Here is a 54,077-nt window from a genome sequence, read left to right as displayed (position 1 = left end):
CGCAATCCGACACCGCCCCGCCGCTGACAGATTTTCGCGATCTGTCGGGGGTCGGATCCCGTTGCCGGGCAACGGGCTCTGACCCCATTCGACGGACAGATTCCAAATGACGGTCAGTAGATCCACGCCATGCGTGGATGGGCCTTTCTTCGCTGCTTTTACGATGCCTTGAGGCAGCTGCTCATGAAGGTCTTGCGGGCGTCGCCGGCGAGCTTCTTGGTGGCGGCGTCGGCGTTGCACTTCTTCATGCGTTCCTGCGGCGTGGTGGGGGCTGCCGGGGTGGCTGCGTGCGAGCTCAGGCACGTGCTTTGCGCAGACTTGTAGGCGTCGCCCTTCAGCCCTTTGTTCTTGGCCGAACAGTCGGCCATGCGCTGCTGTTGCGGGGTGGCTGCGTTGGCGGCAAGCGGGAGGCTGAGCAGCAGGGCGGCGGCGAGCAGGAATGATGCTTTCATGGTGGCTCCAGGGCAGGGCGGGTGCGCGGAGCATTCGCCCGTCGCTGCAAAGCCGGCGTGAAGGTGCCTGGAGCAGGTGGAGCACTTCCTTTCGAAAGCGCTCCGACCCCGGTCGATCTTAGCCCACGCGGGTACCGAAGATGCGGTCGCCGGCATCACCCAGGCCCGGCAGGATGTAGCCCTTGTCGTTGAGCTGCGCGTCGATCGCGGCGGTGTAGATCTCCACGTCCGGGTGCACGGCCTTCACTGCTTCGATGCCCTCCGGCGCGGCAACCAGGAAGATGCCCTTGATCCGGCGGGCACCGGCGCGCTTGAGCATGTCGATGGTGGCGATCAGGGTGCCGCCGGTGGCCAGCATCGGGTCGAGGATCAGCGCGTCGCGCTCTTCCAGGCGGCCGGTCAGGCGCTCGAAGTAGGGCACCGGCTGCAGGGTTTCTTCATCGCGCTGCAGGCCGACCACGCTGACGCGGGCGGCCGGGATCAGCGACAGCACGCCGCTGAGCATGCCCAGGCCGGCGCGCAGGATCGGCACCACGGTGATCTTGGCGCCGGCGATGCGCTGCACGGTGACCGGGCCGGACCAGCCCGGCAGGGTGTGCGGCTCGGTTTCCAGGTCGGCGGTGGCCTCGTAGGCCAGCAGCGTGCCAAGTTCGTTGGCCAGTTCGCGGAAATCCTTGGTGCTGAGCGCGGCGTTGCGCATCAGGCCGATCTTGTGCTGCACCAGCGGGTGGCGCACTTCGACGATCTTCATGGGAGGGTCTGGCAGAAGGGGAGAACCCCATTTTAAGCGGAATGCGCGGTGCTGCCGAGCCGGGTCCGGCAGGCTAGGCTCCACCGGTGTCATGCCCATGAAACCTCGCGGACATACCGTGCTGACCCAATCTTTACACCGTTGGGGATAGCTGTGCAGAAGAAGAACACGTTGGGCCTGGCAATCAGCCTCTCGCTGCTGGTGACGGCCAGCCCGTCGGTACTGGCAGCCGAAACTGCTGCAGCGACCGGCGGCGGCGCTGCGGCGACCGATCTGGACCGCATCGAAGTACGTGCGCAGCTGGAATCGCAGGTGCGCGCGGTTGACCTCAAGCGCAGCAGCGACGCCATCGAAGACGCCGTGTCCTCCGACGCGCTGGGCCAGTACCCGGACAAGAACGTGGCCGAGTCGCTGCAGCGCCTGCCGGGCATCAGCGTGACCCGTGACCAGGGCGAAGGCCGTTTCGTGGTGGTGCGTGGCCTGGATGCCAACCTCAACAGCGTCAGCGTCGACGGCATCGCCATCGGCACCCCGGAAGATTCCAGCCGTGCCGCGCCTCTGGATGTGATTCCGTCCGATTCGACCGAGCGCCTGCGCGTGGTCAAGTCGCCGACCCCGGACATGCCGGGCGACGCCATCGGCGGCGCGATCCTGGTTGAATCGGCCTCGGCCTTCGATCGTGACGGCCGCAGCCTGCGCGGCAAGATCGAAGCCAGCCACCAGCAACTGTCCGGCGAAACCAGCCCGAAGGCCGCTTTCAACTACAGCGAAGTGTTCAATGACACCTTCGGCGTGGCGCTGGGCGTGAACTACCAGAAGCGCAAGTTCGAATCGGACAACACTGAAGTGGAGTACGACGGCGAAGACGATGCCGCGCCGGGCGACGTCACCGCGATCAACCTGCAGCACCGCAAGTATGAGATCGAGCGCAAGCGCATCGGCGCCAACCTCAACCTGGACTGGCGCCCGAACGACGACAGCAAGTACTACCTGCGTGCGCTGTACAGCCAGTTCGACGACGCCGAAACCCGCCAGCGCGTGATCTTCAATTTCGACGACGCGAAAATGGTCAAGACCGGTACCGACCAGTACCGCCTGGATGGCATGCCGAAGGATTCCATCGACAAGCGCATGCGTTACCGCACCAAGGAAGAGAACACCTTCGCGGCCAGCCTGGGTGGCGAGAACAAGCTGACCAACGCCGTGGTTGATTACAAGGTTGGTTTCACCCGTACCGAAGAGCGGGTGAACGATGAAATGGAGGCGCGCTTCAAGCTCAACGGCAAGGCCTTCAACGGCACGCTGGACCAGAGCAGCCGCCTGCCCAGCTACAGCTTCGACAATGCGCAGTGGCTGGACAACGCGAACTACGCGTTCGATCGCATCGTGCTTTCGCCCAAGCAGGTGAACGACAAGGAACACAGCGCGCAGGTCAACGTGCGCTTCGACGGCGACAACAGCAGCATCAAGTTCGGCCTGCTGGGGCGCTGGCGCGACCGCGACGTCAACGTCGACGAAAGCGAGCTGCGCGTCGGCCCGAAGATTGCCTTGTCCAGCTGGACCACAGGCTCGCCCGATCACCGCCACGGCACCCTGGGTGACGGCATGGATTCGGATGCCATGCGCGCGTACTGGGCGGCCAACGGCGGCCAGTTCAGCGCCCGTCCGCAGGACGTCGGTGCCAATGCGATGACCTCGCTGGAAGAGGACTACACCGCCAGCGAAGACATCTTCGCCAGCTACGCCATGGGCACCTGGGATGTCGGTGCGCTGCGCATCATCGGCGGCGTGCGCGTGGAGAACACCCGCTTCAAGGCCGAGGGCAACCAGGTCGATGTGGCTGCCAACGGCCGCAGCTACACCGTAACCCCGCGCGTGGCCAACAGCAGCTACACCAATGTGCTGCCGGGCCTGCACCTGCGCTACGACGCGGCCGATGACTGGGTGCTGCGTGCCTCGGCCAACAAGACTGTTTCGCGCCCGTCCTTCGGCGATATCTCGCCGCGTGTCGGCTACAGCCGTGGTGACGAGGAAGTGCGCCTGGGTAACCCGGAGCTGGACCCGTACGAGTCGAAGAACATCGATCTGTCGGTGGAGAAGTACCTCGGCAGCACCGGCATCGTCTCGCTCGGCCTGTTCCACAAGTCCATCGACGGTTACATCGTCGAGACGGTACGCACCAACGATCCGGCGTACGGCGGTTTCGACGTGACCCAGCCGATCAATGGCCGCAAGGCGACGGTGCGAGGTGCGGAGCTGAACTGGCAGCAGCAGCTGGCCTTCCTGCCCGCCGGCCTGGACGGCCTGCTGGTGGGCGCCAGCGGCACCTGGCTGGACACCGAATTCGACGCGGGCATCGAGGATCGCGCCGGTGAGGACTTCACCTTGCCGCGCGCCTCCAAGCACGTGTACAGCGCGCACATCGGCTATGAAAAGTACGGCCTCAGCACGCGCCTTGCGGCGGTGTACCGCAGCGAGTACCTGGACACCATCGGCAAGGGCCGTGCGTTCGATATCTACGTGGCACCCAACACCCAGCTCGACTTCTCGCTGGACTACAAGTTCAACGCGAACGTGAGCCTGTACTTCGAAGCACAGAACCTGCTGGACAAGCCGTTGGAGCTGTACCAGGGCACGCGCTCGCGCACCCTGCAGCTGGAGGAGTATGGCCGTACCTACGCCGTAGGCCTGAAGGTGGCGCTGTGATGGTGCGCGGCATGACCCTGATGGCCGCCTCGCTGGCCGCCGTTCTTGCCGCCGGCTGCACACCGGCAGCGGACAAGGCGCCGGCTGCGGCCGGCGCTGCGGCACCCGTCGAGCGCAAGGTGGTGACCATCGCCGAGGCGTTCCTGACCCCGATGACCCCGGCCGACAACATCGATTCGCCGGCTTCATGGCAGGCACCGGATGGCAAGACATGGCTGATCGCCACGGCCAAGGCCACCGACAAGCTGGTGGTCTACGACGGCAGCACTGGCCAGCACCTGCGTGACGTCGGCAGCACCGGCACCGATCTGGGCCAGTTTGATCGTCCCAATGGCATCGCAGTGACCGATGACCTGCTGTGGATCGTCGAGCGCGACAACCACCGCGTGCAGGTGCTGTCACTGCCGGACTTCGCTCCGTTGGCCACCTTCGGTGCCGACGACCTGCGCAAGCCCTACGGCCTGTGGGTGGACCGCCGCGCCGATGGCTACAGCGTCTACGTCACCGATTCCTGGGACAACGGCGAGGACGCACAGGGCAAGGACATCCTGCCGCCGCTGGCCGAGCTGGACAAGCGCGTGCGCCAGTACCACGTGACCCGCGACGGTACCAAGGTCCAGGCAACGCTCACCGCCAGCATCGGTGATACCAGCGAAGCCGGCGCGCTGCGCGTGGTCGAATCGATCTGGGGTGATCCGGCCAATGATCGCCTGCTGATCGCCGAAGAGGACGAAAGCTACGCCAGCGAATTCAAGGTCTACACCCTGGCGGGGCGCTTCACCGGCACTACCTTCGGCCGCGACGTGTTCAAGGCGCAGGCCGAAGGCGTGATGCTGCGCACCTGTGGCAAGGACGGCTGGTGGATCACCACCGAGCAGGGCAAGCAGCGCAGCGTGTTCCATCTGTTCGACCGCCATACGCTGAAGCCGGTGGGCGCGTTCCAGGGCAATACCGTGGCCAACACCGATGGCATCTGGATGATGCAGCAGCCGACACCGCGGTTCCCGCACGGCGCCCTGTACGCGGTGCACGATGACCAGGGCGTGGTGGCCTTCGACTGGGAGAGCATTGCCAAGCAGCTGGCCCTGCCGCTGGAGTGCGGTTCGTGAGCGCGCGTTTGATGCGCTTGCTTGCGGTCGGCCTGCTGTTGGCATTGCCATCGCTGGCGATGGCGGCGGCCGAGCCCAACACCCAGGTGCCGTCGGGCAGCCGTTACTACGCAGCCGCATCGGTGCCGGACCGCATCGTCGCCTCTCCGTCGGTCGACCCCAGCCACGGTTTCGCGGTGGCCTGGCGCACCGACGGCAGCGTGCAGTCGCCGCTGCTGGAAATCGCACTGGCCGACGATTCGCCGGCCATTGAGGGCATCCGCCAGGTGCGTGCGAGGACCCAGGTGCTGCAGACCGAGAATGGCGTGTCGCATCATCATCGTGCCGACATCGATGGCCTGCAGCCGGACACCCTGTACGTCTATCGCGTACAGGGCAATGGCAGCTGGAGCGCGTGGAGCCAGCTGCGCACGCTGGCCGCTGCCGACCAGCCGCTGACCCTGCTGTATTTCGGCGATACCCAGAACAAGAACGTGAGCCATGTCAGCCGCGTGGTGCGGGCTGCACAGAAGGCTGCACCGGATGCGCGGATCAGCCTTTTTGCCGGTGATCTGGTCAGCGGTGGCGACAACATGGACGACAGTGAATGGGGCGAATGGTTCGCCGCCACCAGCTGGTTGGCGCAGGAGACGCTGGTGGCGCCGGCGATCGGCAACCACGAATATTTCGAGGAATTCGAGGACACCCCGCAGGAGCGCCGCGTGCTAGGCCGTCATTGGCCGGTGACTTTCGCCCTGCCGGGCAACGGTGCCAATGCAGCGGCGGGTACCAGCTACTGGTTCGATGCGCAGGGTGTGCGCGTGGCCGTGGTTGATGGCACTTCGGCGCTGGATCTCGGCACCGCCAAGGCGCAGGCGCAGTGGCTGGACAAGGTGCTGGCCGGCAACCGGCAGCCGTGGACGATCGTGCTGCTGCACCAGCCGTTCTATTCACCGCGCGAGGGCCGCGAAAATGCAGCCCTGCGCAAGGTGCTGCTGCCGGTGGTGCGACGCCACAAGGTGGATCTGGTGCTGCAGGGGCATGACCACACTTACGGCCGTCGCGGTGAAGGGCAGGCGGCAACGCCGCAGTACGTGGTGACCGTAGCCGGGCCGAAGCAGTACCGGCTGTCGGACGAAGCACGCAGGACGATGGAACCTGTAGGCGAGGACACCCAGCTGTTCCAGGTGTTGCGCATCGACCCGCAGCATCTGCGCTACGAAGCGCGCACAGTCACCGGACGCCTGTACGACGCCTTCGAGTTGAAGCGCGATGATAGTGGCAGCAAGCAACGGGTGGAGTTGCAGGAGGGGCGGATTGCTCCGCGTGACTGCGCGCGCGCCCAGACCGCCAAGGGTCGCACCGATCGCTGCTGGGAGTGAGGACAGACCGATGAGCACGCGCCCGCGCATGGTTCCGATAGCCGCCATTGCCGTTGCCTTGCTGCTGATGGGCAGCGCGGTGGCCGCAGCAGACTCGGTGCTGCCCCCGTTCCTGACCGCACTGCTGAAGCAGGCGCCGCAGGATAGAGAGACGGGCGGGTGATCAGGGAAGGCATGAAGTAGATCCACGCCACGCGTGGATTGAATCTTCCCGCACACCATCCACGCACGGGGCGGCTCTACTGCATCGCGTCCAGGAACAGTTCTGCCTCATCCGTGCCGCCCAGCAGCGCCGAAGCAGGCGCCGCTGGAAAGAGAGACGGGCGGGTGATCAGGGAAGGCATGAAGTAGATCCACGCCATGCGTGGATTGAATCTTGCCGTACACCATCCACGCACGGCGTGGCTCTACTGCATCGCGTCCAGGAACAGTTCTGCTTCGTCCGTGCCGCCCAGCAGCGCTGAAGCAGGCGCCGCTGGAAAGAAAGACGGGTGGGTGATCAGGGAAGGCATGAAGTAGATCCACGCCACGCGTGGATTGAATCTTGCCGTACACCATCCACGCATGGCGTGGATCTACCGCATCGCGTCCAGGAACAGTTCTGCCTCATCCGTGCCGCCCAGCAGCGCCGAAGCAGGCGCCGCTGGAAAGAGAGACGGGCGGGTGATCAGGGACGGCATGAAGTAGATCCACGCCATGCGTGGATTGAACCTTCCCGTGCACCATCCACGCATGGCGTGGATCTACTGCATCGCGTCCAGGAACAGTTCTGCCTCGTCCGTGCCGCTCAGCAGCGCTGAAGCAGGCGCCGCTGGAAAGAAAGACGGGTGGGTAATCAGGGAAGGCATGAAGTAGATCCACGCTATGCGTGGATTGAATCTTGCCGTACACCATCCACGCACGGGGCGGCTCTACTGCATCGCGTCCAGGAACAGTTCTGCTTCATCCGTGCCGCCCAGCACTGCAGCGACAGCGCGCAGTGCCGCTTCGCGATGTTCGGGACGGATCCTGCCATCATCGTCATCGCTGTACAGATCCTCATCGGCCTCGAGGTAAACGCTGCCGGCCGCCGCCAGTGCGGCCATCAAGGTCGGTACGTCGGCGACGAACTCGTCGGCGTCCCAGTGGCCCGCGCCATGACGGGCGAACAACACGCGGCCATCGTTGATGTCGAGGATGAGAGGATCGGCGCCACGGTCGGCGATCACCAGCCAGTGCGACGGCCAGTCGCTGATCGGCTCGCCATCGATGCCATTCCAGCGGTAGCCCGCCTGATACGCCCACAGGCGCTGCAACGGCGGCAGCCACACCTCTACGCCCGGTACGGTGATGCCGCTGGGGCCTTTGGCAGGATTGAACACCTCACCGAATGGGCCGACGTGTGCATAGAACCCGGCCAGCATGTCCGGCAACGGGAACGGCCCTTGCCACGCGTCGGCGGATTGCGGTTGCAGGGGGCCGAAGCGGGCAAACGTGGCGCGAAGATCATCCATGACGAGGGCAGGGTGGAAGCAGGAGAGCACGCAGCCTAGCAGAGCCGGTCGCACGCATCGCCTTCACCGCCACTGGCTATCATGGCTGCCCAGCAACAGAGAGGCAGTGCACGTGTCGGTAGCGTTGGTATGGTTCCGTCGGGACCTGCGGTTGCAGGACAATCCGGCGCTGCAGGCGGCGCTGGACGCGGGCCACGATGTGGTGCCGGTCTATATCCACGCCCCGCACGAAGAGGGCGACTGGGCGCCGGGCGCCGCGTCGAACGCGTGGCGCCACCGCTCGCTGGCGGCGCTGGATGCCGACCTGCGTGCACGCGGCTCCTCGCTGGTGCTGCGTGCCGGCGACAGCCTGCCGACCCTGCAGGCGCAGATTGATCAGACCGGCGCCGAGGCGGTGTACTGGAACCGCAAGTACGAACCGGCGACGCAACCGCGCGATGCCGCCGTCAAACGCACGCTGCGCGAGCAGGGCATCGATGCGCAGAGCTGCAACGGCAGCCTGTTGTTCGAGCCCTGGGACATCGCTACCCAGCAAGGGCAGCCCTACAAGGTATTCACTCCGTACTGGCGCAACGTACTCAGTCATTGGCGATTGCCGGCCCTGCAGGAGGCGCCGCGCACGTTGGCCGCACACACGGTTGAAGGCCTGGCGCTGGACGCGTTGCAGCTGGCGCCGCCATTGCAGTGGGATTCCGGTTTCTGGGAGCACTGGCAGCCGGGTGAGGCAGGCGCGCTCGAGGCGCTGTCCGTGTTCGAGGATGGTGCGCTGCGCGGCTATCGTGAGCAGCGCGATCTGCCGGACCGGGTCGGTACTTCGCGGCTGTCGCCGCACCTGCATTTCGGCGAAATCGCCCCGTGGCGCATCGCACACGCGCTGGAGGGCCTGCGCAGCGCTGGCACCGATGCGGACATCGACGGCTACCTGCGCCAGCTCGGCTGGCGTGATTTCGGCTACCACCTGCTGCACCACTTCCCGAAGACGCCCACGGACAATCTCAACCCGCGTTTCGACCGTTTCCCCTGGGCCAACCCCAGTGCCGTCCAACTGCACGACTGGCAGCGCGGCAACACCGGTGTGCCCATCGTCGATGCTGGCCTGCGCGAGCTCTGGCAGACCGGTTACATGCACAACCGGGTGCGGATGATCGTCGCCAGCTACCTGTGCAAGCACCTGCGTGCGCATTGGCTGCACGGCGCGCACTGGTTCTGGGACACGCTGGTGGATGCGGACCTGGCCAACAACACGATGGGGTGGCAGTGGGTGGCCGGCACCGGCGCCGATGCGGCTCCCTATTTCCGGGTGTTCAATCCAGTCACCCAGGCCGAGAAGTTCGATCCACAGGCGCGCTACATCAGCCGCTGGGTGCCGGAGCTGGCGGAGCTGCCGGTAAAGGCGCGGTTCGCTCCCTGGCAGCACCCGCAGCTGTTGGCCGAACGCGCGCCCGGGTATCCGCGCACGCCGCTGGTGGACCTGGCGGCAGGTCGGGACGCGGCACTGGCTGCTTACCGCCAGTCGGCGGCGGGGTAAAGCGCTGGCTGAGCGGTCCAGACAGCTAGCTGAACACGTCCCTGTCGGCCGATGCGATCATCATGCCGACATCGCGTCCGGCTGTTTATCCTCGTTGCCGCCCGCAAGCCGCCGGCCCGACCGGAAACCAAGGAGAACACTCATGATCCGCAACACCACCCGCAACGTCGCACTGGCCCTGATGGGTGCGGCCGTCCTGTCGGCCTGCGCCACCGGCGGCTCCTATGTGCAGAGTGATCCGTACGGCAACCCGACCGAGCAGCAGAACCGCACCGGCCGCAATGCCCTGATCGGTACCGCCATCGGCGTGGCCGCGGGCCTGCTGACCGGCGACAGCGCGACCGAGCGTCGCCAGCATGCGCTGATCGGCGCGGGTATCGGTGCACTCAGCGGCGCCGCCGTGGGTCAGTACCAGGATCGCCAGGAGCGCGCGCTGCGCGAGCGCACCGCCAACACCGGCATCGACGTCGAGCGCCAGGGCGACAACATCATGCTGAACCTGCCGGACGGCATCACCTTCGACTTCGGCAAGTCGGCACTGAAGCCGCAGTTCTACGGCTCGCTCAATGGCGTTGCTGGCACCCTGCGCGATTACAACCAGACCATGATCGAAGTGGTCGGTCACACCGACAGCATCGGCAGCGACGCGGTCAACAATCGCCTGTCCAAGGAGCGCGCTGATTCGGTGGCGCAGTACCTGATCGGCCAGGGCGTGCAGAGCGTGCGCATCGAGACCCTGGGCGCTGGCAAGTCCTATCCGATTGCCGACAACAGCACCGATGCCGGCCGTGCCAAGAACCGCCGCGTCGAGATCCGTGTGATTCCCCTCAAACAATAATGCCTGGCGTTGTTGCTTGAGCCGGTCAGGCCATCGGCCGGAACGAAAATGCCGCCCTCGCAGGCGGCATTTTTGTGGGTGCCGGGCTCGCCCGGCACGCCGATAGCGCGTGTGGAGAGCCGTGCCGACCAAGGTCGGCTACTACCAGGAGATTGCGGGCGGTATTGTTGGGGATTACGCCGCCGACGCAGCCACCTTCTCCAGAATCCGCTTGCCGCTGCTCGCCAGCGCTGCCTCTTCCTGTTCCTGCTGCTGCCGCGCCAGCTTCGCACCGGGGCACTGCGCCAGCATGTAGTTGGCGTCGAAGTTGAGCTTCTCCACCAGGAAATCGACGAACGCGCGCACCTTCGGCGAGACCAGGCGGCCACCGGCGAACACCGCATTGAAATCCACTTCCGGCCCGGTCCAGCCGGCCAGCACGCGGCGCACCATGCCCGACTCGACGAACGGCTTGGCCATCACGTCGCCGGTCAGCAGCAGGCCTTCGCCACACACCAGTGCGCCATTCAACGCAGACATGTCGTTGGCCGTCATCAGCGGCGTTACCGGGAAGTCGCGCAGTTCGCCACCGTTCTCGCCCAGCTGCCAGGTAAAGCGTGGCGAATTGCCGGTGTGGTACGGCTTGCGCATGGCCAGGATGCGGTGGAACTGCAGCTCTTCCGGATGCAGCGGCTCGCCGTAGCGCTCGATGTAGGCCGGGCTGGCGAACACCTGCGTGCGCAGGCTGCCAAGCTTGCGCGCCACCAGGTTGGAATCGGGCAGGGCACCCACGCGCAGGGCGAGATCGGCCTCGCCGGCGATCAGGTCCAACTTCTCGTTGCCCATGTGCATGTCCAGGCGGATCTCCGGGTACTGCGCATGGAACTGGCCCAGCAGCGGCGCGATCCAGGTGATGCCGATCGAATAGGGTACGGTGAAGCGCAACCAGCCGCGTGGGCCCGACTGCAGCTGGCTGACCGCGCTTTCGGCTTCTTCAAGCTCGCGCGCGATGCGCTGGCAATGCTCGTGATAGATCGAGCCGGCCTCGGTGAGGCCGAGGCGGCGCGTGGTCCGGTGCAGCAGGCGCGCACCGAGGCGCGTTTCCAGTTCCTGCACCTTGCGGCTGACCGTGGTCTTGGGCAGGCCGAGCGATTTGGCAGCCGCGATGAAGCTGCCTTGCTCGACCACTTTGACGAAGATCAGCGTCTCGTTGAGATCGTGGGACATGGTCAGGAATCCTGGACGTCGGGGATGGGGCAATCGTGACAGAACGATTGGACCGGGGACGGGATGATTATTCCCCTTAATCAGGACTAATCAAGTAGGGGTTTGAGGTCTATCGTGGCGCCATTCGCTAATTGGAGCCCGTCCGCCATGAGCCTGCGCAACATTCTTGCCCGCTTCCGGATCGCCGGCCAGAACGCCCTGGACCTGGCGATGACCGTCGAATCCCGCCCTAGTTCCTTGGTACACAAGGACTTTCGTGAGTTTACCGCACCCATGCGTCAGCAGCGTGGCGGTGCCTTGCGCCTTGCTTCGCAGAAGGGTGACCGACTGCGTCGAATCGGGACTATCCCGGATTTGGGAGGAAATGTCCCGTGAATGGGATTCTGACCCCCGAGGTCCTGGTTCTTGGCGGCACCGGTGCCGTCGGCCAGGGTGTAGTCGGCGCATTGCTGGAGGCCGGCAGCCCCGTGCTGGTGGTCGGCCGCGATCCGCGCCGCCTGGCGGCATTGCACGAGCAGTTCGCCGATGAGCCGGGCCTGCAGACAATGCTGGGCTCGCTGAGTGACGACAGCTCGGCGCGTACGTTGGCCGAGCGCGTGGCGCAGCGTCCGCGTCCGCTTGCGGCGGTGATCGCGGCAATGGGTGGTCCGTACAACCGCGGTCGTGTGGTCGAGCGCGGCGGTGACGCACTGGCGGCGGCATTGCAGGCTGACCTGATGCCGCATGTGCACGCGGTGCGTCATCTGTTGCCGCTGCTGCAGGACAACGTGCACGCCCGTCGCTACGTGATGATCGGCAGCCCGGCCGGGCTCAAGCCCTGGGCCGGTTATGGCGAGACCTCGATCACCACGGCCGCGCTGCGCATGTACGCGCAGGTGGTGCACCAGGAAGCGCAGGCCGTGGGCGTTCGCGCGCAGATGCTGGAAGTGTGCAGCCCGGTATGCACCCCGGCCAACGCCGCCAACGCCTGCATCGAATGGCCCAGTTCGCTGCTGGTCGGCCGCCGCGTGGTGTCCCTGCTCGATGGTTGCCGCGACAACCGCGCGATCGTCCGTTGCGACAGCAGTGATGCCGAACTGCCGCGCGGTCTGCTGCACCTGGAAATACCGCCGCTGTGGCGCGACACCGCAGGCGTTGCTTGACCTCAGCCTTGGTTGAGGTCGCAGGATACGCCGCCGAAAGTTGATAGCAATTCTCAAATAGCTGTACCACCCCTCCGTACGGATGCATGCCATGACTTCCCCCAACACCACTCCACATCGTTTCCGTCATCGCCTGGCGATGGCTGGCGTGTCGATCCTCGCTGCCGCCGTTCTGGCTGCCTGCAGCGGTGGCCATGCCGAAGAAGCTGGCGCACCGCCCCCGCCGCAGGTCTCAGCTGCCCCCGTACTGCTCAAGCAGGTCAGCCAGTGGGACGAATTCAGCGGTCGTGTCGAGGCCGTGCAGAGCGTCGAGCTGCGCCCGCGCGTGTCCGGCTACATCGACAAGGTCAACTACGTTGAAGGCGAAGAAGTGAAGAAGGGCGCCGTCCTGTTCACCATCGATGCCCGCAGCTACCAGGCCGAGTACGATCGCGCCAACGCCGAACTGGCCCGTGCGCGCACCCAGGCGGTGCTTGCCCGCAGTGAGTCCGAGCGTGCCAAGCGCCTGGCCGAGCAGCAGGCGATCTCCACCGAGACGGCTGAACAGCGTCGCGCAGCCGCCGACCAGTCCGGTGCGGCAGTGCAGGCTGCGCAGGCCGCGCTGGATGCAGCCCGCCTCAACCTTGAGTTCACCAAGGTGCGTGCGCCGATCGACGGCCGTGCCGGTCGCGCGATGGTCACCGCCGGCAACCTGGTCACCGCCGGCGACAGTGCCAGCGTGCTGACCACGCTGGTCTCGCTGGATACGGTGTTCGTCTATTTCGATGCCGACGAAAGCACCTTCCTGCGGTACGCGCAGATGGCACGCAAGGGCGAGCGCCCGAGCGAGCGCGACAGCGAGCTGCCGGTGAAGGTCGGCCTGTCCGGTGAAGATGGCTACCCGCACACGGGCAAGGTCGACTTCCTCGACAACCAGGTGACCCGCAGCACCGGCACCATCCGCGTCCGCGCGCTGCTGGACAACGCCGATCGCCAGTTCACCCCGGGCCTGTTCGCCCGCGTGCAGCTGCTCGGCAGCGGCCAGTTCCAGGCGATGCTGATCGACGACAAGGCCGTGCTGACCGACCAGGACCGCAAGTACGTCTACGTGGTCGACAAGGATGGCAAGGCTCAGCGCCGCGACATCCAGCTCGGCCGCACCGCCGAAGGCCTGCGCATTGTCGAGCAGGGTCTGGCCGCCGGTGACAAGGTGATCATCGATGGCGTGCAGAAGGTCTTCATGCCCGGTATGCCGGTGCAGGCGAAGGCGGTGGCGATGCAGCCCACCGCTGCGCCGGCGCCGGGTCGCGATGCAACTGCCGCACTAAACCACTGATCCGCCGTCTCCTGATCCGCGTACCCGCTTAGCTGCCGGTGCCAGCGGCAGCCGTCACTGCCTTCACCAGATTGGTGAGGGGCAGGGCGGCTGTTGCCCGCCGACGGCCTTTTCCAGGAATTCTTCCATGGACTTTTCCCGTTTCTTCATCGACAGGCCGATCTTCGCGGCGGTGCTGTCGATCGTGATCTTCGCCGCCGGCCTGATCTCGATTCCGATGCTGCCCATCGGTGAGTACCCCGAAGTGGTGCCGCCGTCGGTAGTGGTACGCACCGTCTATCCGGGCGCCAACCCCAAGGTGATCGCCGAAACCGTGGCCACCCCGCTGGAGGAGGCCATCAACGGCGTTGAGGGCATGATCTACCTCAAGTCGGTGGCCGGCTCTGACGGCGTGCTGCAGATGACCATCACCTTCCGCCCGGGCACCGACCCGGACGAAGCGGCGGTGAAGGTGCAGAACCGTGTCGCCCAGGCCCAGGCGCGACTGCCCGAGGACGTGCGCCGGCAAGGCGTGACCACCCAGAAGCAGTCGCCCACCTTCCTGATGGTGGTGCACCTGACCTCGCCCAACGGCAAGTACGACACCCTGTACCTGCGCAACTACGCCCGCCTGCACGTCAAGGACGCGCTGGCACGTATCCAGGGCGTGGGCGATGCGCAGATCTTCGGCGGTGGCGACTACGCCATGCGCGCTTGGCTGGACCCGGACAAGGTTGCCGCGCGCGGCCTGACCGCCAGCGATGTGGTGCGCGCCATGCGCGAGCAGAACGTGCAGGTCTCGGCCGGCCAGCTCGGCGCCGAGCCGATGCCCAACAGCCAGTTCCTGACCCTGATCAACGCCCAGGGCCGCCTGCGCAGCGAGCAGGAGTTCGGCGACATCGTGCTCAAGAGCGGCACCGACGGTGAAGTGGTGCGGTTGTCGGACGTGGCCCGGGTCGAACTGGGTGCCGGTGACTACACGCTGCGCTCGCAGCTGGACGGCAAGAACGCGGTGGGTATCGGTATCTTCCAGGCCCCCGGCGCCAACGCGCTGGAGATCCGCGACGCGGTGATGGCCAGCATGGACGAGATGCAGAAGACCATGCCGGCCGACGTGAAGTACGAGGCGGTGTATGACACCACCATCTTCGTGCGCGACTCGATCAAGGCGGTGGTCTCCACCCTGCTGGAAGCCATCGCGCTGGTGGTGCTGGTGGTGATCCTGTTCCTGCAGACCTGGCGTGCCTCGATCATCCCGCTCATTGCGGTGCCGGTGTCGATCGTCGGCACGTTCGGCGCGCTGTACCTGCTGGGCTTCTCGATCAACACGCTGAGCCTGTTCGGCCTGGTGCTGGCGATCGGCATCGTGGTCGATGACGCGATCGTGGTGGTGGAAAACGTTGAACGCAACATCGAAGAAGGCCTGACCCCGCTGGCCGCTGCGCATCAGGCGATGCGCGAAGTGTCCGGGCCGATCATCGCCATCGCGCTGGTGCTGTGTGCGGTGTTCGTGCCGATGGCGTTCCTGTCGGGCGTCACCGGTCAGTTCTACAAGCAGTTCGCGGTCACCATCGCCATTTCCACGGTGATCTCGGCGATCAACTCGCTGACCCTGTCGCCGGCCCTGGCTGCCCGCCTGCTGAAGCCGCATGGCGCGCCGAAGGATGCCCCGACCCGCATCATCGACCGTCTGTTCGGCTGGGTGTTCCGTCCGTTCAACCGCTTCTTCAAGTCCAGCTCGGAAAAGTACGAGCGTGGCGTGTCGAAGATCCTCGGTCGTCGTGGCGCGGTGTTCGTGGTGTACGCGGTGCTGCTGGTGGGTACCGGCTTCATCTTCAAGCTGGTGCCGCCGGGCTTCATTCCGACCCAGGACAAGCTGTACCTGATCGCGGGTGTGAAGCTGCCGGAGGGTTCGTCGATCGCGCGTACCGATGAAATGCTGCGCAAGGTCGCCAAGATCGCCCAGGAAACCGACGGTGTGGCGCACACCATCTCGTTCCCGGGCCTGAATGCCCTGCAGTTCACCAACACGCCCAACACCGGTGTCGCGTTCATTCCGCTCAAGCCGTTCAGCGAGCGCCATGGTCGCACCGCCGCGCAGATCAATGCGGAGATCAACCAGAAGATCGCCGGCCTGCAGGAAGGGTTTGCCTTCGCCATGATGCCGCCGCCGATCCTTGGCCTCGGTAACGGCAACGGCTACCAGATGTTCATCCAGGACCGTGGCAACCTCGGCTATGGCGCGTTGCAGAACGCGGTGCAGTCGATGCAGGGTGCGGTTGCGCAGACCCCGGGCATGGCCTTCCCGATCACCAGCTACCAGGCCAACGTGCCGCAGCTGGATGCCGAGGTGGATCGTGTCAAGGCCAAGGCCCAGGGCGTACAGCTGACCGAGTTGTTCGACACGCTGCAGACCTATCTGGGTTCGGCCTACGTCAACGACTTCAACCAGTTCGGGCGTACCTGGCAGGTGATCGCACAGGCAGATGGCCAGTTCCGTGACAGCGTCGAGGACATCGGCAAGCTGCGGACCCGCAACGATCGTGGCGAGATGGTGCCGATCGGCTCGATGGTCACCGTCAAGGAAACCTACGGTCCGGACCCGGTGCTGCGCTTCAACGGCTACCCGGCCGCTGACCTGGCCGGTGAAGCCGACCCGCGTGTGCTGTCCTCGGCCGAAGCGATGAACAACCTCACCGCCATCGCCGCCAAGGTGCTGCCGGTCGGCATGGCGACCGAATGGACCGACCTGAGCTACCAGCAGGCGACCCAGGGCAAGGCTGCCTTCATCGTGTTCCCGGTGGCGATCATGCTGGCGTTCCTGGTGCTGGCCGCGCTGTACGAAAGCTGGTCGCTGCCGCTGGCGGTGATCCTGATCGTGCCGATGACCCTGCTGTCCGCGCTGTTCGGTGTGTGGATGACCGGCGGCGACAACAACGTGTTCGTGCAGGTCGGCCTGGTGGTGCTGATGGGCCTGGCGTGCAAGAACGCGATCCTGATCGTCGAGTTCGCCAGAGAGCTGGAGATGGGCGGCAAGGGCATCGTCGAAGCGGCACTGGAAGCCTGCCGCCTGCGTCTGCGCCCGATCGTGATGACCTCCATCGCCTTCATCGCCGGCACCGTGCCGCTGGTGCTGTCGCATGGTGCTGGCGCCGAAGTGCGCTCGGTGACCGGTATCACCGTGTTCGCCGGCATGCTGGGTGTGACCTTGTTCGGCCTGTTCCTGACCCCGGTGTTCTACGTGGCACTGCGCAAGTTCGTCACCCGCAACGGTGGTGGCCAGCTGGTGCAGCACGGCGAGCCGACCATCCACCACTGACATGGAAAACAGCGGCGCCGGCAACCACCGGCGCCCGCTTCCCCCTACCAAGGCAATGAATCCATGAACACCCATCAGAACAAGATCGCGCTGGTCACCGGCGCAACCCGCGGCATCGGCCTGGAAACCGTGCGCCAGCTGGCGCAGGCCGGCGTGCACACGCTGCTGGCCGGGCGCAAGCGCGAGACCGCCGTCGAACTGGCACTGAAGCTGCAGGCCGAGGGCTTGCCGGTGGAGGCGCTGCAGCTGGACGTTAATGATGGCGCCAGCATCGCCGAGGCGGTCGAGCAGGTGCGCCAGCGCCATGGCCGTCTGGACATCCTGGTCAACAACGCCGGCATCATGATCGAGAACCCCGCACAGCTGCCGTCGGAGCAGTCGCTGGATACCTGGCGTCGCACCTTCGACACCAACGTGTACGCGCTGGTGGCGGTGACCCAGGCCTTCCTGCCGCTGATCAAGCAGGCCAAGTCCGGCCGCATCGTCAACGTCTCCAGCATGCTCGGCTCGCAGACGCTGCATGCCGATCCGACCTCGGGCATCTACGACTTCAAGATCCCGGCGTACAACGCGTCCAAGGCCGCAGTGAACAGCTGGACCCTGGCCCTGGCCCATGAGCTTCGCAGCACGCCGATCAAGGTCAACACCGTGCACCCCGGCTACGTGAAAACCGATATGAACGGTGGCAACGGCGAGATCGAAATCGCCGAGGGCGCACGCTCCAGCGTGCAGATGTCGCTGATCGGCGAATCCGGCGCCAGCGGCAGCTTCACCTACCTGGGCGAGGTGCTGCCATGGTGATCCGCACCCTGGCGATGGCCGTCTCCAGCCTGGTGCTGGCGGGCTGTGTCAGCGTCGGCCCCAATTACAAAGCACCGGTGCAGGAGCCCGTCGTCCTGCAGGGCGCGCAGCAGCCGGTGTTCAGCACCACCTCGCCGGTGGCCAGCTGGTGGGCGCAGTTCGATGATCCGGTGCTTGAAGAGCTGGTGCACGGCGCGTTGTCGGACAACCTGGACCTGCGCGTGGCTGTCGCCCGTGTCAGCCAGGCCCGTGCAGTGTTCGTCGAGAGCCGCTTCGACCAGGCGCCACACGTTACCGCTGGCGGCAGCTACGATCGCCGCAAGCAACCCGATCCGCAGCTGGGTGGGCAGCGGGTGTTCAGTGAAAGCTACCAGCTCGGCTTCGATGCGGGCTGGGAGCTGGATCTGTTCGGCCGCAAACGCCGTGCTGCAGAGGCCGCGCGTGCCGACCTGGACGCAGAGCAGGCCAACCTCGCCGACGCGCAGGTGCTGATCGCTGCCGAAGTGGCACGCAACTACTTCGAGTTGCGTGGCACCCAGAAGCGCATCGCGGTGGCCCAGCGCACCCTGGTCAACCTGCGCGATACGCAGCGGCTGACCGAGGCACGTTGGGAACTGGGTGCCGGCAGCGAGCTGGACGTGCAGAGCAGCCGTGCACGGTTGAAGGCCATCGAGGCCGACATCCCGCTGCTGGAAGTGGCCGAGACGCAGTCGCGCAACCGGCTTGCGGTCCTGCTTGGCCAGCGCCCGGAAGTGCTGACGGCCATGCTGGCACCGCACGAAGTACCGGCGTTTGCCAAGGCATTGCCGCTGGGCGATACCCGTGAACTGCTGCGCCAGCGTGCCGACGTGCGGGTCGCCGAACGTCGCCTGGCTGCTGCCACCGCACGTGTCGGCGTTGCCACGGCCGATCTGTTCCCGCGGCTGTCACTGTCTGGTTTCGTCGGCTTCCTCGGTGGCGATGCCAGTGGCCTGGTCAACGGCAACAACAAGGCCTGGTCGCTGACTCCGTCGCTGAGCTGGGCGGCATTCGACTTCGGTACGGTCAAGGCACGCCTGCGTGCCAGCAAGGCCGAGGCCGAGGGCGTAGCCGCGCAGTACGAACAGGCGGTGCTGCTGGCGCTGGAAGACACCGAAAACGCGTTGACCCGCTATTCCAAGCAGCAGGCGCGGCTGGCCATCGTGGTCGAGCAGGCGCAGGCGGCACGACGTGCCGAATCGCTGGCGCAGATCCGCTACCGCGAGGGCTCGGAAGACTTCCTGACCCTGCTTGACGCGCAGCGCACGCAACTGGTGGCCGACGATGCACTGGCGGCCGCCGAATCGGAGGTCAACGTCAGCGTGGTGGGCGTGTACAAGGCACTCGGTGGCTGGGGCCAGTCACCGCAGGCGCCGAGCGTGGCCCAGGCGCGCTGATCGGCAGGGGACGGGAGCATCTGCTTCCGTCCCTTTTTTCGCTAGGGCCAGAGGTTGGCCGGGGCATCGTGATCGCGCATGCGCACGATGCAGAAACGATGGCCGGTGGGCGCTTCCATCACCCACCAGCGTTTGACGAAACCGACCCGGCGCGCACCGAGTTTTTCCAGCCGTTCGGCTTCGGCGTCGATGTCGTCGCTTTCGATATCCAGATGCACCCGCGACGGGTGATCGACCCGCTGCACCTCTACGTTCAAGCCTGCCGGCGCACCTGTCAGGTCGGCGTACTCTGCGTCGCCTTCGCCACGGGCGGGCTCAGCCTGCAGGCCCAGCGCTGCGGCCCAGAAGCGGGCGCTGTCTGCGGCAGGCGTGTCCTGGCAATCGATGATGAATCCGGCCAGTCGGCTGCGATGGGTCATGTGCCGTCTCCGCTCAATGAGGCTGCCGGCAGGGTAGCGCGCGCGCCGCCGCGCGCGTTCTCGCGGTCATGACGTTTCTGACTCTGCCGGAACCGTGGCCCACCGTGTAACTAGTGGGGAAACCATGGGAGGACGGGACATGAGCGAACAGAAGCAATCGACCCAACGGACGCTGCTGGGCGATCCCGGCCTGCCGGTGGCCGTGGTGATGCTGCTGGTGTTGGCGGCGATGGCTGCGGTGATCGGCTTCCTGCGCCTGCCCGATTCAATGCTGGGTATTGGCCTTGTCGGCATTGCGGTGTTCCTGGCCGTCGGCGCACGCATCTGCCAGGCGCGCGACCAGCACCAGGCGCTGTACCGCCTGCTGGGCAAGCGACCCCCGCCGTAGCGAGGGTCGCTGCAGTGCTCAGTGCTTCGGCCAGTCCAATTCCACGACCAGCGGGAAGTGGTCGGAGGGCAGCACGCCGTCGATGCGGCGGTCGTCGGTCAGGAAGCTGCGTGCGTGGAAGCCGCGTACCAGCACCCAGTCCAGCTGCGAAGTCGCCGTGCCGGTGAAGTCGTGGAAGGTCAGGCGCGGACCCTGCGGTGTTTTGACCTGGGTGCGCGTGTCCTGCAGCACCCGGGTGAAGGCCTGATAGGTGCCGCCGCCGGGCTCGCTGTTGAAATCACCGGTCAGCACCACCGGTAGATCGGAAGGCAGCGCGGCCACGCGCGTGGCGATCAGTTCGGCACCCTTGATCCGTCGCGGTTCGTCCTCATCGCGATAGGGCAGGTGGGTGTTCATGAAGTAAAAGCGACGGCCATCATCCAGGCGGCGGAACACTGCCCAGGTGACCATGCGCGGGAACAGGTTGCCCCAGCTGATGCTGCCTGCGACCCCGGGCGTATCGGACAGCCAGAAGTTGCCGGATTCTTCCACCGCCAGCACCTTGCTGTCGTAGAACACGCCCATGTGTTCGTCGCCACTTCCACCGCGCCGGCCTTCGCCGAACCAGCGATAGTCGGGCAGGTGCTCGGCCAGGTAGTTGGCCTGCTCCAGCACCAGTTCCTGGGTGCCGATCACCGCCGGGTGCGCCTGCTGGATCACCTTGACCATGGCATCGCGGCGGTCTTGCCAGCGCTTGCCAGGGTCGGTGTCGGCGGGGGTGCGTACGTTGAAGGACATCACCTTCAACGGGGCGGGCGAGGCTGCCCAGGTGATGGCGGGCAGAGCAAGGACCAGCAGTGCGCAGAGCGCGGATCTGCGGAAACGTGACAGCATCGTGGAATCCCTCCATTCCGTGAAAACGATTTCACGGAGGATGCCACGGAAAGGGAGGGTGGAGGTATGCCGGAGCGGGCGATTTCCGTGCGCCCGCCCCGGCGTGACCGTCGGCTGCAGCAACGTTGCCGATAGGGTTCGTCGCTCAGATCAGGTAGGGATTGCCGTACTCGTCGATCCAGTATTCAGAAACGAAGACGCTGCCCGTTTCGTCGACGAAGGTCACCGTGCAGTGCTGGTGGATGCGGTAGCGCTCCACTTCCACCGGTACGCATTCGGTGGTGCTGCCGGGTGGCGATGGCACACCGGCGACGGCACTTCCGGCCGATGCCATGCTGCCAATCGCCAACATCAATGCGGCCATCGAGGCCAGTTGCAGTTTCATAAGCATCATCCTTGCTTCTGCAATCGCGCACATGCGCCTGGCCTGTTTAGCATGCGACCGCAGCAGCCGGAAGTGTCGCGCCTCGTTCAGTCGCCGATCTCACCGCGCCGGCTGGCCGCGCGCACTGCCTGCGCCGTGGTCGCCACGCCCAGCCGCTGGCGTGCCCTGCGCAGGTGGTTTTCCACCGTGCGTGTGGACAGCCCCAGGGTGGCAGCAATATCGGCCTGGCGACGACCGGCCGCAACCCAGCGCAGGACCTCACGCTCGCGCGCGCTGAGTGTGCCGGCAGGCACAACCGCCGGGGCGACAGAGAGCCGATGCGCCGCACGGAAGGCGGCGGTGCCGATCAGCTCCAGCAGCAACCGTGCCGATGGAGATGCGTCGATCGTGCGCCCGCCCCAGCTGACCGCCCCTTCCAGGCCGGTTGCACCGAACACCGGCACCTGCAGGCCGTGCAGTCCTTCGCCCCGCGGTTGCCGCACGACCCGGTAGCGCTCGCCGCGCACGCCTTGCTGCTTGCTCCAGAAGAAGGGCGCATCGCTGTCCAGCACATGGCGATTGACGGGGCACGCATGCAGGTAGTGCGCCACGTCAGTGCTGGCACCCTCACCGAACCAGTCGCCATCGATCCAGTACAGGCGCTGCGCGCCGCGTTCCAGATCGGTGCCGGTGGCGAACATCAACGTGCGGTCATAGCCCAGTGGCGCGCCGGTGCTGCGCAGCAACGCGCCGATCGCCGCCAACGAAGGTGCGCGTTCCAGCACCAGCAATGACTGCACGGTGGTGTCCATGCCGGTCAGCGCGTTGCCAACGCATCCAGCAGGGTGCGTGCGGCCAGCTTGCCCAGCGCATTGCCCGCCAGCGGGCTGTCGCCGGTCAACAGCAGGCGGTCCTGCATCACGCTGCCATCGATGCCTTCGTTGACGATCTGCACGCCCTGCTGGGCCAGGCGTTCACCGAAGAACCACGGCAGTTGACCAGGCATGTAGCCGATATCCGGTGTCTGCCGGTCCATCGCATCGGGGAACGCGCAGATCCGATGGCCGCGGAACAATGAGCCGCCATCGGCTTCATCCACGCCGGCCGCCAGCAGCGCGGCAGGGCCGTGGCAGAGGGTGATGATGTGGCGCTGATTGTCCATCGCCCACTGCAGGGTGGCCTTCACTGCGCGACTTTCCGGCAGGCCGATCAACGCACCGTGACCACCGGGAATGAACACTGCGGCATAGTCCGAACCGGCGTCGAGCGCGGCCGCTACGTCGTTCAGACGCAGGGGCTGGCGGAGGCGGGGCTCGTAGCGTTCGTACAGGCCACCGATCTCGCGGTCCTCGCGCGGGAACGCCCACCATTCAAACTTCACCGGATTGCCCGACAGCGTTGCCACGTCGATCTCGAAACCGGCCTTGTGCAGGTGATACATCGGCAGCAGCGTCTCCACCGGATGGTTGCCGGTCGAGAACAGATGGCCGTTGGCGGTCGGCAGATAACGTTCGTCGGCGGCGATCATCAGCACCTTCCAGCGTCCGTCACGGCGGGCATCGGGATAGTCCGCGCCGGACAGATCGGTGGTTGCCGAAGTGAACTGGGACAGCGAGTACGGCGACGGGAAAAACGCATCGCGCTCGGCCGGATCGGGGCTGGGCTGGCGGCTGGGCTCTGACGTGTTCATGTGGACCTCCTGCGGAAGAGAGTGGCCAGCTTAGCCAGAGCGATGCGCAGGAACGATGAGGGTTTTCCCTCAATAGGGCCGCCAGTTGGCAGATGCCAGTCCCATCAGCGTGGGACTGGCGGTGCCGATCCGTCGTTTCACCGGGATACTGGATCGACCGGAGTGCGCAGTCAGTAGGGTGTGTTACATCCGCTGGAATTTTTCAGGCACCGGGATAGTGCGCCGTAACACCAGATCTCGCTTTTGCCTTGCGACAGGCAGATCTGGTAACCGCGGTAGCACTCATCGCAGGGGGTCGGCTCGGCCGCGACAGCGTTCAATCCGAACACCAGCGCCACGGCACCGATAGCAACAGACAGCCTGAACATCCTCTTCATGCGTGTTCTCCGTTGTAGCCCGAATGGGCAGCTGCAACGCTACAGACCCCAGTCCGTTCATTCAATGCGGCGTTGCCGCCATGGGGACGAACTCCACTTCCCGCACCCGAAGATGGGCAAGCGCGGGCCACGGTTGCTGGACTTCGTGCACTACTTCGCCGGCAGCGGATGCGCCTCCATGTCCTCATGCAGGATACGGCGAAGCTCGACGATGGCCGGTGTAGCTTCCTGCACGCTGTGACCGGACACGATCACCTTTTCCGAGACGGCATTGGGCAGGTGCGAGCTCCAGTACGGGACCAGTCCATCGTCGGTCTTTTCCAGCGGACCTTCAGCCTGGGTACGGGCGATGATCGAGTGGTAACGCACCTTCGGCGATATCGGCAGATCGGCCACGGCCTTGACGAAGGCATCGTCCTTGTCCAGGTTCTGGATGCTGTTCATCTGGTAGCCGTGCTTGTCATCGTTGCGCTCGACCTTGCCGTCGTTTGCCAACGTTGCGACATCCTCCAGCACGGTCAGCGGCAGGCGCACGAAGCGGCCCAGCCAGCGTCCCAGCCGCGTGCCGGCGACATCGGTGCCGCGATGCGGGGTAGCGATGAACACCACCCGTGAAACTTCCGGTTCCGGCTGGAATGTCAGCACCGGCGCGCCCTTCGTGCGCAGCAGTTCGCGCTGCGCCGGGGTCATCTGCGCGGTCGCCAACAGGGTGTCGACCAGATGATCACCAGAGGAGGACACCATCAACCGCGAAATCACCCCGCCCATGCTGTGCGCGACCACCACCATGTCGTGCGATGCGAGCGCCTGGCCGCTCGGGTCGTAGTGCTGCAGCGTGGCGTGCAGGATCCGCCGGATCTCATCGTGGCTGAGTGCGATCGGCATGTTGGTCGGGTAATAGAACTGCCAGATCTGGAAATCACCGCGGATCTCATCGTCGCGCATCAGCTCGTTGGCCACGTTGACCCACGCTTCCGGGCTGCTGGCCAGGCCATGGATCATCAGCAACACGCGGCGGTTCGGATCGTACGGCTGCATCATGAACAGATGCGGCTTTTCGATGCCACCCTTGCCACCGAACAACGAACGCAGCGATTGCCGGCTGAAGTTGGAGCGGGCCAGCCACAGCGCATAGCCCGCGGTGAAGTTCGCCGCCAGCGGTACCTGCTCGCCGTGCAGTTCCACCACCGCCACCTGGTAGGGGTCGTGGATCTCCAGTTCCGGTTCGTCGTCGTGCAGCACCTCCCACAGGTTTTTGCCCGAGAAGCGCAGCAGTACGGTCATCGACGGCGACGGCATCTCGCTCCAGTCGCGCTCGGCCGCGGGTGCGGTGCCTGCAGCGGCCGCTGCCAGCCCGGTGCTGGCCGGGTCGGCCATCACTGCCACCAGTTCGGCACCGAAGCCATCGCGACGATGCACGCTGCGCAGGGTGCCGGTGAAGGACATCGATGCCGCTGGTACCAGTTCGATCGGTTCGCGCGTGTCCGCGGCCGCGCCATCGTCGGCAGGCGCCAGCACGAAGGTCCAGCGGCCCAGCTGGAACCGCCCGTTGTCGTTGCGCACCTGCTTGCTCGAATAGGCCTCGAACAGCAGCACGGCGGATTCCTGCACGGCCAGGTTGTAGTAGTCGCGAACCTGGGTCTGGCGGTCTTCGAAGCCACGCTGGTTGGCGGTACGTTCGGTGAAGAACAGATACGCATAGGACTGCCGTGCGATCTGCATCCACGCATCCAGGCGCGGTTGGAAGGTCGGGTCGGGCTGAGCGGTCGCGGCCTTGCTGCGCGCCACCGACGCTGACTCGCGCTTCGGCGCCGGCATCGTCATCGCGTACTGCACCCACAGTTCCGCCAGCGACGAGCGCTTGTCCTCCTCACGGACGACGATGCTGGCCTCCATCGCTTCGATGCAGGGCAGGCCCGGCTTGGCGCAGGCGCCTTCGTCCAGGCCTGCCACGCGCAGGGTCTCCATCGTGGCCGCGCTGAGCTTGCCGCTGGTGAGGATGTCACCGCGCTTGAGCGCGATGTACTGGCCCGGTGTGACCGTGCCCACCTGCACCGATGGGCCGAACTGTCGCAGCGTCGCGCACCCGCTCAGCGTGAGCAGGGCAATGAGGATGAAGGTGGTGTGGCCGATGAAGCCGATGCCTGTTCTTGCCATGTGGACTCCCTGCGCTGGCGCCACTCTAGCGGCAGGCGTGTCAACAGGAAACCATGTGGCTAGACGCGCGCTGCACGCACTTGGACACCATTGTGGACAGTGCCTTCTAGGGATTGGCCAATCACTGTTAGGAACGCGGATTCCAGATGGGTGGAATTCCTTGTCGGGCCAAATTGCAGTTTCTTCGGCACTCTTGAGCTGGATGCTGATGCTTGTGAAATTGCTAAGTACTCCTGTGCCTATCAATTTGACGTGCCACTTCAACCACAAACACTGTCGGTGACTTCTTCATTTTCATTAAATGATGATTTCTATGGTGCCATTGCGGTCTCGTATCATTCTGCAAAACTTGGCGTCCAATGAGGTAAATTCTTACAAAAAATCAATGCGATTTCTTAATTAATTTTATGATCTTGGTCGCAATTTTTTTTGCGTTACCAAGATATTGTTTGGGTGCGATCAGGGTGCTTTCCTGAGTGCATTGTTTGTGATGGATTATTTTCTATTTCGAGGATCGAGTGATGATTGGACGTTTGCGAGGCTTGATTATGGGATTGTTTTTTGTTTGTTCTTTCGATGGGGTTGCCAGTAACTCTGATTACTTGGGGGTTGAAGAGCAAGAATATATGCATATTCAATTGTCTGCATCCAGGGTTCCTGGCGTTCCTCTTGCAAATCTCGAGCGAAGGTTTACGGTTGATGGTACATTTAGTAGCTCAAGCTTCTATGATCGCTACGAATATCCGGAAGGATCATTTAACGGAGTAATTGGCTTGATTGCGCGCTTCCCATTTGATGGGGGGCATGCGCTTTATAGTTGCTTGGCCGGTCGCGATAGGTTTACATCGATTGATGCGGGCTGCGAGGGTCATAGATCGACCAATCTTAGAAAGATTACTGGATACGTTGCAACTACGCAGTGGGAAGGCACGCGGCCTTTGTATCGTTGCCTTGGGAGTGCAAAAGGGAAGTCCCATCATTTTGATAGCGTTGATTCAAATTGCGAAGGGATTGGTGATCATGTGATCGAGGGTGTGATTGGTTATATTTGGCATTGAGTTCGTCGCGCACCACTATCAACTCTTTTGATGTGGTGCGTTCTTGGTTGCTTTATTCTTGGTTGAGTGATGTTGGTTTGCTGCGTGGAGTTTCATTTGATTATTGATTATTAATCGATTGTGTGGATGATTTAAGTCGCGCTGGTCGGGGTGTGGTGCCAAGGCGCAGAATGCCTGCCGGATAAACGGATTCCGCCACCGCTGATGCTGCTGTGCGGGGCGTTGGGACATAAGATGGCGCGCGCCTAGCCGTGTCCCTTGCTGCTGGGCCGGGCTGGCTTGCGGTGCTGGTAATGCCGGTGGTCTTGGGACTGAATCTGCTGCCCAAGCTGACCTTTCGGGCGCACGGAACACGGTGAATCCATTGCGTCTAGCCGCCGCTAGATTGCGGGCCACAACCGGCATGTATGCCATGCCGGCAAGCCCTTGCGCCTTGTGCAGGCGCTGGTCCTGCTGGGTGGCGTGCTGCCGCTGTGGAGTGTGGTGGCACTAATGGTGCGGCTGCTGTTCATTGCCTGGATCGGCCGTCTGCAGATCGTTTCGGGGGGGCTGGTCATGTCCGCGCGATTCGGCGCGGACTACGAGCCTTCCGATGGCGTGTGCGACGCTAGCTGCTGTGGTCCGCCACCAGAGTGGTCAGCGGGTGATTCGGCATATCGCTGAAACCAAATAGCGGACATAGTCATCGGCCGCCTCGACATGCAGGACTTGCTGCGCATCAATTTCGCGCATGCAGGACGGTTCTTTGGCGGAATCGACCTTGTTGACCCACAGGAGCTTGCCCACCTTATGGGTGTGCACGTCGAGTAGGTGGACGTGCAAAGTTTAGCCATCGTCTGGCCAATCGAAACACTTCCATTTCTCAAAGTGCCGCCGAACGCTACCGCCTTGTCACGCTTGGCTTCAAATGTGCCACCCGGCTCGTAAGCCGAGAGCTGATTGGCGGGAGTGGCGATGGTCGATCTGATGGTCAGGCTGAGCAGCAGGGCAGATAATCGGGTTTCTTGGCGATACCTTATTGGCGTAACCTGCTGCGGTAGCGGGGCAGACTTGGTCGCGCCGGTCGGCGCACTTTCGTCCACGCCGCTGCCGGCCTTGTCAGGCACTTCGCTGCCATAACCCATGCGGCCTTCCGCAGCATCAAGCGCCATCGTTCTCATTCCTGTGTGGGTAGATATCCGCCGGTCAAAGGCGCGTTATCGGCCGCGTGGCGGGAGCCTGCATCAGTGTGACGTAGCCAACAAAAAAGCCAGACCCCAATCGACGGGAGATCTGGCTTCTCGTGCCCCGAAGGGCGGTACAAATGGTGGAGGTGGGCGGAATTGAACCGCCGTCCGAAGGCACTCCATCCCCAGCACTACATGCTTAGCTCACCGTTGAATCTCATCCCCGAGCAGCACGGTGTGCAAAGCGCACCCGGGAACCAGCCTGTTGTGTTCTTGTGCCGGACTGACAGGCAGCCGCCCAGCGCGATTCCATGATAATGACTCTACGCTGCGAGCATGGACACAAGCAGTTTCGAGGCTCCGCCTAAGTCGGCAGAAGGTCACGCACCGCAGTTTTTAGGCTGCGAGGGCGACCGGAGCGTAGTTGTCGTCGTTGGCAACTAGAGTTTTGCAGCTGGATTTACGAGGAAAGCTACCCCCTCGGCATGCGCCAGGCGACTTCACAACCCCCGTCGAAACCAATGCACCCCCGGTTTCTTCAAGTATTGCAAGGCTTCTGGGGTCAATGCTGGCAAAAAGCTGGCACTGACCCTGCCTAACGACGCGAATACTACGGCAAAGAACCTGAACAGTCACGCGTGCGGCGGCTGGGCACTGGCGGCGTTCAGTCGCCCGTGCCGTCCAGAACCAGGCTGCGGGGAAGGGGGGCGGTCAGCGGGTTCCAGACTGCCGCGGCCTTGGCGCCGGCATCGGGGACCATCGAGGGGATCCACCGGCCGTATTTCTTGGCGGTGATCGTCCAGTCCCGGTGCCCCATCTGCCGCGCCACCCACATCACGTTCTCACCGGCGCTGAGCGCCTGGGAGGCGAAGGTGTGGCGCATCTGATACGGGTACCGGTACCGCACCCCAGCCTTGCGCAGCGCGCGCTGCCATTCGCCGGCGCGGATGCTCTGATCCGACCCCCATCGCGAGTTGGTCCTGGGATCGTGGAAGACGAACTCGCCGGCGGTGGCGGTGTGGGCCCGCTGAGCCTTCAGGGCGTCGATCGCCGGCCGGAGCAGCTGCACCTCGCGAACCCCGGACTCGGTCTTGGGGGCCTTCATCTTGCCCATGACCCAGGCGCGACGGATCTTGACCGTACCCTTGCGCCAATCGATGTCCGACCAGCACAGGCCGATCATTTCCGAAGTGCGCAGGCCCGTGGCGAAGTTGAATTGGCAGTAGTTGCGGACCTGGTCCTCGCGGCAGGCGCCCAGGATCGCCTGGACTTCCTCCGGCGTGAACGGGTCAACCTCTTCGCGGGCGTTCGCCTTGGCGCGCCGTTTCACCCTGAACCCATCGAGCGGGTTGTTCGGGATCAGGTCGTCGGCCACCGCCTCATCGAGGGCGCCGCGGAGCGGGCCCAGGACGTTGTTGATGCGCTTGGCCGACGTCGCCTCGTCGAACGTGGCCACCAGCTCCTTCAGGGCAATGCGGTCGAAGTCTCGAAGTGCGATCGCACCACAACGCGGCACCAGGATGTTCTCAACGATGCGCCGGTACCCGATCAGGCTGCTGTGCTCGAGCTCGGGCTCCTTCAGCGCCAGCCATCGCGTCAGCACCTGTTCCAGGGTGTCCAGGGCGGCAGGGCGGACCGCCACCTGACGGGCCCGCTTGCTGGTGGGGAAATGCGTTGCATAGTCGAACGAGCCCTTCTCGATCTCGATCTTGATCTGGCCGAGCAGGTTTTCGCAGTACCGCAGATGCCGTGCGGTCGGGGCCAGCTTCAGCCGCTCACGGCAGCGTTTGCCACGGTAGTGGAAGGTTATCTCGATGCTGCTTTGTGAAACTGGCCGGACGCCACTTTGCCTTGGACTACCCACTCTTCGTACCCCTCCAAATCGATCAGATTTCTTCCATCTGGCGCCTTGTAGAACACGGCGCCCTCCAGCCAATCGCCGCGCTTGATCTTCGAGTTGATCGCGTCGACCGTGTAGCCGGTCAGTGCCTCGAACTGCTTGAGCGTGACGAATCGGACCGGGCGCAGGTTCGCGGGGGATCCGGTCCTCGACAATCCTCGTGGCGAGGGTCCGTGGTTACTCATGGGGCACCGCCTGCAGGCTCCAGAGGACCGACGGGCGCTCGTCGGGGCCGTGGAAGGGCGCGCGCTGCACGCGCCCGGTCTTGGCCAGCTGGTGCAAATAGCTGCTGACCCGGTTCGAAGGCAGCTGCAGCTCGGCGGCCAGCTCGCCGGCCAGGCCCGGCCCCTCCTGCAGCAGCTGCAGGATCCGGGTGGCAGTGCCGTCGGCAGTGCCTGTGTCAGCCATGGTCTGCCTCTGCTGCTGCATGGCGGCCGGGGCAACCGGTACCGGTGTAGTCGAAGCCCTCACAGGGAGCGAGCGGGATGACCCTGCGGCCATTGGCCAGGTGGTCGGTCAGCACCCGGCGAGCTTCGGCTGCGGTTACCGGCTCTCCGGGCGGATTGCGCTGGAATAGCCCGTCCAGAGCCCGGTCGGTCATGTTGATCAGTGCGCCGGCGACGTCCAGGTGCAAGTGGTAGTGCACGGGAACGCGGTCAGAAGTATTCATGCGTCGGGCTCCTGGTGTTCGGCGCTGCGCTCGGCAGCATTCAAGGCGGCGCGGCGCTGGGCAAAACCGCGGCAGGCGCTGATGGCATTGCCGTGCTCGTCGACGGCTTCGTGGCAAAGGAAGGGGCGCTCGCCCGGGGTGGAGCAGTAGTCGGCGTCTTCCGTGGTCGGGAGGCACTGGTTGGCCACGGTGCCGGCGCGGAACGCACAGCCCCCGCAGAGCGGGCCAGGGTCGATGCCGGCGGCCAGCACGATGCCGTTGAGGGCGCCCAAGATGCAGGGCATGTTCACGCGCTCGGCCTCGTGCGGCCACACGTGACCCTGCAGCACCAGCAGATCCTTGGCCTGCTCGCTGGCGTTGAACGCGACCTGGTTGGCCAGGCCAATGAACTCGCCGAACAGATCGACGATGGCGCCGGTGCCGATCTGCTCGGCCAGGCGTCGCAGCGCCGGCCGGCGGAGGTCCATGGGGACTGCCGCGATCGCGCGCAGCTCCTTGGCCAGGTCAGGATGGATGTTGTGGTCGGCGGCGTCGGCGCGCGCTGCAGTGTCAGCCATTAGCCACTCCCTGACGCTGCCCTGCAAACTGTGAGGCGCAGCACGAGTTCACGGGTGCTGACAAGGGCTTCACGCCATTCCTGCGTTTATCCGACAATAGCGATCCGTGGAACGTGTGCTCACCGTCCTGGATGCCAACGTCACTCAGGGAGGGGGTGCCCCATGTACGAGGTTGTAGGCCCGTATTTGATTGAATGGAGTGTGGTCGGGGAGCAGTGCGCGGCAGCGGGCCACTGGAAGGGAAGTTGGCGAGTGCACCTGATCGGATCGCGCGATTGCACCAAGCCCGTAGCCGAGGGAACCACGGATGCGAAGCACAGTTTTTGTGAAGCGCTGACGCTTGCGAAACGAGACGCTCTGCATGTAGCGAGTGCGCTTTGTACGCTGGAATAGAGCGGCTCATTTGCCTTCCACCTGGCTGTCCATCAGTGGCAGAAGCGTCTCTACGCCGGACACCTTCGCGAGCGGGGCAGGGACGGCAATGTCATCGGGCAAGCCTGTAGGTTCGGCCGCGGCATCGTCGTAGGCACGGACCGCGTACGCGATCGCGTAGAGACGCCAGAGGAAGTGGAACGTGTCCTGCTGCAGGGACGATGCGTATTCCCAGGCGTCGGTGATGCGGAAGTCGCGGCAGCCCCAGCTGCAGGCGCGCGGCGGCAGGGTCAGCACCAGTGTCCAGGTGCCCTCGTCCTGCAGGCCTTCGGCCAGCGCGATGCGATGCCAGCCCTCAGCGCGGCGGAACAGCAGCTGGCCAGCGCCGTACCAGGCCGACGAATACGGTTCCTCGGCGATCGCCGACGGCACTGCATCCGGTACCGCCGGCAGCGGGCCGTCGAAGGGTCGGTGTCCCTGTGCAGGACGCGCAGCAGGGCCTGCAAACGCCGGAAGTTCCGGCCGCCGCTGCGCCGGCGTCAATGCCGGATGTCGCGCCACCGTGGGTCGATCAGGAGACCGGCGAAGCACTCCGTGAGCCATCCAAGGTCGACATCAAGCAGCTGCTGCACAACGGCCTGCAGTACCAGGTGGAGACACACGGTGGAATCAACACGCCGACGCTGCTGCGTTCCATGCGCGATCAGTACGGCTTGGCAAGCAGCCGCGTGCGGCCGCTGCTGGAAGAGGTGAAGGCGGAGCGCCGTCGCGGTTTCACGGAGCCGCCGGCCGAAACCAGCATCGCGCCGACGATCGATGGCGCAGATGCGCCGGCACGTGGGCTCGCAACCGAACCTGCAGCGCTGCAGGCCAACCTGCAGCAGGCCGATGCAGTGACTGGAGATCGCGCGGCGCCGCAGGCACTGCTGGACGAGGGACGTGCGCTGCAGGCCTCAACAGGCGATGCCGTCGCACAAGCTGAAACCGGTTCGTCTGGCACACCGGTAGTTGGGCCGCGTGCCGACGGCGCGCGCCTTGCAACCAGCACGGTCGAACCGATTTCGGTCAGCCCGGCCACAGAGCGGACTGTGGCGGCACCGGAGCCTGTCCAGGTCAACACGCCTGCAACGGCAGAAGCGCCCAAGGTGGCCTCTGCAGCTGCAGAGGCGGCGACCAACCCGCAGAACGATCTGCCGACGCCCACGGATGCGCAGAAGGAGGCTGGCAACTACAAGAAGGGCCACGTCCGCATCAACGGGCACGACATCAGCATCGAGAATCCTGCAGGTAGCCAGCGTGATCCGCGTTGGCCAGCGCTGAAGAACCACTACGGCTACTTCAAGGGCACGGTCGGCAAGGACAAGGACCATGTCGACGTCTTCATGACCGACCGCTCGGAGGATCCGGCGCTGCCGGTGTTCGTGGTCGACCAGGTCAACAAGGATGGTTCCTTCGACGAGCACAAAGTGATCATGGGCATCCGTGTTGGCCAAGATCCGCGACTTCAACAAGGTCAATCCGGAACTGGCGATCACCTCGAGCGGTCTGCAGCAGTCCATCAAGAACCGTGCTCGCTACAGCGCCAGGGCCGAGGCCGGCATCATCCTCAACCCGAAGTTGGCTGCTCGCCTGAACAAAGCCGTCACGGAGTAGCTGCTGCAACTTTCTGACCCGATCGGATCTGCTTGGATGAAAGCAGTGTGAAGACGCCGGCGATGGTGCCGGCGCTACCGATACAGGGGTCAGTAACCGATGGACAAGAAGGACTTTCAGGTGGTGGCCATTGGAGAAGGAAAGCAGGAGAACGGCCAGCCCGTGGACAGTGGTGCTGGTCTTCTTTCCCCTGCAACAGGCTTGGACGTGGGGCCCAAGGCATCCAGGGGGCGGCACTCTCGCCGCCAGACGCTGGAGAAGGGCATGGAAGATGAGCGCCATAGGGCTCAGGTGGTCTCGATGGAGGCCTTCAAGGCAGGCCGGGCAGGGCAGGTCCCCGCGGAGCTGCTGCAGATGTACGACCAGCTGACACGTGATCAGCACGCGCTGGCACGAACAACCACCGTCCTGTTGGCCTCGGTGCGCCGGGCGTTGGGTTTGCCGGATATCTGAGGCAAGGGCCCAGAAGAGTTCGAGTCGGCGGAAAAGACTTCGATATAATTCAATAGAATCCAGTCGGGCACATGGAATGCCCGACTGGAAACACAGCTGCATCAGAGGACGGCTTTACTTTACTTCCGTCCACTGCACCACGGCGGGCTCGGCGTCAATGACGCCCGCAACGGATTTCAGGCGCGACACCGCATCCAGCGCGGAGTCCACGGACGTGTACTCAATAACTGCTTTTCCTGAGGCGGTCGAAACTTTTGCCACCTTCCCACTCGTGACCTGTGCTGCGCGCTTGACCGCTGCTTCGTCAGAGAAGTAGAGGTTGACGCTGGATGTGACGACGATTGGCGCACCATCTGGCGAAACGGCCGCTGCAAGTTTGCCGCTGCTAGATCCTGCTGCGCTTGCTGGGGTGTCCGTAGAACGCTTCGTGCGAGAGCCCGAAGGCGGCGCGCTGGACGTCCCTGGTGTGACAGACGGCGTAATCAGAAGTTCACCTCCATTCTTACGCTGCACAGCTGCGGAAGGTACCAATTGGAACTGGGTGCGGCCGACTGAAAACTGCCGACCGGTAGCCCCGCTCTTTAGTTCTGCCGCACCGACGCTGGTTAGCGGCTTGGCCTGGGCGGCAGGGCTTCCGTTGGTCTGTGCAAGGATTGAGAAGGGGCTGCCGATCATGCCTAGCATGGTCAAAAACATGATTTTCTTCATGGTTAGTGTCCCAGGACGCGAATTTTGAAGGATGTCAGGCTGCCGACAGAGCGCGCGCCCTTGCCTAAGCCCAGATCGGAAACTTCAAGCTGCCATTTTCCCTTGCCCGTTTCATCAAGAAATGCGTTGCTTGCGATGAGATCCCATTTGGAGAAGTTGACTTGGTCGGGTGTCCCAAACCAAGTCAAGCCAGACCCGATGGCAGTGTAGGCGGGCTGCACCACGCTGCGCGTTCCGCTTGGAGAAATCAAAACAAATTGAAGTCTTCGAGTGTCTTGGTGACTAAGTTCAAATCCAATTTGAACTGTTTCAATTTTACTTGGGGCGCTACTCAAGTCTATTGAAATAATCGCAGGGCCACTGGCATTTCCAATGGGCACGCTCTTCGGGGTGTTCTTCCAGCCAGTATCCACTAGTGCCGGTAGTGGCGTATTGAAACTGTCGGCGGCTTCTACTGCTTTTGCGGCGTCGACCACGCCAAAGCCGTACCAATTGCTGTAATAGCGCCCGGCCTTATTCTTCACCCAGCTGCTATGGCTCTTGTCCGTCTGATCCGCTGTGGTGGCCAAAATGTACTTGACTTCACGGTAGCTGAGTGTAGGGTTCGTTTCTAAAATCAACGCCGCCACGCCTGAGACCATCGGGGCTGCGGCAGATGTTCCGTTCATTCTTGCTGTGTAATTGCAAGTCTTATCAATTGATGAGCTCGCGCCATCCATTGAGTTATAAACCGTTGCGTCTCTGTTATGGCCCTGAAGACAATCTGTGGGGTCGGTCGTCACAATGCCAGGGTCGTAGTATTCTTTTTGATAGCCGGGCAGGTAACTATTCTCCAATCCCTGTTCTCCGCCAAATGCGGATACCCATAGCGATGAGCCAGTAGAAGAATATGATGATCGAACGCCATCCGCGCGTACAGCCCCGATCGTGATGGTGTTTATAAAGTTATTGCGAGTGTCGCGAGTCGCTGGAATGCAGCCATTGCCTCTTGTAATGGTGTCTTTGGTGCAGTAGTCATTGGTTCCATCATGGGCGGTGTTGAACGAGTTTCCGGCGGATTTTACGTATATTCCTCCAAGCCCCTTGCGAGTGCTTGTCATCCCCTTCTCATAGCTGCTTATCTGGTTTTCGGAGATGCTAAGTGGTAATGAACCGTTTCTCGGGCCGCTGCCAAAGCTGTTGTTGAAAACATCAACATCTTTGACCTCGTTGCCGTCCCACCACGAATACTCAATATTGAGGGTCTGGTCTCCCTTGGCAGTACGAGAGATCGGATTGAAGCCTTTAAGGGTTGCAGCAGGAGCGACGCCGCGTACGCCGAGATTGTTGTTGCCAACGGCACCCGCAATACCAGCTACCATGGTCCCGTGGCTGTCATTAGTCAGGTTGCTCGGCGTGGGATCATTGGATTGATCAGCGAAGTTCTTTCCCGCCACTGTTGTTGCGATATTTGCTTTAAGGTCGGGATGTTTGATTTGCAGCCCGTCGTCGACGATTGCAATCGTGACCCCTTTCCCATGGATCCCAGCCTTGTATGCGCTATCTACGTTTAGGTCGACTCCACTGACCGGAAGAGTATCGGCCGGCACTTTTTGCCCAGTGTTATGTAGGTGCCACTGATAGCGCGCCAAAGGGTCGGAGTTTTGGGCATTCGCGGCCAGTGGAGCCAATGCCATTGCACAAGATGTTGCCAGGATCAGTTGCTTCATGCGTTGCGGGGTAAAAATCCGATTACGTTGTTCCATGTGCTGTTCCTTGAAATGTAGTGCACTGAAGTTCGGAGTGTTCTACCGCATGCCGGTTTGGCGGATTCTTGGGTCTACGCTTTTGATGGGCACTTCTGTTGGACGACATCTCCTGGCTGGTGGGATTCGTAATGCGGCTAACGGTGGACAGGTCGTCCCCCCCCAGCGACGAGTGATCACTATTCGGAATAAGCCCATATCGGTTGGTTGGCCAAGGCTGGAGCGGAGTCTGTTGCTGGCCACGTTGGGTGGGCGGCTGGCGCTACCGCCGCCCGACCCCTGTACTGGCCTGTGCGCTCCACCAGCGGGCCGGACGATCCGCCGCTGGAGGGAGGCCGTAAGGGCCAACCGTTTGGCCAAGGAGACCATTAAGCGGCCATTCGCCTGGATGGAGTAGGTGCCCGCACGCAGCCGCTTGGCTGCTATGGCAGTTTGCTCGAATCGCCGATTTGATCAATTCGTCAAATCGTTCAGGCAAACTTGTGACAAGACCCGGGGGATCTGAAGATGCAGGAAGCGCTTTTCCTGGTGACCGCCAATTCGGTGCCGGCGGCCACTGCAGCGGCGAGTGCTGGCCACGACTGGAAGTGGCTGGTGCCGGTGGCCACGCTGATCCTCGGCTTCGGTCTGAAATGGCTCCAGGACCACGTCACGGAGAAAGGTCGAAGGCGTCATGAGAGGGATCTGCGTCGGGAGCAGCGTTACGACCAGTTGAGGATGCGGCGGCTCGATGCCGAGCGGACGAACCTCCTGGCACTTCAGCCGATGGTGCTGAGGCTTGTTCGCGCGGGCAACGCTGCAAAGAAGGAGCAGGACGCCATGTTTCGACAGGGAGTAGGTTGGCTGGAGATCAAGTTCTCGCCCGAAATCGACCAGGAAGTTCAGCTAAGCGCCCTGGACCTTATCCCGCTGGAATCGCGAATCCATACGGCGGAGGTTGCGAATTTACTCGGCGACGTCGTAAATCGAGTCTGGGCTATGTTGTCGGCGCCCACCAAGGCCGAGTCGGACCGTTTGTTCGATGAGATTAGTCAGCCGCACAACCGCCTTCATAGTGTGATGGGCATAGCGATCAAGCGGCTGGAGGACGAGAACCAGCATTTGGGTGATCCGCCGGCGCGATGAGCGACACAACCTGACAGCATCAAAAGCTGGCAGAAAAGCTGGCACTACGCTGCCAATCGATGCCCATTTCTGCCCATGCGGGAGTCCTGAACGAAAAAGCCCATCAAGCTAAGGCATTGATGGGCTTCGATATTCTGGTGTTTGCGAAACCGGCGCCGATGGCGTCACGGGGACAATGCACCCCCGGTTTCTTCAAGTATTGCAAGGCTTTCAGGCCCTTGTTGACCAAGTGTTGACCAAAAGCCCGCCTAACGATCGGAATGATACGGCAATCTTCCTGAACAGTCACGCGCGCGCCGACTTGGCGCCGAGGCCGTTCAGTCGCTGGCAGCGTCCAGCACCAGGCTACTGGGCCTGCCGGACCTTTGAGCCCCTCAGGAGCTGCCCGGCGGCCTATCCGCAGGAGCCGGCCACCTTCAGGCATGACCTCTCGGGTGGCACATGCTGCCTTCGTAAATGCGATTGACAATCAATCGCATTGGGGTTAGAAAATACATGGGCAGGTATGGATTTGCCTCAACTCGAGATCGACTATGCATCTGAAACGGAAAGGCTCCCTCGTAGTTTTTTTAAGCTTAGTTGCGCTGTGGTTCTTCGCAGCGGCAACGGTCGTCCTGGGGAATTTGTTCTGGATTTCCATAGCTATTTCGCTACTTACCACCACGTTAGCCGCTTTCGCCTTCAATGACGTGTCTCGCCCAATCAGGGCCCTCTCGATAGCGGTTTTTGTCGTGGTGCTGCTTGGGGTGGGTTGGCTCCTATTCGGAAACTAAGGAAGGTTTTAAATGCTCAAGAAAGCGATATTCGCTTCAGTTATTTTCTTCGCGTCTACTGGCGCTGCAAGCGCTCAGGCTGTTGCCGCTGCCCAGTGCGAAGGGTGTAGTGATCAGCAGATGCAGGAAGCAGCGAGGGGGGAAATTGACTTCGGACCCGTTTCTGTCTTCAGCCTGTCAACTGGCGACATCAGAAGCTACCTGATCATGCCCAATCTGAAGATGTCGGAAATCGCGACACCTGCGGACCTCGCTGAGTATTACGCTCAGCTGGTTTACCTTTACCAAAGCAACGGGAATTCGCTTGAATTCCGGGTGACGGTCAACCAGCTTTTTGGCGCAGGGCAAATTTCAGCGAGGTCAGCCAGAGTCGCCGCAGCCGCTGCTACCGAGTATCCGCAAAGCGCTTATGAAGCTCTCGCCGATTCTTCGAAGATGAACAGTATCCATGAAATGATGCGTTGGAAATATCCATCGCTCATTGCCGGGGCCAACAGCGTCTATCGAGTATTCAATCCCGTCGCGTGGCTGAACCCGCAGTCTGCGCAGGTCACCGTTCGGTTGGAGTTCCCAGACCAGTCGTCAATGATGATCACGTACAACTACGGCACCAAACTCTGGGAAAAGATGCCGAATACCGCTCGTGACGCGCATAACAATTCAATTCCCGAAGACACGTCTGCATTTGCTGGTGGTGGTGTGAGGGAGTACAACTTTAATGGCGCACCGTCCAGCGATCTTGTAAATTTCCTGTATTGGGCAGACCGGCACGGTATTCATGTGTCCGGTGCTACGCGTAGGGACAGGCTGGCGTGCAGCATCGTCGTCGGCGGCACCACGCGCTGCGTCTCGTTCTGAGTTCTTCGGCTTAATGGAAAGTTGAATAAGTGCCCCGCAGCTTGGACTTGGTTTGCGGGGCACCTCGCTGGGCCTGTTGTTCATCGACCTGTTCTACCTGCCGCCCGCGCAGCGCGGCAACGGCCTGGGGTCGCAGATGCTTGCCGCCGCCGAGGAGGAAGCGCGCAGGCGCGGCTGCCGTTCCGCCGTGCTCTACACCATCAGCTTCCAGGCGCCAGACTTCTACGTGAAGCATGGCTGGACCGTGTTCGGCCAGGTGCCTTGCGATCCGCCGGGCACCAGCCGGGTCTTCCTCAGCAAGGATCTGTCTGTCGCCTGAGCGGCAGGGGCCCAACCGTTACCTCGTCAATCCGCAACATGTTGTAGAGCCACCGTCATAGCGGATTGCTAACGTCGCTGGCACGAATTTGCGACACACTGGCCACGACCATTCGAGCCAGCAAAGATACGGAGACGGCCGGTGACCGAAGCAATGCAACAGCGCAGCCTGCGTCAGCTGGTTGGCCCGGTAGGGGCCGATTACCAGCGGCGGGCGCTGCCGCCCGGCTGGGTCTGGGCGGTGCTGGCGGTGTTGCTGGCTGGAACGTGGGCAACCGAGCTGCCGGCCACGGCGGCAGCTGCGCTGATCGCCAGTGCGGTGGTGGTGCACTGGCCGCGGCGTGGCCGCTTCCATTGGCTGGGTTGGCGGCTGCCGGCGCTGGCGGTGCTCGCCGCGCTGCTGTGGGGCCCGGATGTGCTGTCACAGTGGTTCGAACATGGCCTGGCCCTGACCCTGATGTCGCTGGCCAGCCTCAGTATCGGCGTGCACGTGTGGCAGTCGCGGCAATTGGCCCGGCAACTACAGGCCTCCGCCGATGCGCTGGATGATGCCCAGCTGCTGGCCTTGCTGCCCGTTGATGCCGCGCGGCTAGCGCAGCAGTGGCGTGCCGGCGATGATCGCCATACCCCGGAGCTGTCGGTGGTGATGCACCTGGCGGTGATGCACGCGGCGCTGTCCCCGCGCCTGCGCGGGCAGGGCCTGCTGGCGGGCTGATCAGCGTCTTGTAGAGCCGAGCCTGCGCTCGGCTGCTTCTTTGCCGAAGCCGAGCATGGCTCGGCTCTACACGAAAGCGGACCGGCGTCCCTATGCGTCGCGGTTGCCGCGACGCATCACCCGCTGCTTCTCGATCGCCCAGTCACGATCCTTGGCGGCATCGCGCTTGTCGTGGGTCTGCTTGCCCTTGGCCAGCGCCACTTCCAGCTTGATCTTGTTCTTGCTCCAGTACATCGCGGTGGGCACGATCGTGTAGCCATCTCGCTCGACCTTGCCGACCAGCTTGTCGATCTCGCTCCGGTGCAGCAGCAGCTTGCGCTCGCGCCGGTCGTTGGCCACCACGTGGGTGGAGGCCTGGATCAGCGGGGTGATCTGCGCGCCGATCAGGAAGATCTCGCCGTCCTTCACATAGGCGTAGGCGTCGACGATGTTGCCGCGGCCAGCACGGATCGACTTCACTTCCCAGCCCTGCAGCGCCAGGCCGGCTTCGAAGCGGTCTTCGATGTGGTACTCGTGACGGGCACGCTTGTTCAACGCGATGGTCTTGTTGGCCGTCGCGCTCTTTGCTTTATCCTTGCCGGTGTTCTTGCTCATTTCCGTATTGTCTCCGATTCGGGCCCGCCCGGTCGATTGCCGAAGCGTCCTGTATTCATGCCTACTATCCGCCGCAGTGCCTTGGTCGAACATTCGGCCGCGCGCATGTTCGATCTGGTCAATGATGTCCAGGCCTATCCGCGCCGTTTCCGCTGGTGCTCCGACGCCCGCATCCTCGAACAGGGCGAAGACCGGCTGGTCGCTCGCCTGGACCTTGGCCTGGGTTCGTTCAGTACCTGGTTCCAGACCGAAAACACCCTGCAGCGCCCGCACAGCATCGACATGCAGCTGCGCGAGGGGCCGTTCAAGCAACTGCACGGCCGCTGGGAGTTCCATGCCCTGGCTGAAGATGCCTGCAAGGTCACCCTCACCCTGGACTTCGAGCCGAGCTCACGCCTGCTGGGCCCGGCGCTGGCGATCGGCTTCCAGGGATTGGCCGATCGCATGGTCAACGATTTCGTCCGCGTCGCCGACGAGGGCTGAACGATGATCGAGGTCGAGGTCGTGCTGGCCTGGCCACAACAGGTGCTGTCGCGCCGGCTGCAGCTGGAGGAAGGGGCGACCGTGGCTGATGCGGTGGCAGCGGCCGGGCTCGAAGGCAGTGCCGACTGTCCGGCGGCTGCAGTGCATGGCGTACTGGCGCGGCCGCAGCAGCTGCTGCTGGATGGCGATCGTGTCGAGCTGCTGCGTGTCCTGCAGGCCGACCCGAAGGACAACCGCCGGCGGCGCGCGCGCGGCGGATGATCCTCAAGACCCGTCCCGAAGGACGGGCAGGGTGGCTCAGCGGCCGCCCTTCTTCTTCTTGTCCTTCGGCAGATTGCGGCCGAACTGGCGCACGGTCTGCTGGGCAAGGGCCTTGTCGTTGGCCGGGAAGTAATCGCCATCCCAACGGGTGACCACATCATTTTCGAAGTACACGACGAAATTCTTCACGTCGGTACGGCCCAGGCGGTTCACGCGCTCGGTCGAGGTGTAGTCCCAGCGCTGGGCGTGGAACGGGTCCGGCACCGAGGGGGTTCCCAGCAGGGCGTTGACCTGCTGCTTGCTCTGCCCGACCTGCAGCTTGGCCACGGCATCTTCCCGGATCAGGTTGCCCTGGTAGATGGGTTGCTTGTAGATGATGCCGCACCCGGTGGTGGACAAGGCAACGGCGGCGACCAACAGGAGATTGCGCATCGGGACTGGCGGTTGGGGAAATCAATCCGATGATACACTCCCGGCGTGCCACCGCGACCCAATCCGAGGCAGCTGGCGCTAAATCGCCAATGAACGGAGACCTATGGAAACCCACGACCTGCGTAAAGTCGGCCTGAAGGTGACCCATCCGCGGATGCGGATCCTGGCGCTGCTCGAGCAGCGCAATGCCCAGCACCACATGACCGCCGAAGACATCTACCGCCAGCTGTTGGAGCATGGCGACGAGATCGGCCTGGCCACGGTGTACCGGGTGCTGACCCAGTTCGAGGCTGCCGGCCTCGTGCTCAAGCACAATTTCGAAGGCGGCCAGGCCGTCTACGAACTCGACCGCGGCGGCCACCACGACCATATGGTCGACGTGGACAGCGGCAAGATCATCGAGTTCGAAAGCTCCGAGATCGAAGAGCTGCAGCGCAAGATCGCCGCCGATCACGGCTACGAGCTGGAAGAGCACTCGCTGGTGCTGTACGTGCGCAAGAAGCGCAAGTAAGCCCCGCAGCCAGCTGATTGCGACGAAACCCCGGGCATGCCCGGGGTTTTTCGTTTGTCACCGTAGATCCACGCCATGCGTGGATGGCTCCATCAGGACCTCCAGATCCACCGCCTCGGCCATCGCCCGGTTCCCCGCATCGCCCGGGTGCAGGTGATCGCCGGAGTCATAGGCAGCCGCCATCCGTGAAGGATCGGCCGGATCGCGCAGGGCGGCATCGAGGTCGATCACCGCGTCGAACGGACTATCCGTGCGCAGCCAGGCATTGAGCTGCCGGCGCTGGGCATCCTTGCCTGGGGCGTAGTAGTCGTCCAGCGGGGTGCCGGGCAGGGCACCGGCAAACGGCGTCAGGGTCGCGCCGAGGATACGCAGGCCGCGGGCATGGGCGCGTTCGGCCAGGATGCGGTAGCCGGCCTGCAGCTCGGCCAGGGTCGGCCGCGTCTCGCCGCGGGCGAAGGCCGTACCTGGCCAACTTATGTCGTTGATGCCGATCAGCACGATCACACTGGCGACGCCGGGCTGGTCGAGCACGTCACGCTGGAAGCGCTCCAGCGCCGATTGGCCCATACCATCGCGCAGCAACCTGCCTCCGGAAATGCCGGCATTGACCGCCGCTACGCCCTCCGGCGCCAGCCGCGCGGCGAGGTGATCGGTCCAGCGCTGGTCCTGGTCAAGGCTGGCGGTGGCGCCATCGGTGATCGAATCGCCGATCACCACCACACTGCGCGCGCTGGTCGCCGCCTCCACGTCGATACCCGACAACAGCAGGCGGGCCGTGGTGCTGTTGGCGCCATGCAATGCAGGCAGCCGATGCTGGTCACCCGGCGCAATCCAGCTGGTCTGCCGCCCGTCCCAATGGAAGGTCTGCAGCGGCGTGGGGTCGGGAAGATAGACGCTGACCTGCAAGGCCTGCCGATCAGCCGTGGGAAGGGGGAGCGGATCGCTCAGGCGGTCCTGCCCCGGCGCAATCACGACCCCGGGCTGGCCGTCGAAGCGCAGCGGCTGCGGCGTGTCACCCGTATGTGCAGCCACGCTGGCAGCGCCGATCCGCAACGGTTGGGTGCCATAGGCATTGCTCAGCCGGACCCGCAGGCGCGCCCCGCCCAGGCTGATGCGAGCGCTCTGCCGGAAGGTCTGGTCCTGCAGTTGGCCAGGGATGAGGGCAGGGAACAGGAAATCAGCGCTCCATACCGGCTGCGGGCTGGCTTGCCAGCTGGCGACCCAGTGCGGCGCGGGTGACGCGGGTGACGCGGCGGCGGCGGCGCCGGACAGGGCAAGCAGGGCGGTGGCGGTCAGTTGGCTCAGACGATTCATCGGAATGACCCGGTGGGAGGGACGGCCATGGTGCGTCCGCGTTCACCTGTGAACTAGACTGCGCATGGATAATCATCTGTGAATCAAATTCATTGCCATGGCACGTACCGACATCAACCGATCCGGCGAACTGGAAGTGTTCGTGCGGGTCATCGAAACCGGCGGCTTTTCCGCTGCCGCCCGCAGCCTGGAGATGACGCCGTCGGCGGTCAGCAAGTTGGTTGCGCGCCTGGAGCAACGGCTGGGTACGCGCCTGCTGCAGCGCTCCACCCGCCAGCTGCAGCTGACCCCGGAGGGCTGTGCGTTCTATGAGCGTGGCCTGCGCGTGCTGGCTGATCTGGAAGAGGCCGAACGCTGCGCCAGCGCCCACGCCGAGCCGCGCGGGCGGCTGCGGGTGAATGCCAACGTGCCGTTCGGCCAGCACTTCCTGCTGCCGCTGCTGCCGGAATTCCTGCAGCGGCACCCGCAGGTGGGGGTGGACCTGACCCTGACCGACGAGGTGATCGATCTGCTGGAGCAGCGCACCGACGTGGCGGTGCGGGCCGGCCCGTTGAAGAGTTCCAGCCTGGTCGCACGCCGGCTGGGGGCGACGCGGATGATGATCGTGGCGGCACCGGCCTATGCGGCACGACATGGATTGCCGGGCAATGTCGACGCGCTGCTGGCGCACAACCGGCTGGATATCGGCCACGCACGGTCGGTGCAGGGCTGGCCGCTGTTGCAGGACGGGCAGGAGCAGCGGGTACTGCCCAGCGGAAATGCGCGCGCCAGCAATGGCGATGCGCTGCGTCAGCTGGTGCTGGGCGGGCTGGGCATGGCCCGGCTGGCGGCGTTCCAGGTGCAGGCCGACCTCGCGGCAGGGCGGTTGTTGCCGGTACTGGAGGACGCCAACCCGGGCGACCTGGAAGAGGTGCACGCCGTGTTCCTGGGGCAGGGCGGCTACCTGCCGCTGCGGGTGCGTGCGTTCCTCGATTTCCTGGTGGAAACGGTGGATCTGGCGCGACCGCTGGGGTGACATGCGCCGCGCTGCCGCGCGGAAGCCGAGCATGGGCTCGGCTCTACACGTCGGTTCCGTTCGAGATTCCTGTAGAGCCGAGCCCACGCTCGGCGCCACCAGCCTCAGGCCTGCAACAGCTTGCGCGCGGCGGCGCGGGCTTCCTTGCTCACTTCCACGCCACCCAGCATGCGCGCCAGCTCTTCCTCGCGCGCCTTGGTGTCCAGCTTCTCCACCGAGCTCTGGGTCATGCCTTCCACCGGTGCCTTGCTGACCCGGTAATGCGCGTGGCCCTTGGAGGCAACCTGCGGCAGGTGGGTCACGCACAGCACCTGACGCTTTTCGCCGAGGGCGCGCAGCTTCTGGCCGACGATGTCAGCCACTGCGCCACCGATGCCGGAATCGACTTCGTCGAACACCATGGTCGGTACCGCGTCCAGGTCGAGCGCGGCCACCTCGATGGCCAGCGAAATGCGTGACAGCTCGCCGCCGGAAGCGACCTTGCGCAGCGCACGCGGCGGCTGGCCGGCATTGGCCGCGACCAGGAATTCGACGCGCTCGGCACCCTGTGGGTCCGGCTTGCCGTTGTCCTGCGGCTCCAGCTCGATCAGGAACTGGCCGCCGCCCATGCCCAGCTCGGCGATGATGCCGGTGGTGGTGGCCGACAGCTCGGCAGCAGCGGTGCGGCGGCTGGTGGTCAGCACCGCGGCCTCGACACGCCAGGCCGCTGCGGCCTTTTCAATCTCGCCGGCCAGGCGCTGCAGGCGTTCGTCGGCGCCGCGCAGCTGCTCCACTTCGGCATGCATGCGTTCGCGCTGCGCACCCAGCTCATCCATCGGCACGCGGTGCTTGCGTGCCAGATCGTGCAGGCGGCCCAGACGCCGCTCGTTCTCCTCGAACTGGTCCGGATCGGCATCCAGGTCGTCATGTACCCGGTCGAGCAGGGCCAGGGCTTCGTGCAGCTGGATGGAGGCGCTGTCGATCAAGGCATCGACGTCGCCCAGGCGCGGGTCATGTTCGGCCACCCGCGCCAGTTCATGCCGCACCTGCTGCAGCAGATCGAGCGCCGAGTGGCCTTCGTCACCGTTGAGCTGGTCCGTAGCTGTCTGGCAGGCGCTCAACAGGGCGCTGGCATGGGCCTGGCGGCGATGGCTGGCGCCAAGCGCGGTGATCGACTCCGGTTCCAGATCCTCACGGTCCATTTCGCGCAGCTGGTGTTCGAGGAAGCCGATGCGGTCACTCACATCGCCCTGTTGCGACAGTGCCAAGGATTCATCGACCAGCGCCTGCCAGGTGGCGGCAGCGCGGCGTACCTGGCGGCGTTCGCTTTCGTTGCGGGCATAGGCGTCCAGCAGGGCCAACTGCGACGGGCGCGTCAGCAGGGCCTGCTGCTCGTGCTGGCCATGGATCTCCACCAGCAGGCCGGCCAGGTCGGCCAGCTGTGCCAGCGTGACCGGACGGCCGTTGATCCACGAACGTGAGCCGCCGTCGGCGCGGATCACGCGGCGCAGCTGGCATTGGTCTTCATCGTCCAGCTCGTTGCTGGCCAGCCACTGGCGGGCGGCCTGCAGCTGGTCCAGCGCGAACTCGGCCGACAGTTCGGCCCTGGCGGCGCCATGGCGCACCACGCCGCTGTCGGCGCGCAGGCCGGACAGGAAGCCCAGGGCGTCGACCATCAGCGACTTGCCCGCGCCGGTCTCGCCTGAAACCACGGTCATGCCCGGCCCGAACTCCAGTTCGGTGGCGCGGACGACGGCGAAATCCTTGATTGAAAGATGTCTGAGCATGGGTAAGGGGGTGTCTGCAGCCGCGCAACGCTAGCACGCGCGGCGGGGTCGTCCAATGACTTGCCAAGGGGATGCGTCGCCATTATCTAATGTCCCTGTCTCACAGGTTGATTCCATGCACGGTTCTCCCGACCAACTTGCCCCACGCGCGCGGCACCTGCTGCGCACGCTGATCGCGCGCTACATCCAGGACGGCGAACCCGTGGGCTCGCAGACGTTGGCGCGCGTGGCCGGCCTGGAGGTCAGTCCCGCCACCATCCGCAACATCCTCGGTGACCTGGAAGATCTTGGGTTGCTGGCGTCGCCGCATACCTCGGCGGGCCGGATTCCGACCGCGCATGGCTATCGGGTGTTCGTCGACAGCCTGCTGCAGATGCAGCCGCCGGGCGAAGGTGAGCTGGCCCGGCTGCGTCAGGAGCTGGCCGGAGGCGGCAGTACCCAGGCCCTGCTCGGCAGTGCCTCGGAGCTGCTGTCGGCGATGAGTCATTTTGTTGGCGTGGTCAGCGCGCCGCGGCGTGAGCAGTTCGCCTTCCGCCAGATCGATTTCGTGGCGCTGGACGGGCGCCGGGTGCTGGCGATCCTGGTGTTTGCCGACAATGAGGTGCAGAACCGGGTGATCGAGACCCGCCAGGACTTCGCACCGGGGCAGCTGGAGCAGGTGGCCAATTACCTCAATGCCCACTTCGCCGGACTGCCCCTGGCCGAGATCCGTACCCGCCTGCTTCTGGAGCTGCGCGACGCGCGGTCCGAGCTGGAACAGGTGCTGGCGCACAGCATCGAGCTGGCCGAGCAGGCCCTGCAGCCGCCGGCCGACGACATGCTGGTGGCCGGCCAGACCCGTCTGATGGGGGTGCAGGACCTGTCCGACCTGGAGCGCCTGCGCGAACTGTTCGAGCTGTTTTCCAGCAAGCGCGAGATCCTGCAGCTGCTGGAGCGGACCATCCAGGCCCCGGGCGTGCGCATCTTCATCGGCGAAGAAACCGGCGTGGTGCCCCTGCAGGGCGTCTCGCTGGTCACCGCGCCATACACCGCCAATGGCCAGGTACTGGGTGTGCTGGGCGTGATCGGGCCGAAACGGATGGCCTACGACCGCATGATCCCGCTGGTGCAGGCCACCGCCGATGTGCTCGGTGCGGCCTTTTCGCCCGGCGGGCGAAGTCCAGGTGCATCGGACGCTTGAAACGCAGCATCCCGCCCACACTAGGGTGGGTGGAGGCGGAGAGTGACCGCCAGGGACCCAGACATGAATCAAGATCAGCCAGACATCGCCGCCCAGCAGGCCGCCGCCGACGCAGCTGCCGCCGAGGGCGTCAACGAACAGATCGAACAGCTCCGTGCCGAAGTGGAGCAGGTCAAGGCCGAAGCGCTGCGTGAGCGCGCCGACCTCGACAACCAGCGCAAGCGCGTGGCCCGCGATATCGAGCAGGCCCGCAAGTTCGCCAACGAAAAGCTGCTGGGCGAGCTGCTGCCGGTATTCGACAGCCTCGATGCCGGCCTCAAGGCCGCGGGCGACGATGCCCATCCGCTGCGTGAAGGTCTGGAAATGACCTACAAGCAGCTGCTCAAGGTTGCCGCCGACAACGGCCTGGTCCTGCTGGACCCGACCGGCCAGCCGTTCAACCCGGAACACCACCAGGCGATCAGCCAGGTCGCCGCCCCCGGCGCCGCCCCGGGCAGCGTGGTGACCGTGTTCCAGAAGGGTTACCTGCTCAACGAGCGCCTGCTGCGGCCGGCGCTGGTGGTGGTTGCCGCCGATTGACCCCGCGCGCCGGGCCAGGCCTGGCGCGGGTGTCCTCGCCCCGGACGGGGCATCGGCACGACCGACGCTGAACGTGTTGGGCGAGCGGAAACACAGCGTTCGAGGGGTGGCTTGAATGTTCCACGAGCCTCCCCCACATCCCATTCATCCACCGGCCGAACGGCCGGACTGACAAAAACAACATCCTTCAAGGAGTCCCCCATGGGCAAGATCATTGGTATCGACCTCGGCACCACCAACTCGTGCGTGGCGATCATGGACGGCGGCAAGGCCCGCGTCATCGAAAATTCGGAAGGCGATCGCACCACCCCGTCGATCGTCGCCTACACCAAGGACGGTGAAGTCCTGGTCGGTGCCTCGGCCAAGCGCCAGGCCGTGACCAACCCGAAGAACACCTTCTACGCGGTGAAGCGCCTGATCGGCCGCAAGTTCACCGACGCCGAAGTGCAGAAGGACATCGCGCACGTCCCGTACGGCATCCTGGCCCATGACAATGGCGATGCCTGGGTGTCCACCAGCGATGCCAAGAAGATGGCGCCGCAGGAAATCTCGGCCAAGGTGCTGGAGAAGATGAAGAAGACCGCCGAGGACTTCCTCGGTGAGAAGGTCACCGAAGCGGTCATCACCGTGCCGGCCTACTTCAACGACAGCCAGCGCCAGGCGACCAAGGACGCCGGCCGCATCGCTGGTCTGGACGTCAAGCGCATCATCAACGAGCCGACTGCGGCCGCGCTGGCCTATGGCCTGGACAAGGGCGACAACAAGGATCGCAAGATCGTTGTGTACGACCTGGGCGGCGGCACCTTCGACGTTTCGGTGATCGAGATCGCCAACGTCGACGGCGAGAAGCAGTTCGAGGTGCTGGCCACCAACGGCGACACCTTCCTGGGTGGCGAAGACTTCGACAACCGCGTCATCGAGTACCTGGTTGAAGAGTTCAACAAGGACCAGGGCATCGACCTGCGCAAGGATCCGCTGGCCCTGCAGCGCCTGAAGGATGCTGCCGAGCGCGCCAAGATCGAGCTGTCCAGCGCCCAGCAGACCGAAGTGAACCTGCCGTACGTCACCGCTGACGCGTCGGGTCCGAAGCACCTGAACATCAAGCTGACCCGCGCCAAGCTGGAATCGCTGGTGGAAGAGCTGATCAAGAAGTCGATCGAGCCGTGCCGCGTCGCGTTGAATGACGCCGGCCTGCGTTCGAGCGACATCAGCGAAGTGATCCTGGTCGGTGGCCAGACCCGCATGCCGAAGGTGCAGCAGGCGGTCACCGAGTTCTTCGGCAAGGAACCGCGCAAGGACGTCAACCCGGACGAAGCCGTGGCACTGGGTGCTGCGATCCAGGGCGGCGTGCTCGGCGGCGACGTCAAGGACGTGCTGCTGCTGGACGTGACCCCGCTGTCGCTGGGCATCGAAACCATGGGCGGTGTGTTCACCAAGATCATCGAAAAGAACACCACCATCCCGACCAAGGCCTCGCAGGTGTTCTCCACCGCCGAGGACAACCAGTCGGCCGTGACCGTGCACGTGCTGCAGGGTGAGCGCGAGCAGGCCCGCTTCAACAAGTCGCTGGCCAAGTTCGACCTGTCCGGCATCGAGCCGGCCCCGCGCGGCCTGCCGCAGGTGGAAGTGTCCTTCGACATCGACGCCAACGGCATCCTGCACGTGTCGGCCAAGGACAAGAAGACCAACAAGGAACAGAAGGTCGAGATCAAGGCCGGTTCGGGTCTGTCCGAGGAAGAGATCGCACGCATGGTCGCCGACGCGGAAGCCAACCGCGAAGAAGACAAGAAGTTCCAGGAGCTGGTGCAGGCCCGCAACCAGGCCGACGCCCTGATCCACGGCACCCGCAGCGCGATCACCGAGCACGGCAGCAAGGTCGGCGGCGAAGTGATCGGCAAGGTCGAAGCGGCCCTGGCCGATCTGGAAACCGCGATGAAGGGTGACGACAAGGCACAGATCGAAGCCAAGTCGAAGGCGCTGGAAGAAGCTGGCCAGTCGCTGTTCGCTGCGGCTTCGGCCGACCAGGGCGGTGCAGCCCCGGGTGCCGACGCCGGCAATGCGGGCAAGGCACAGGATGACGTGGTGGACGCGGAGTTCACCGAAGTCAAGGACGACAAGAAGTCCTGATCCGGACCGACGCGGGACGCTGCTTGCCAGCGTCCCGTTGTCGTATCAGGGTCCTGACCGCCCTCTGGCGCGTCGGGGCGCCCGACGCAAGAGCGGACCTGGTTCCGCTCTTCCGCTTTGACGAATCCCGACTTTCCGGAATGCGATCCACGATATGAGCAAGCGCGATTACTACGAAGTGCTGGGCGTTGCCCGCACCGCCACCGACGAAGAACTGAAGAAGTCCTATCGTCGTTGCGCGATGAAGTTCCACCCGGACCGCAACCCGGGTGATGCGGCGGCCGAAGCCTCCTTCAAGGAGTGCAAGGAAGCCTACGAAGTACTGTCCGACGGCAACAAGCGTCGCATGTACGACAGCCATGGCCACGCCGCGTTCGAACACGGCATGGGCGGTGGCGGTGGTGGTCCGGGCGGCCCGGACATGAACGACATTTTCGGTGACATCTTCGGCAACATCTTTGGTGGTGCCGGCGGCGGCGGTCCGCGCCAGGCGCGCCGCGGCGCCGACATCGGTTACGTGATGGAGCTGGACCTGGAAGAAGCGGTGCGTGGCGTCGAACGCCGCATCGAGATTCCGACCCTGGCCGAATGCGGCGACTGCGATGGCAGCGGCTCGGAAGATGGCAAGGTCGAGACCTGCAATGTCTGTCATGGGCGCGGCCAGGTGCGCATCCAGCGCGGCATCTTCGCCATGCAGCAGGCCTGCCACAACTGTGGTGGCCGTGGCCAGATCATCGCCAAGCCCTGCAAGACCTGCCACGGCAACGGCCGTGTCGAAGAAGACAAGGTGCTGTCGGTGAAGGTGCCGGCGGGCGTGGATACCGGCGACCGCATCCGCCTGGCGGGTGAGGGCGAGGCTGGGCCTGCGGGGACGCCGTCGGGCGATCTGTACGTGGAAGTGCGCGTGCGTGAGCACCACATCTTCCAGCGCGACGGCGACGACCTGCACTGCGAAGTGCCGATCCGCATTTCGCAGGCCGCGCTGGGTGACACCGTGCGCGTAGCCACCCTCGGTGGCGAAGCGGAAATCCGCATCCCGGCCGAGACCCAGACCGGCAAGCTGTTCCGCCTGCGCGGCAAGGGTGTTCGTTCGGTGCGCAGCCGCAGCGAAGGCGACCTGTACTGCCGCGTGGTGGTGGAGACCCCGGTCAACCTCACCAGCGACCAGCGCAAGCTGCTGGAGCAGTTCGAGGCCACCTTCAACGGCGAGGATGCGCGCAAGCATTCGCCGAAGTCGGCCACCTTCATCGATGGGGTGAAGGGCTTCTGGGATCGGATGACGTCCTGATCTGTCAACGGACATGTTGAACGACAGCGCCGGGCTCTGCCCGGCGTTTTCGTTTGCGGTTGCTTTACAGGATTTCCCAATCAGCTTTTCCGTACAGCCGGCGCCCCTCGAACAGGAGCGTTCCGCGATCACCCACGACATCCAGCTCGAACCAGGGGTGCCCATCCCGTTCTTTGGGCCGGACGTAGAAGCGTTTCTGGGCGCGGTTCATTTCGACGTAGTACGGGTTCCGCAGGGCGGCATCCTTGGGCTGTCCCTTCCAACGAACATGGATGTAGCCATCGTCGCTTCGACCTTGGATCTCGAGAAAGAAATGAAAACCGTCCTTCTGTTCATCCGAGTAGAAACGGAACTGCGTGCCGCTCGCATATGCGGATGGTTGCATTGCCGTCAGGGCCAGCAACACAGCAACCGCAAGCCATCGGGTGATACTCCATGCTTTCGTCACAAGCCCTTCCTCTTCCGTGGGGCGCTATCGGAACATGGATGCGGTTGCGAGAATGAGACGGATTTTCCACTTGCGTCCTGACAAGCAGAATCCCTACCTGTAGGTAGCGCAGTAGATCCACGCCATGCGTGGATGCCGTTCAACGGCTCAACGGAAAAACGCCGCCGGCGTCTGACCCAGCTGGCGCTTGAACATGCTGGTGAACGCACTCGGGCTTTCATAGCCCATCGCCAGCGCCACATCGATCACCTTCTCGCCGCGGGCCAGCCGTTCCATCGCGGCCAACAGGCGTGCCTGCTGCCGCCATTGGCCGAAGGTCATGCCCAGTTCGCTGGCGAAGTGGCGCTGGATGGTTTTCACGTCGATCGCCAGCGCCTGCGCCCAGTCCTGCAGAGTAGCCTCGTCGCCGGGATGCTTCTGGATGTGCTGGCAGATCCTGTGCAGGCGCGGGTCGACGGGCTCGGGCAGGTGCAACGGCAGTACGTCCATGCGGTGCAGCTCGTCGAGCATCAGTCGCACTACGCGGCCATCGCGGCTGTCCTCTTCATGCGGTCCGTCGATCAGGCTGGCCGCCTGCAGCAGTTCGCGCAGCAGCGGCGCCACCTGCACGGCGAACGCCTCTGCCGGCAGGTGCGGGGCGAATGCCGGTTCGATGTACAGGCTGCGCATGTGCACGTCGGCGATGCAGTCCACCGCATGTGCCATGCCCGCCGGCATCCAGATGGCGCGAGTGGAGGGCACCACCCAGCGACCGACCTCCGATCGCACCACCATCAGCCCGGACATGGAATAGACCAGCTGGTGTCGGCGGTGCTTGTGCGCCGAGACATGGGTGCCGGCGCGGTAGTCGCGTGCGCGGCAGGTCACCGGACGATGTACCGGCACGTCGTTCCACGGCGCGGTTTCGCGGATGGGGCAGGGGGTGTCCTTTTTGCGATAGGCCATGACCAGAACGCGGCAGAAGGGAGCGGGTGGCCACCGTAGCATGCACGGCTCGCCCCCATCCTGACCGTGCGCAATGTCGACTCTGGCTTCTCCCGCCGTATCCGCCCGCCCCGTATCGCCAGGAGTGCTGGCGGCGATCTCCAGCTCGCACATGGTCAACGACATGATGCAGTCGCTGATCCTGGCCATCTATCCGGTGATCAAGGGCGGCTTCAACCTCAGCTTTACCCAGATCGGCCTGATCACGCTGACCTACCAGCTCACTGCCTCGATCTTCCAGCCGCTGGTCGGGCTCGCCACCGACCGCCGGCCCGCCCCGTATTCCTTGCCGATCGGCATGGCCTCGACTTTGTGCGGCATGCTGCTGCTCGGCTTCGCGCCCAATTACGCGATGGTGCTGCTGGCCGCCGCGCTGGTCGGCATCGGTTCGGCCATCTTCCATCCGGAAGCCTCGCGCATCGCACGCCTGGCCTCCGGCGGCCGTCATGGCCTGGCGCAGTCGGTCTTCCAGGTAGGGGGCAATTTCGGTACGGCACTGGGGCCGCTGATCGCCGCAGCGGTGATCGTGCCCTACGGCCAGCATTCCGCATCGTGGTTCGCCGGTGCAGCGTTGATCGGCATTGCCCTGCTGACCTATGTCGGCCGCTGGTACTCGCTGCATCTGGGCGCTCCCCGCCCAGCAACACATGGCGTGATCGCCGCGCGCCATCCACCGCGCACGATTGCCCGGGTGCTGGCGATCCTGCTGGTGCTGATCTTCAGCAAGTACTTCTACATGGCCAGCATCGGCAGCTATTTCACCTTCTACCTGATGCATCATTTCGGCATTCCGGTGGCGCAGGCGCAGCTGCATCTGTTCGCCTTCCTGGTGGCGTCCGCAGCGGGCGGCTTCTTTGGTGGGCCGCTGGGTGATCGTATTGGCCGCAAGCCGATCATCTGGGCCTCGATCCTGGGCGTGGCACCGTTCGCGCTGATGCTGCCGCATGCCGATCTGCTGTGGACCACGATACTGGCGGTGCTGATCGGCTTCGTGCTGTCTTCCGCATTCTCGGCCATCGTGGTCTACGCGCAGGAAATGATGCCGCACCGGATCGGCATGGTGTCCGGTCTGTTCTTCGGCTTCGCCTTCGGCATGGGCGGCCTCGGTGCAGCAGTGCTCGGTCTGTTGGCCGACAAGACCAGCATCGAATTCGTCTACCAGCTCACCGCGTTCCTGCCATTGCTGGGCATCGTCGCGGCATGGCTACCGCCGTCGAAGCCTACTGCGCACTGAGGGGTGTTCTTCAGCAGGGCTGCGCCCTGCACCCGCCGAGGCAACGGCAACGGCAACGGCCGAAGCAAAAGCTGGTTTCCTATGAGTTGGCGGGGTGGGTCCGGTTG

General features: G+C 64.2%; 58 protein-coding genes and 1 other RNA gene. 30 read left to right on the top strand and 29 right to left on the bottom strand.

The genetic code is table 11. The features are described 5' to 3' along the window. Positions 1-158 precede the first annotated feature (158 nt). A complete protein-coding gene (locus H3005_RS10215) occupies positions 159-452 on the bottom strand; it encodes a PsiF family protein (protein WP_191078100.1) in 294 nt (97 codons plus the stop codon). A 118-nt stretch (positions 453-570) separates the two neighbouring features. Then, the gene (gene upp / locus H3005_RS10210) at positions 571-1,203 is read right to left on the bottom strand and encodes a uracil phosphoribosyltransferase (RefSeq protein WP_025878832.1); all 633 of its coding nucleotides are present in this window, start codon (positions 1,201-1,203) and stop codon (positions 571-573) included. A 153-nt stretch (positions 1,204-1,356) separates the two neighbouring features. On the opposite strand from upp, the gene H3005_RS10205 reads away from it, so the two are divergent. Genes H3005_RS10205 through H3005_RS10190 form a run of 4 tightly spaced genes read left to right on the top strand, consistent with a single transcriptional unit; the run spans position 1,357 to position 6,542 of the window. Beyond that, the gene (locus H3005_RS10205) at positions 1,357-3,909 is read left to right on the top strand and encodes a TonB-dependent receptor (protein ID WP_191078099.1); all 2,553 of its coding nucleotides are present in this window, start codon (positions 1,357-1,359) and stop codon (positions 3,907-3,909) included. Then, positions 3,909-5,018, top strand: a complete 1,110-nt coding sequence (locus H3005_RS10200) for a phytase (RefSeq protein ID WP_191078098.1) — start codon at positions 3,909-3,911, stop codon at positions 5,016-5,018. The genes H3005_RS10205 and H3005_RS10200 overlap by 1 nt, the downstream gene beginning before the upstream one ends. A gap of 11 nt (positions 5,019-5,029) precedes the next feature. After that, a complete protein-coding gene (locus tag H3005_RS10195; protein WP_191078177.1) occupies positions 5,030-6,379 on the top strand; it encodes a metallophosphoesterase family protein in 1,350 nt (449 codons plus the stop codon). Between the two features lie 10 nt (positions 6,380-6,389). Beyond that, positions 6,390-6,542: a hypothetical protein gene (locus H3005_RS10190; protein WP_191078097.1), complete on the top strand. Its 153-nt coding sequence runs from the start codon at positions 6,390-6,392 to the stop codon at positions 6,540-6,542. Between the two features lie 76 nt (positions 6,543-6,618). On the opposite strand, the gene H3005_RS21065 is transcribed toward H3005_RS10190, so the two are convergent. The 3 genes from H3005_RS21065 to H3005_RS10185 form a co-directional block, all read right to left on the bottom strand. Continuing rightward, on the bottom strand, positions 6,619-6,741 hold the full coding sequence (locus H3005_RS21065; RefSeq protein ID WP_263407393.1) for a hypothetical protein: 123 nt from the start codon (positions 6,739-6,741) through the stop codon (positions 6,619-6,621). A gap of 213 nt (positions 6,742-6,954) precedes the next feature. Continuing rightward, positions 6,955-7,077 (bottom strand): hypothetical protein, encoded by a 123-nt coding sequence (locus H3005_RS21060; RefSeq protein ID WP_263407392.1) that lies wholly within the window; start codon positions 7,075-7,077, stop codon positions 6,955-6,957. Between the two features lie 213 nt (positions 7,078-7,290). Continuing rightward, positions 7,291-7,872 (bottom strand): hypothetical protein, encoded by a 582-nt coding sequence (locus tag H3005_RS10185; RefSeq protein ID WP_191078096.1) that lies wholly within the window; start codon positions 7,870-7,872, stop codon positions 7,291-7,293. A 112-nt stretch (positions 7,873-7,984) separates the two neighbouring features. On the opposite strand from H3005_RS10185, the gene H3005_RS10180 reads away from it, so the two are divergent. Then, a complete protein-coding gene (locus H3005_RS10180; protein WP_191078095.1) occupies positions 7,985-9,400 on the top strand; it encodes a deoxyribodipyrimidine photo-lyase in 1,416 nt (471 codons plus the stop codon). 142 nt (positions 9,401-9,542) lie between these two features. Then, entirely contained in the window at positions 9,543-10,238 is a 696-nt protein-coding gene (locus tag H3005_RS10175) for an OmpA family protein (RefSeq protein WP_191078094.1), read from the top strand. A gap of 174 nt (positions 10,239-10,412) precedes the next feature. Here the strand turns inward: H3005_RS10175 and H3005_RS10170 are convergent, their stop codons facing one another. Beyond that, on the bottom strand, positions 10,413-11,444 hold the full coding sequence (locus H3005_RS10170) for a LysR family transcriptional regulator (protein WP_025878839.1): 1,032 nt from the start codon (positions 11,442-11,444) through the stop codon (positions 10,413-10,415). Between the two features lie 147 nt (positions 11,445-11,591). On the opposite strand from H3005_RS10170, the gene H3005_RS10165 reads away from it, so the two are divergent. The 6 genes from H3005_RS10165 (at position 11,592) to H3005_RS10140 (ending at position 19,415) form a co-directional block, all read left to right on the top strand. After that, complete coding sequence (locus H3005_RS10165; RefSeq protein ID WP_100552199.1) at positions 11,592-11,819, top strand: hypothetical protein; 228 nt, start codon at positions 11,592-11,594, stop codon at positions 11,817-11,819. Beyond that, a complete protein-coding gene (locus H3005_RS10160) occupies positions 11,816-12,586 on the top strand; it encodes an SDR family NAD(P)-dependent oxidoreductase (RefSeq protein WP_191078093.1) in 771 nt (256 codons plus the stop codon). The genes H3005_RS10165 and H3005_RS10160 overlap by 4 nt, the downstream gene beginning before the upstream one ends. Before the next feature lie 91 nt (positions 12,587-12,677). Further along, entirely contained in the window at positions 12,678-13,901 is a 1,224-nt protein-coding gene (locus tag H3005_RS10155; protein WP_191078092.1) for an efflux RND transporter periplasmic adaptor subunit, read from the top strand. Positions 13,902-14,028: 127 nt separating this feature from the next. Next, positions 14,029-17,199, top strand: coding sequence for a multidrug efflux RND transporter permease subunit (locus H3005_RS10150; protein ID WP_176021023.1), 3,171 nt, complete (start codon positions 14,029-14,031; stop codon positions 17,197-17,199). A gap of 63 nt (positions 17,200-17,262) precedes the next feature. Further along, complete coding sequence (locus H3005_RS10145; RefSeq protein WP_089240412.1) at positions 17,263-18,000, top strand: SDR family oxidoreductase; 738 nt, start codon at positions 17,263-17,265, stop codon at positions 17,998-18,000. Further along, positions 17,994-19,415 carry an efflux transporter outer membrane subunit gene (locus H3005_RS10140; protein WP_025878845.1) on the top strand — a complete coding sequence of 474 codons (1,422 nt, stop codon included), beginning with the start codon at positions 17,994-17,996 and terminating at the stop codon, positions 19,413-19,415. The genes H3005_RS10145 and H3005_RS10140 overlap by 7 nt, the downstream gene beginning before the upstream one ends. 41 nt (positions 19,416-19,456) lie before the next feature. On the opposite strand, the gene H3005_RS10135 is transcribed toward H3005_RS10140, so the two are convergent. Continuing rightward, a complete protein-coding gene (locus H3005_RS10135; RefSeq protein ID WP_100552202.1) occupies positions 19,457-19,834 on the bottom strand; it encodes a VOC family protein in 378 nt (125 codons plus the stop codon). A gap of 139 nt (positions 19,835-19,973) precedes the next feature. On the opposite strand from H3005_RS10135, the gene H3005_RS10130 reads away from it, so the two are divergent. After that, on the top strand, positions 19,974-20,222 hold the full coding sequence (locus tag H3005_RS10130; RefSeq protein ID WP_191078091.1) for a hypothetical protein: 249 nt from the start codon (positions 19,974-19,976) through the stop codon (positions 20,220-20,222). 18 nt (positions 20,223-20,240) lie between these two features. Here the strand turns inward: H3005_RS10130 and H3005_RS10125 are convergent, their stop codons facing one another. From H3005_RS10125 to H3005_RS10100, 6 genes are all read right to left on the bottom strand, one after another. Next, the gene (locus tag H3005_RS10125; protein WP_191078090.1) at positions 20,241-21,095 is read right to left on the bottom strand and encodes an endonuclease/exonuclease/phosphatase family protein; all 855 of its coding nucleotides are present in this window, start codon (positions 21,093-21,095) and stop codon (positions 20,241-20,243) included. Between the two features lie 145 nt (positions 21,096-21,240). Beyond that, positions 21,241-21,480 (bottom strand): hypothetical protein, encoded by a 240-nt coding sequence (locus tag H3005_RS10120; RefSeq protein WP_223880184.1) that lies wholly within the window; start codon positions 21,478-21,480, stop codon positions 21,241-21,243. 86 nt (positions 21,481-21,566) lie between these two features. Then, positions 21,567-22,271 (bottom strand): PA1136 family autoinducer-binding transcriptional regulator, encoded by a 705-nt coding sequence (locus H3005_RS10115; protein WP_100552206.1) that lies wholly within the window; start codon positions 22,269-22,271, stop codon positions 21,567-21,569. A 5-nt stretch (positions 22,272-22,276) separates the two neighbouring features. Beyond that, positions 22,277-23,149: a glyoxalase III HchA gene (gene hchA / locus H3005_RS10110; protein ID WP_191078089.1), complete on the bottom strand. Its 873-nt coding sequence runs from the start codon at positions 23,147-23,149 to the stop codon at positions 22,277-22,279. A gap of 170 nt (positions 23,150-23,319) precedes the next feature. Continuing rightward, positions 23,320-23,526 carry a hypothetical protein gene (locus H3005_RS10105; protein WP_100552208.1) on the bottom strand — a complete coding sequence of 69 codons (207 nt, stop codon included), beginning with the start codon at positions 23,524-23,526 and terminating at the stop codon, positions 23,320-23,322. A 150-nt stretch (positions 23,527-23,676) separates the two neighbouring features. Next, entirely contained in the window at positions 23,677-25,683 is a 2,007-nt protein-coding gene (locus H3005_RS10100; protein ID WP_191078088.1) for an alpha/beta hydrolase, read from the bottom strand. Between the two features lie 150 nt (positions 25,684-25,833). On the opposite strand from H3005_RS10100, the gene H3005_RS10095 reads away from it, so the two are divergent. Both H3005_RS10095 and H3005_RS10090 read left to right on the top strand, forming a co-directional pair. Beyond that, positions 25,834-26,046 carry a hypothetical protein gene (locus H3005_RS10095; RefSeq protein ID WP_191078087.1) on the top strand — a complete coding sequence of 71 codons (213 nt, stop codon included), beginning with the start codon at positions 25,834-25,836 and terminating at the stop codon, positions 26,044-26,046. Positions 26,047-26,204: 158 nt separating this feature from the next. Then, on the top strand, positions 26,205-26,741 hold the full coding sequence (locus H3005_RS10090; protein WP_191078086.1) for a hypothetical protein: 537 nt from the start codon (positions 26,205-26,207) through the stop codon (positions 26,739-26,741). Positions 26,742-27,377: 636 nt separating this feature from the next. Here the strand turns inward: H3005_RS10090 and H3005_RS10085 are convergent. The 8 genes from H3005_RS10085 to H3005_RS20940 form a co-directional block, all read right to left on the bottom strand. Next, positions 27,378-27,527: a hypothetical protein gene (locus H3005_RS10085; RefSeq protein WP_191078085.1), complete on the bottom strand. Its 150-nt coding sequence runs from the start codon at positions 27,525-27,527 to the stop codon at positions 27,378-27,380. A gap of 518 nt (positions 27,528-28,045) precedes the next feature. Then, positions 28,046-28,438: a transfer-messenger RNA gene (gene ssrA / locus H3005_RS10080) on the bottom strand. 133 nt (positions 28,439-28,571) lie between these two features. After that, on the bottom strand, positions 28,572-29,771 hold the full coding sequence (locus tag H3005_RS21130) for a DUF3596 domain-containing protein (protein ID WP_331273762.1): 1,200 nt from the start codon (positions 29,769-29,771) through the stop codon (positions 28,572-28,574). Then, positions 29,714-29,992 (bottom strand): excisionase, encoded by a 279-nt coding sequence (locus H3005_RS10070; RefSeq protein WP_180889378.1) that lies wholly within the window; start codon positions 29,990-29,992, stop codon positions 29,714-29,716. Before H3005_RS10070 ends, H3005_RS21130 begins: the two co-directional genes overlap by 58 nt. After that, entirely contained in the window at positions 29,985-30,215 is a 231-nt protein-coding gene (locus H3005_RS10065) for a winged helix-turn-helix domain-containing protein (protein ID WP_191078084.1), read from the bottom strand. The genes H3005_RS10070 and H3005_RS10065 overlap by 8 nt, the downstream gene beginning before the upstream one ends. After that, on the bottom strand, positions 30,208-30,477 hold the full coding sequence (locus H3005_RS10060; protein ID WP_191078083.1) for a hypothetical protein: 270 nt from the start codon (positions 30,475-30,477) through the stop codon (positions 30,208-30,210). Before H3005_RS10060 ends, H3005_RS10065 begins: the two co-directional genes overlap by 8 nt. After that, positions 30,474-31,034: a hypothetical protein gene (locus H3005_RS10055; protein WP_191078082.1), complete on the bottom strand. Its 561-nt coding sequence runs from the start codon at positions 31,032-31,034 to the stop codon at positions 30,474-30,476. The genes H3005_RS10060 and H3005_RS10055 overlap by 4 nt, the downstream gene beginning before the upstream one ends. A gap of 399 nt (positions 31,035-31,433) precedes the next feature. Next, positions 31,434-31,838 carry a hypothetical protein gene (locus H3005_RS20940; protein WP_223880183.1) on the bottom strand — a complete coding sequence of 135 codons (405 nt, stop codon included), beginning with the start codon at positions 31,836-31,838 and terminating at the stop codon, positions 31,434-31,436. Between the two features lie 47 nt (positions 31,839-31,885). Between H3005_RS20940 and H3005_RS10040 the strand changes: the two genes are divergently transcribed. Further along, on the top strand, positions 31,886-33,076 hold the full coding sequence (locus tag H3005_RS10040) for a hypothetical protein (protein ID WP_331273761.1): 1,191 nt from the start codon (positions 31,886-31,888) through the stop codon (positions 33,074-33,076). A gap of 82 nt (positions 33,077-33,158) precedes the next feature. Further along, positions 33,159-33,512 (top strand): hypothetical protein, encoded by a 354-nt coding sequence (locus tag H3005_RS10035; protein ID WP_191078080.1) that lies wholly within the window; start codon positions 33,159-33,161, stop codon positions 33,510-33,512. A 114-nt stretch (positions 33,513-33,626) separates the two neighbouring features. Here the strand turns inward: H3005_RS10035 and H3005_RS10030 are convergent, their stop codons facing one another. Continuing rightward, positions 33,627-34,220, bottom strand: a complete 594-nt coding sequence (locus tag H3005_RS10030; protein WP_191078079.1) for a DNA breaking-rejoining protein — start codon at positions 34,218-34,220, stop codon at positions 33,627-33,629. Between the two features lie 2 nt (positions 34,221-34,222). Then, a complete protein-coding gene (locus tag H3005_RS10025) occupies positions 34,223-35,965 on the bottom strand; it encodes a S8 family serine peptidase (RefSeq protein ID WP_191078078.1) in 1,743 nt (580 codons plus the stop codon). 507 nt (positions 35,966-36,472) lie between these two features. Here H3005_RS10025 and H3005_RS10020 point away from each other — a divergent pair. From H3005_RS10020 to H3005_RS10005, 4 genes are all read left to right on the top strand, one after another. Beyond that, positions 36,473-37,090: a hypothetical protein gene (locus H3005_RS10020; protein WP_191078077.1), complete on the top strand. Its 618-nt coding sequence runs from the start codon at positions 36,473-36,475 to the stop codon at positions 37,088-37,090. 785 nt (positions 37,091-37,875) lie between these two features. Further along, a complete protein-coding gene (locus H3005_RS10015) occupies positions 37,876-38,721 on the top strand; it encodes a hypothetical protein (protein ID WP_100552271.1) in 846 nt (281 codons plus the stop codon). Positions 38,722-38,797: 76 nt separating this feature from the next. Beyond that, on the top strand, positions 38,798-39,040 hold the full coding sequence (locus H3005_RS10010; RefSeq protein WP_263407391.1) for a GNAT family N-acetyltransferase: 243 nt from the start codon (positions 38,798-38,800) through the stop codon (positions 39,038-39,040). A gap of 141 nt (positions 39,041-39,181) precedes the next feature. Then, positions 39,182-39,754 carry a hypothetical protein gene (locus H3005_RS10005; RefSeq protein ID WP_100552273.1) on the top strand — a complete coding sequence of 191 codons (573 nt, stop codon included), beginning with the start codon at positions 39,182-39,184 and terminating at the stop codon, positions 39,752-39,754. A 90-nt stretch (positions 39,755-39,844) separates the two neighbouring features. Here the strand turns inward: H3005_RS10005 and smpB are convergent, their stop codons facing one another. After that, positions 39,845-40,348: an SsrA-binding protein SmpB gene (gene smpB, locus H3005_RS10000; RefSeq protein WP_025878861.1), complete on the bottom strand. Its 504-nt coding sequence runs from the start codon at positions 40,346-40,348 to the stop codon at positions 39,845-39,847. 57 nt (positions 40,349-40,405) lie between these two features. Between smpB and H3005_RS09995 the strand changes: the two genes are divergently transcribed. Beyond that, positions 40,406-40,831 (top strand): type II toxin-antitoxin system RatA family toxin, encoded by a 426-nt coding sequence (locus tag H3005_RS09995; protein ID WP_025878862.1) that lies wholly within the window; start codon positions 40,406-40,408, stop codon positions 40,829-40,831. A gap of 3 nt (positions 40,832-40,834) precedes the next feature. Continuing rightward, positions 40,835-41,092 (top strand): RnfH family protein, encoded by a 258-nt coding sequence (locus H3005_RS09990; RefSeq protein ID WP_100552274.1) that lies wholly within the window; start codon positions 40,835-40,837, stop codon positions 41,090-41,092. 36 nt (positions 41,093-41,128) lie between these two features. Here H3005_RS09990 and bamE read toward each other — a convergent pair whose 3' ends face one another. Then, entirely contained in the window at positions 41,129-41,524 is a 396-nt protein-coding gene (bamE, locus tag H3005_RS09985) for an outer membrane protein assembly factor BamE (protein ID WP_099820180.1), read from the bottom strand. Between the two features lie 103 nt (positions 41,525-41,627). Between bamE and fur the strand changes: the two genes are divergently transcribed. Next, the gene (gene fur / locus H3005_RS09980) at positions 41,628-42,035 is read left to right on the top strand and encodes a ferric iron uptake transcriptional regulator (protein ID WP_191078076.1); all 408 of its coding nucleotides are present in this window, start codon (positions 41,628-41,630) and stop codon (positions 42,033-42,035) included. Between the two features lie 57 nt (positions 42,036-42,092). Here the strand turns inward: fur and H3005_RS09975 are convergent, their stop codons facing one another. Next, the gene (locus H3005_RS09975; protein WP_191078075.1) at positions 42,093-43,349 is read right to left on the bottom strand and encodes an SGNH/GDSL hydrolase family protein; all 1,257 of its coding nucleotides are present in this window, start codon (positions 43,347-43,349) and stop codon (positions 42,093-42,095) included. A 97-nt stretch (positions 43,350-43,446) separates the two neighbouring features. On the opposite strand from H3005_RS09975, the gene H3005_RS09970 reads away from it, so the two are divergent. Further along, positions 43,447-44,364 (top strand): LysR family transcriptional regulator, encoded by a 918-nt coding sequence (locus tag H3005_RS09970; RefSeq protein WP_191078074.1) that lies wholly within the window; start codon positions 43,447-43,449, stop codon positions 44,362-44,364. Between the two features lie 104 nt (positions 44,365-44,468). Here H3005_RS09970 and recN read toward each other — a convergent pair whose 3' ends face one another. Next, the gene (gene recN / locus H3005_RS09965) at positions 44,469-46,130 is read right to left on the bottom strand and encodes a DNA repair protein RecN (RefSeq protein WP_100552278.1); all 1,662 of its coding nucleotides are present in this window, start codon (positions 46,128-46,130) and stop codon (positions 44,469-44,471) included. Between the two features lie 115 nt (positions 46,131-46,245). On the opposite strand from recN, the gene hrcA reads away from it, so the two are divergent. The 4 genes from hrcA (at position 46,246) to dnaJ (ending at position 51,304) form a co-directional block, all read left to right on the top strand. Then, positions 46,246-47,310 (top strand): heat-inducible transcriptional repressor HrcA, encoded by a 1,065-nt coding sequence (gene hrcA, locus H3005_RS09960; protein ID WP_089240450.1) that lies wholly within the window; start codon positions 46,246-46,248, stop codon positions 47,308-47,310. 63 nt (positions 47,311-47,373) lie between these two features. Further along, the gene (grpE, locus tag H3005_RS09955; RefSeq protein WP_089240452.1) at positions 47,374-47,889 is read left to right on the top strand and encodes a nucleotide exchange factor GrpE; all 516 of its coding nucleotides are present in this window, start codon (positions 47,374-47,376) and stop codon (positions 47,887-47,889) included. A 201-nt stretch (positions 47,890-48,090) separates the two neighbouring features. Further along, the gene (gene dnaK / locus H3005_RS09950) at positions 48,091-50,016 is read left to right on the top strand and encodes a molecular chaperone DnaK (RefSeq protein ID WP_100552280.1); all 1,926 of its coding nucleotides are present in this window, start codon (positions 48,091-48,093) and stop codon (positions 50,014-50,016) included. 154 nt (positions 50,017-50,170) lie between these two features. Then, on the top strand, positions 50,171-51,304 hold the full coding sequence (gene dnaJ / locus H3005_RS09945; protein WP_191078073.1) for a molecular chaperone DnaJ: 1,134 nt from the start codon (positions 50,171-50,173) through the stop codon (positions 51,302-51,304). 64 nt (positions 51,305-51,368) lie between these two features. Here the strand turns inward: dnaJ and H3005_RS09940 are convergent, their stop codons facing one another. Together H3005_RS09940 and H3005_RS09935 are read right to left on the bottom strand one after the other, a co-directional pair. Next, entirely contained in the window at positions 51,369-51,752 is a 384-nt protein-coding gene (locus tag H3005_RS09940; RefSeq protein ID WP_133120063.1) for a hypothetical protein, read from the bottom strand. 147 nt (positions 51,753-51,899) lie between these two features. Further along, the gene (locus tag H3005_RS09935) at positions 51,900-52,697 is read right to left on the bottom strand and encodes a helix-turn-helix transcriptional regulator (RefSeq protein WP_100552282.1); all 798 of its coding nucleotides are present in this window, start codon (positions 52,695-52,697) and stop codon (positions 51,900-51,902) included. A gap of 73 nt (positions 52,698-52,770) precedes the next feature. Here H3005_RS09935 and H3005_RS09930 point away from each other — a divergent pair, with 73 nt between their 5' ends. Continuing rightward, complete coding sequence (locus H3005_RS09930; protein WP_191078072.1) at positions 52,771-53,970, top strand: MFS transporter; 1,200 nt, start codon at positions 52,771-52,773, stop codon at positions 53,968-53,970. The last annotated feature ends 107 nt before the right edge of the window (positions 53,971-54,077 follow it).

Source organism: Stenotrophomonas sp. Br8 (genome assembly GCF_014763005.1).
In the GTDB taxonomy this organism is placed as follows: Bacteria; Pseudomonadota; Gammaproteobacteria; order Xanthomonadales; family Xanthomonadaceae; genus Stenotrophomonas; species Stenotrophomonas lactitubi.
The sequence above is the reverse complement of the archived record's forward strand: the minus strand, read 5'-3'. Positions and strand labels throughout refer to the sequence as shown.

What these genes read in the sequence shown, in the direction of transcription:
- H3005_RS10185 (WP_191078096.1), bottom strand. Translation starts at nt 7,872, where the DNA reads ATGGATGATCTTCGCGCCACGTTTGCCCGCTTCGGCCCCCTGCAACCG.
- dnaK (WP_100552280.1), top strand. Translation starts at nt 48,091, where the DNA reads ATGGGCAAGATCATTGGTATCGACCTCGGCACCACCAACTCGTGCGTG.
- H3005_RS10165 (WP_100552199.1), top strand. Translation starts at nt 11,592, where the DNA reads ATGAGCCTGCGCAACATTCTTGCCCGCTTCCGGATCGCCGGCCAGAAC.
- fur (WP_191078076.1), top strand. Translation starts at nt 41,628, where the DNA reads ATGGAAACCCACGACCTGCGTAAAGTCGGCCTGAAGGTGACCCATCCG.
- H3005_RS10135 (WP_100552202.1), bottom strand. Translation starts at nt 19,834, where the DNA reads ATGACCCATCGCAGCCGACTGGCCGGATTCATCATCGATTGCCAGGAC.
- H3005_RS10190 (WP_191078097.1), top strand. Translation starts at nt 6,390, where the DNA reads ATGAGCACGCGCCCGCGCATGGTTCCGATAGCCGCCATTGCCGTTGCC.
- H3005_RS10155 (WP_191078092.1), top strand. Translation starts at nt 12,678, where the DNA reads ATGACTTCCCCCAACACCACTCCACATCGTTTCCGTCATCGCCTGGCG.
- H3005_RS10195 (WP_191078177.1), top strand. Translation starts at nt 5,030, where the DNA reads ATGCGCTTGCTTGCGGTCGGCCTGCTGTTGGCATTGCCATCGCTGGCG.
- H3005_RS10090 (WP_191078086.1), top strand. Translation starts at nt 26,205, where the DNA reads ATGATTGGACGTTTGCGAGGCTTGATTATGGGATTGTTTTTTGTTTGT.
- H3005_RS10065 (WP_191078084.1), bottom strand. Translation starts at nt 30,215, where the DNA reads ATGGCTGACACAGGCACTGCCGACGGCACTGCCACCCGGATCCTGCAG.
- H3005_RS10105 (WP_100552208.1), bottom strand. Translation starts at nt 23,526, where the DNA reads ATGAAGAGGATGTTCAGGCTGTCTGTTGCTATCGGTGCCGTGGCGCTG.
- H3005_RS10015 (WP_100552271.1), top strand. Translation starts at nt 37,876, where the DNA reads ATGCTCAAGAAAGCGATATTCGCTTCAGTTATTTTCTTCGCGTCTACT.
- H3005_RS10035 (WP_191078080.1), top strand. Translation starts at nt 33,159, where the DNA reads ATGGACAAGAAGGACTTTCAGGTGGTGGCCATTGGAGAAGGAAAGCAG.
- H3005_RS10070 (WP_180889378.1), bottom strand. Translation starts at nt 29,992, where the DNA reads ATGAGTAACCACGGACCCTCGCCACGAGGATTGTCGAGGACCGGATCC.
- H3005_RS10215 (WP_191078100.1), bottom strand. Translation starts at nt 452, where the DNA reads ATGAAAGCATCATTCCTGCTCGCCGCCGCCCTGCTGCTCAGCCTCCCG.
- H3005_RS10030 (WP_191078079.1), bottom strand. Translation starts at nt 34,220, where the DNA reads ATGAAGAAAATCATGTTTTTGACCATGCTAGGCATGATCGGCAGCCCC.
- dnaJ (WP_191078073.1), top strand. Translation starts at nt 50,171, where the DNA reads ATGAGCAAGCGCGATTACTACGAAGTGCTGGGCGTTGCCCGCACCGCC.
- H3005_RS09970 (WP_191078074.1), top strand. Translation starts at nt 43,447, where the DNA reads ATGGCACGTACCGACATCAACCGATCCGGCGAACTGGAAGTGTTCGTG.
- H3005_RS10055 (WP_191078082.1), bottom strand. Translation starts at nt 31,034, where the DNA reads ATGGCTGACACTGCAGCGCGCGCCGACGCCGCCGACCACAACATCCAT.
- H3005_RS10150 (WP_176021023.1), top strand. Translation starts at nt 14,029, where the DNA reads ATGGACTTTTCCCGTTTCTTCATCGACAGGCCGATCTTCGCGGCGGTG.
- H3005_RS09935 (WP_100552282.1), bottom strand. Translation starts at nt 52,697, where the DNA reads ATGGCCTATCGCAAAAAGGACACCCCCTGCCCCATCCGCGAAACCGCG.
- H3005_RS21060 (WP_263407392.1), bottom strand. Translation starts at nt 7,077, where the DNA reads ATGGCGTGGATCTACTTCATGCCGTCCCTGATCACCCGCCCGTCTCTC.
- H3005_RS10170 (WP_025878839.1), bottom strand. Translation starts at nt 11,444, where the DNA reads ATGTCCCACGATCTCAACGAGACGCTGATCTTCGTCAAAGTGGTCGAG.
- grpE (WP_089240452.1), top strand. Translation starts at nt 47,374, where the DNA reads ATGAATCAAGATCAGCCAGACATCGCCGCCCAGCAGGCCGCCGCCGAC.
- H3005_RS10200 (WP_191078098.1), top strand. Translation starts at nt 3,909, where the DNA reads ATGGTGCGCGGCATGACCCTGATGGCCGCCTCGCTGGCCGCCGTTCTT.
- hchA (WP_191078089.1), bottom strand. Translation starts at nt 23,149, where the DNA reads ATGAACACGTCAGAGCCCAGCCGCCAGCCCAGCCCCGATCCGGCCGAG.
- H3005_RS09990 (WP_100552274.1), top strand. Translation starts at nt 40,835, where the DNA reads ATGATCGAGGTCGAGGTCGTGCTGGCCTGGCCACAACAGGTGCTGTCG.
- H3005_RS10120 (WP_223880184.1), bottom strand. Translation starts at nt 21,480, where the DNA reads ATGAAACTGCAACTGGCCTCGATGGCCGCATTGATGTTGGCGATTGGC.
- H3005_RS10130 (WP_191078091.1), top strand. Translation starts at nt 19,974, where the DNA reads ATGAGCGAACAGAAGCAATCGACCCAACGGACGCTGCTGGGCGATCCC.
- H3005_RS09995 (WP_025878862.1), top strand. Translation starts at nt 40,406, where the DNA reads ATGCCTACTATCCGCCGCAGTGCCTTGGTCGAACATTCGGCCGCGCGC.
- H3005_RS10020 (WP_191078077.1), top strand. Translation starts at nt 36,473, where the DNA reads ATGCAGGAAGCGCTTTTCCTGGTGACCGCCAATTCGGTGCCGGCGGCC.
- hrcA (WP_089240450.1), top strand. Translation starts at nt 46,246, where the DNA reads ATGCACGGTTCTCCCGACCAACTTGCCCCACGCGCGCGGCACCTGCTG.
- H3005_RS10100 (WP_191078088.1), bottom strand. Translation starts at nt 25,683, where the DNA reads ATGGCAAGAACAGGCATCGGCTTCATCGGCCACACCACCTTCATCCTC.
- H3005_RS21065 (WP_263407393.1), bottom strand. Translation starts at nt 6,741, where the DNA reads ATGGCGTGGATCTACTTCATGCCTTCCCTGATCACCCGCCCGTCTCTC.
- recN (WP_100552278.1), bottom strand. Translation starts at nt 46,130, where the DNA reads ATGCTCAGACATCTTTCAATCAAGGATTTCGCCGTCGTCCGCGCCACC.
- H3005_RS10140 (WP_025878845.1), top strand. Translation starts at nt 17,994, where the DNA reads ATGGTGATCCGCACCCTGGCGATGGCCGTCTCCAGCCTGGTGCTGGCG.
- H3005_RS10060 (WP_191078083.1), bottom strand. Translation starts at nt 30,477, where the DNA reads ATGAATACTTCTGACCGCGTTCCCGTGCACTACCACTTGCACCTGGAC.
- H3005_RS10025 (WP_191078078.1), bottom strand. Translation starts at nt 35,965, where the DNA reads ATGGAACAACGTAATCGGATTTTTACCCCGCAACGCATGAAGCAACTG.
- H3005_RS10115 (WP_100552206.1), bottom strand. Translation starts at nt 22,271, where the DNA reads ATGGACACCACCGTGCAGTCATTGCTGGTGCTGGAACGCGCACCTTCG.
- upp (WP_025878832.1), bottom strand. Translation starts at nt 1,203, where the DNA reads ATGAAGATCGTCGAAGTGCGCCACCCGCTGGTGCAGCACAAGATCGGC.
- bamE (WP_099820180.1), bottom strand. Translation starts at nt 41,524, where the DNA reads ATGCGCAATCTCCTGTTGGTCGCCGCCGTTGCCTTGTCCACCACCGGG.
- H3005_RS10125 (WP_191078090.1), bottom strand. Translation starts at nt 21,095, where the DNA reads ATGCTGTCACGTTTCCGCAGATCCGCGCTCTGCGCACTGCTGGTCCTT.
- smpB (WP_025878861.1), bottom strand. Translation starts at nt 40,348, where the DNA reads ATGAGCAAGAACACCGGCAAGGATAAAGCAAAGAGCGCGACGGCCAAC.
- H3005_RS10145 (WP_089240412.1), top strand. Translation starts at nt 17,263, where the DNA reads ATGAACACCCATCAGAACAAGATCGCGCTGGTCACCGGCGCAACCCGC.
- H3005_RS10175 (WP_191078094.1), top strand. Translation starts at nt 9,543, where the DNA reads ATGATCCGCAACACCACCCGCAACGTCGCACTGGCCCTGATGGGTGCG.
- H3005_RS09975 (WP_191078075.1), bottom strand. Translation starts at nt 43,349, where the DNA reads ATGAATCGTCTGAGCCAACTGACCGCCACCGCCCTGCTTGCCCTGTCC.
- H3005_RS09930 (WP_191078072.1), top strand. Translation starts at nt 52,771, where the DNA reads ATGTCGACTCTGGCTTCTCCCGCCGTATCCGCCCGCCCCGTATCGCCA.